This is a genomic window from Falsiruegeria litorea R37, from assembly GCF_900172225.1.
In the GTDB taxonomy this organism is placed as follows: Bacteria; Pseudomonadota; Alphaproteobacteria; order Rhodobacterales; family Rhodobacteraceae; genus Falsiruegeria; species Falsiruegeria litorea.
The window spans coordinates 224,491-280,630 of the sequence record NZ_FWFO01000003.1 but is presented as its reverse complement, the minus strand read 5'-3'; the positions used below and the strand labels follow the sequence as shown (position 1 = coordinate 280,630).

Annotated in this window: 53 protein-coding genes (2 of these 53 running past the window's edge); 24 read left to right on the top strand and 29 right to left on the bottom strand. The window is 59.9% G+C overall.

Going from position 1 to position 56,140, the window contains the following annotated elements; genetic code table 11:
* From TRL7639_RS17670 to TRL7639_RS17660, 3 genes are all read left to right on the top strand, one after another.
* Window positions 1–137: the 3' end of a response regulator transcription factor gene (locus TRL7639_RS17670; RefSeq protein WP_085797190.1), read on the top strand. The gene continues 484 nt to the left of window position 1, outside the view; 137 of the gene's 621 nt are visible here — the last part of the coding sequence; its start codon lies off the left edge, out of view; its stop codon occupies window positions 135–137.
* A gap of 102 nt (window positions 138–239) precedes the next feature.
* Window positions 240–1,166: an aminotransferase class IV gene (locus TRL7639_RS17665; protein WP_085797189.1), complete on the top strand. Its 927-nt coding sequence runs from the start codon at window positions 240–242 to the stop codon at window positions 1,164–1,166.
* A gap of 99 nt (window positions 1,167–1,265) precedes the next feature.
* Window positions 1,266–2,723 carry a sulfatase family protein gene (locus tag TRL7639_RS17660; RefSeq protein WP_085797188.1) on the top strand — a complete coding sequence of 486 codons (1,458 nt, stop codon included), beginning with the start codon at window positions 1,266–1,268 and terminating at the stop codon, window positions 2,721–2,723.
* 90 nt (window positions 2,724–2,813) lie between these two features.
* Here TRL7639_RS17660 and TRL7639_RS17655 read toward each other — a convergent pair whose 3' ends face one another.
* Genes TRL7639_RS17655 through TRL7639_RS17640 form a run of 4 tightly spaced genes read right to left on the bottom strand, consistent with a single transcriptional unit; the run spans window position 2,814 to window position 9,491 of the window.
* A complete protein-coding gene (locus tag TRL7639_RS17655) occupies window positions 2,814–4,856 on the bottom strand; it encodes a DUF7408 domain-containing protein (protein WP_085797187.1) in 2,043 nt (680 codons plus the stop codon).
* Window positions 4,853–7,615 (bottom strand): DUF4159 domain-containing protein, encoded by a 2,763-nt coding sequence (locus TRL7639_RS17650; RefSeq protein ID WP_085797186.1) that lies wholly within the window; start codon window positions 7,613–7,615, stop codon window positions 4,853–4,855. The genes TRL7639_RS17655 and TRL7639_RS17650 overlap by 4 nt, the downstream gene beginning before the upstream one ends.
* Window positions 7,612–8,487: a DUF58 domain-containing protein gene (locus tag TRL7639_RS17645; RefSeq protein ID WP_085797185.1), complete on the bottom strand. Its 876-nt coding sequence runs from the start codon at window positions 8,485–8,487 to the stop codon at window positions 7,612–7,614. The genes TRL7639_RS17650 and TRL7639_RS17645 overlap by 4 nt, the downstream gene beginning before the upstream one ends.
* Window positions 8,484–9,491, bottom strand: coding sequence for an AAA family ATPase (locus tag TRL7639_RS17640; RefSeq protein WP_085797184.1), 1,008 nt, complete (start codon window positions 9,489–9,491; stop codon window positions 8,484–8,486). Before TRL7639_RS17640 ends, TRL7639_RS17645 begins: the two co-directional genes overlap by 4 nt.
* Before the next feature lie 65 nt (window positions 9,492–9,556).
* Between TRL7639_RS17640 and TRL7639_RS17635 the strand changes: the two genes are divergently transcribed.
* Window positions 9,557–10,126 (top strand): DUF1285 domain-containing protein, encoded by a 570-nt coding sequence (locus TRL7639_RS17635; protein WP_235820445.1) that lies wholly within the window; start codon window positions 9,557–9,559, stop codon window positions 10,124–10,126.
* On the opposite strand, the gene TRL7639_RS17630 is transcribed toward TRL7639_RS17635, so the two are convergent.
* Window positions 10,123–11,058 (bottom strand): DMT family transporter, encoded by a 936-nt coding sequence (locus TRL7639_RS17630; protein WP_235820443.1) that lies wholly within the window; start codon window positions 11,056–11,058, stop codon window positions 10,123–10,125. The two genes, TRL7639_RS17635 and TRL7639_RS17630, sit on opposite strands and share 4 nt — an antisense overlap.
* A gap of 172 nt (window positions 11,059–11,230) precedes the next feature.
* Between TRL7639_RS17630 and TRL7639_RS17625 the strand changes: the two genes are divergently transcribed.
* Together TRL7639_RS17625 and TRL7639_RS17620 are read left to right on the top strand one after the other, a co-directional pair.
* Entirely contained in the window at window positions 11,231–11,989 is a 759-nt protein-coding gene (locus tag TRL7639_RS17625; protein WP_085797281.1) for a hydroxypyruvate isomerase family protein, read from the top strand.
* Between the two features lie 12 nt (window positions 11,990–12,001).
* Window positions 12,002–12,232, top strand: coding sequence for a DUF2798 domain-containing protein (locus tag TRL7639_RS17620; protein WP_085797181.1), 231 nt, complete (start codon window positions 12,002–12,004; stop codon window positions 12,230–12,232).
* Between the two features lie 53 nt (window positions 12,233–12,285).
* Here the strand turns inward: TRL7639_RS17620 and polA are convergent, their stop codons facing one another.
* A complete protein-coding gene (gene polA, locus TRL7639_RS17615) occupies window positions 12,286–15,090 on the bottom strand; it encodes a DNA polymerase I (RefSeq protein ID WP_085797180.1) in 2,805 nt (934 codons plus the stop codon).
* Window positions 15,091–15,274: 184 nt separating this feature from the next.
* Here polA and TRL7639_RS17610 point away from each other — a divergent pair, with 184 nt between their 5' ends.
* Window positions 15,275–15,853, top strand: a complete 579-nt coding sequence (locus TRL7639_RS17610; protein ID WP_133057673.1) for a hypothetical protein — start codon at window positions 15,275–15,277, stop codon at window positions 15,851–15,853.
* Between the two features lie 23 nt (window positions 15,854–15,876).
* On the opposite strand, the gene TRL7639_RS17605 is transcribed toward TRL7639_RS17610, so the two are convergent.
* Together TRL7639_RS17605 and TRL7639_RS17600 are read right to left on the bottom strand one after the other, a co-directional pair.
* Entirely contained in the window at window positions 15,877–16,371 is a 495-nt protein-coding gene (locus tag TRL7639_RS17605; RefSeq protein ID WP_085797178.1) for a DUF2459 domain-containing protein, read from the bottom strand.
* A 1-nt stretch (window position 16,372) separates the two neighbouring features.
* Window positions 16,373–16,549 carry a zinc-finger domain-containing protein gene (locus tag TRL7639_RS17600; RefSeq protein WP_085797177.1) on the bottom strand — a complete coding sequence of 59 codons (177 nt, stop codon included), beginning with the start codon at window positions 16,547–16,549 and terminating at the stop codon, window positions 16,373–16,375.
* Between the two features lie 88 nt (window positions 16,550–16,637).
* Here TRL7639_RS17600 and TRL7639_RS17595 point away from each other — a divergent pair, with 88 nt between their 5' ends.
* Window positions 16,638–17,594: an ABC transporter ATP-binding protein gene (locus tag TRL7639_RS17595; RefSeq protein ID WP_085797176.1), complete on the top strand. Its 957-nt coding sequence runs from the start codon at window positions 16,638–16,640 to the stop codon at window positions 17,592–17,594.
* On the opposite strand, the gene TRL7639_RS17590 is transcribed toward TRL7639_RS17595, so the two are convergent.
* The gene (locus TRL7639_RS17590) at window positions 17,567–18,034 is read right to left on the bottom strand and encodes a DUF1203 domain-containing protein (RefSeq protein WP_085797175.1); all 468 of its coding nucleotides are present in this window, start codon (window positions 18,032–18,034) and stop codon (window positions 17,567–17,569) included. The two genes, TRL7639_RS17595 and TRL7639_RS17590, sit on opposite strands and share 28 nt — an antisense overlap.
* Window positions 18,035–18,154: 120 nt before the next feature.
* On the opposite strand from TRL7639_RS17590, the gene TRL7639_RS17585 reads away from it, so the two are divergent.
* The 4 genes from TRL7639_RS17585 to TRL7639_RS17570 all read left to right on the top strand — a co-directional run bounded on the left by TRL7639_RS17585 (window position 18,155) and on the right by TRL7639_RS17570 (window position 25,180).
* On the top strand, window positions 18,155–21,088 hold the full coding sequence (locus TRL7639_RS17585) for an error-prone DNA polymerase (protein ID WP_085797174.1): 2,934 nt from the start codon (window positions 18,155–18,157) through the stop codon (window positions 21,086–21,088).
* A 100-nt stretch (window positions 21,089–21,188) separates the two neighbouring features.
* Window positions 21,189–22,706 (top strand): 2,3-bisphosphoglycerate-independent phosphoglycerate mutase, encoded by a 1,518-nt coding sequence (gene gpmI, locus TRL7639_RS17580; RefSeq protein WP_085797173.1) that lies wholly within the window; start codon window positions 21,189–21,191, stop codon window positions 22,704–22,706.
* The gene (locus TRL7639_RS17575) at window positions 22,703–23,836 is read left to right on the top strand and encodes a murein hydrolase activator EnvC family protein (RefSeq protein WP_085797172.1); all 1,134 of its coding nucleotides are present in this window, start codon (window positions 22,703–22,705) and stop codon (window positions 23,834–23,836) included. The genes gpmI and TRL7639_RS17575 overlap by 4 nt, the downstream gene beginning before the upstream one ends.
* A 6-nt stretch (window positions 23,837–23,842) precedes the next feature.
* Window positions 23,843–25,180 (top strand): S41 family peptidase, encoded by a 1,338-nt coding sequence (locus tag TRL7639_RS17570; protein ID WP_085797171.1) that lies wholly within the window; start codon window positions 23,843–23,845, stop codon window positions 25,178–25,180.
* Between the two features lie 97 nt (window positions 25,181–25,277).
* Here TRL7639_RS17570 and TRL7639_RS17565 read toward each other — a convergent pair whose 3' ends face one another.
* From TRL7639_RS17565 to ilvD, 4 genes are all read right to left on the bottom strand, one after another.
* On the bottom strand, window positions 25,278–25,655 hold the full coding sequence (locus TRL7639_RS17565) for a hypothetical protein (RefSeq protein ID WP_085797170.1): 378 nt from the start codon (window positions 25,653–25,655) through the stop codon (window positions 25,278–25,280).
* 11 nt (window positions 25,656–25,666) lie between these two features.
* On the bottom strand, window positions 25,667–26,428 hold the full coding sequence (locus TRL7639_RS17560; RefSeq protein ID WP_085797169.1) for a DUF6478 family protein: 762 nt from the start codon (window positions 26,426–26,428) through the stop codon (window positions 25,667–25,669).
* 118 nt (window positions 26,429–26,546) lie between these two features.
* Complete coding sequence (locus TRL7639_RS17555; protein WP_133057672.1) at window positions 26,547–27,137, bottom strand: hypothetical protein; 591 nt, start codon at window positions 27,135–27,137, stop codon at window positions 26,547–26,549.
* Complete coding sequence (ilvD, locus tag TRL7639_RS17550; RefSeq protein ID WP_085797167.1) at window positions 27,118–28,851, bottom strand: dihydroxy-acid dehydratase; 1,734 nt, start codon at window positions 28,849–28,851, stop codon at window positions 27,118–27,120. The genes TRL7639_RS17555 and ilvD overlap by 20 nt, the downstream gene beginning before the upstream one ends.
* A gap of 189 nt (window positions 28,852–29,040) precedes the next feature.
* Here ilvD and TRL7639_RS17545 point away from each other — a divergent pair, with 189 nt between their 5' ends.
* Genes TRL7639_RS17545 through TRL7639_RS17530 form a run of 4 tightly spaced genes read left to right on the top strand, consistent with a single transcriptional unit; the run spans window position 29,041 to window position 35,311 of the window.
* Window positions 29,041–32,160: an ABC transporter transmembrane domain-containing protein gene (locus tag TRL7639_RS17545; protein WP_085797166.1), complete on the top strand. Its 3,120-nt coding sequence runs from the start codon at window positions 29,041–29,043 to the stop codon at window positions 32,158–32,160.
* On the top strand, window positions 32,153–33,040 hold the full coding sequence (locus TRL7639_RS17540) for a CPBP family intramembrane glutamic endopeptidase (protein WP_085797165.1): 888 nt from the start codon (window positions 32,153–32,155) through the stop codon (window positions 33,038–33,040). Before TRL7639_RS17545 ends, TRL7639_RS17540 begins: the two co-directional genes overlap by 8 nt.
* Before the next feature lie 58 nt (window positions 33,041–33,098).
* Complete coding sequence (accD, locus tag TRL7639_RS17535) at window positions 33,099–34,040, top strand: acetyl-CoA carboxylase, carboxyltransferase subunit beta (protein WP_085797164.1); 942 nt, start codon at window positions 33,099–33,101, stop codon at window positions 34,038–34,040.
* Window positions 34,037–35,311 carry a bifunctional folylpolyglutamate synthase/dihydrofolate synthase gene (locus TRL7639_RS17530; RefSeq protein WP_085797163.1) on the top strand — a complete coding sequence of 425 codons (1,275 nt, stop codon included), beginning with the start codon at window positions 34,037–34,039 and terminating at the stop codon, window positions 35,309–35,311. Before accD ends, TRL7639_RS17530 begins: the two co-directional genes overlap by 4 nt.
* A 79-nt stretch (window positions 35,312–35,390) precedes the next feature.
* Here the strand turns inward: TRL7639_RS17530 and zapE are convergent, their stop codons facing one another.
* Window positions 35,391–36,449, bottom strand: coding sequence for a cell division protein ZapE (zapE, locus tag TRL7639_RS17525; RefSeq protein ID WP_085797162.1), 1,059 nt, complete (start codon window positions 36,447–36,449; stop codon window positions 35,391–35,393).
* Window positions 36,450–36,597: 148 nt separating this feature from the next.
* On the opposite strand from zapE, the gene TRL7639_RS17520 reads away from it, so the two are divergent.
* A complete protein-coding gene (locus tag TRL7639_RS17520) occupies window positions 36,598–37,839 on the top strand; it encodes an MFS transporter (RefSeq protein WP_085797161.1) in 1,242 nt (413 codons plus the stop codon).
* A gap of 219 nt (window positions 37,840–38,058) precedes the next feature.
* Here the strand turns inward: TRL7639_RS17520 and TRL7639_RS17515 are convergent, their stop codons facing one another.
* The 8 genes from TRL7639_RS17515 to mbfA all read right to left on the bottom strand — a co-directional run bounded on the left by TRL7639_RS17515 (window position 38,059) and on the right by mbfA (window position 45,606).
* Window positions 38,059–38,988, bottom strand: a complete 930-nt coding sequence (locus TRL7639_RS17515; RefSeq protein WP_306456284.1) for an alpha/beta fold hydrolase — start codon at window positions 38,986–38,988, stop codon at window positions 38,059–38,061.
* Window positions 38,985–39,899, bottom strand: a complete 915-nt coding sequence (locus TRL7639_RS17510; protein ID WP_085797160.1) for an ornithine cyclodeaminase family protein — start codon at window positions 39,897–39,899, stop codon at window positions 38,985–38,987. The genes TRL7639_RS17515 and TRL7639_RS17510 overlap by 4 nt, the downstream gene beginning before the upstream one ends.
* Entirely contained in the window at window positions 39,896–40,516 is a 621-nt protein-coding gene (locus TRL7639_RS17505; RefSeq protein ID WP_085797159.1) for an HAD family hydrolase, read from the bottom strand. The genes TRL7639_RS17510 and TRL7639_RS17505 overlap by 4 nt, the downstream gene beginning before the upstream one ends.
* A gap of 207 nt (window positions 40,517–40,723) precedes the next feature.
* Window positions 40,724–41,176 (bottom strand): YaiI/YqxD family protein, encoded by a 453-nt coding sequence (locus TRL7639_RS17500; RefSeq protein WP_085797158.1) that lies wholly within the window; start codon window positions 41,174–41,176, stop codon window positions 40,724–40,726.
* Complete coding sequence (sthA, locus tag TRL7639_RS17495) at window positions 41,173–42,630, bottom strand: Si-specific NAD(P)(+) transhydrogenase (RefSeq protein WP_085797157.1); 1,458 nt, start codon at window positions 42,628–42,630, stop codon at window positions 41,173–41,175. Before sthA ends, TRL7639_RS17500 begins: the two co-directional genes overlap by 4 nt.
* 3 nt (window positions 42,631–42,633) lie before the next feature.
* Window positions 42,634–43,467, bottom strand: coding sequence for an S-formylglutathione hydrolase (fghA, locus tag TRL7639_RS17490; RefSeq protein ID WP_085797156.1), 834 nt, complete (start codon window positions 43,465–43,467; stop codon window positions 42,634–42,636).
* A 93-nt stretch (window positions 43,468–43,560) separates the two neighbouring features.
* Window positions 43,561–44,490 (bottom strand): AEC family transporter, encoded by a 930-nt coding sequence (locus tag TRL7639_RS17485; RefSeq protein WP_085797155.1) that lies wholly within the window; start codon window positions 44,488–44,490, stop codon window positions 43,561–43,563.
* Window positions 44,491–44,631: 141 nt separating this feature from the next.
* Complete coding sequence (mbfA, locus tag TRL7639_RS17480) at window positions 44,632–45,606, bottom strand: iron exporter MbfA (RefSeq protein WP_085797154.1); 975 nt, start codon at window positions 45,604–45,606, stop codon at window positions 44,632–44,634.
* Between the two features lie 131 nt (window positions 45,607–45,737).
* Here mbfA and TRL7639_RS17475 point away from each other — a divergent pair, with 131 nt between their 5' ends.
* A complete protein-coding gene (locus tag TRL7639_RS17475; RefSeq protein WP_085797153.1) occupies window positions 45,738–46,355 on the top strand; it encodes a TetR/AcrR family transcriptional regulator in 618 nt (205 codons plus the stop codon).
* 73 nt (window positions 46,356–46,428) lie between these two features.
* On the opposite strand, the gene TRL7639_RS22915 is transcribed toward TRL7639_RS17475, so the two are convergent.
* Both TRL7639_RS22915 and TRL7639_RS17465 read right to left on the bottom strand, forming a co-directional pair.
* A complete protein-coding gene (locus TRL7639_RS22915; RefSeq protein ID WP_133057671.1) occupies window positions 46,429–46,689 on the bottom strand; it encodes a luciferase family protein in 261 nt (86 codons plus the stop codon).
* A 106-nt stretch (window positions 46,690–46,795) separates the two neighbouring features.
* A complete protein-coding gene (locus TRL7639_RS17465) occupies window positions 46,796–47,908 on the bottom strand; it encodes an S-(hydroxymethyl)glutathione dehydrogenase/class III alcohol dehydrogenase (RefSeq protein WP_085797151.1) in 1,113 nt (370 codons plus the stop codon).
* Window positions 47,909–48,037: 129 nt separating this feature from the next.
* Between TRL7639_RS17465 and TRL7639_RS17460 the strand changes: the two genes are divergently transcribed.
* Entirely contained in the window at window positions 48,038–48,325 is a 288-nt protein-coding gene (locus TRL7639_RS17460; RefSeq protein WP_165759840.1) for an I78 family peptidase inhibitor, read from the top strand.
* On the opposite strand, the gene TRL7639_RS17455 is transcribed toward TRL7639_RS17460, so the two are convergent.
* Window positions 48,322–48,747 carry a c-type cytochrome gene (locus TRL7639_RS17455; RefSeq protein WP_207559690.1) on the bottom strand — a complete coding sequence of 142 codons (426 nt, stop codon included), beginning with the start codon at window positions 48,745–48,747 and terminating at the stop codon, window positions 48,322–48,324. The two genes, TRL7639_RS17460 and TRL7639_RS17455, sit on opposite strands and share 4 nt — an antisense overlap.
* 105 nt (window positions 48,748–48,852) lie before the next feature.
* Between TRL7639_RS17455 and TRL7639_RS17450 the strand changes: the two genes are divergently transcribed.
* Both TRL7639_RS17450 and TRL7639_RS17445 read left to right on the top strand, forming a co-directional pair.
* Window positions 48,853–50,505 carry a DUF6504 family protein gene (locus TRL7639_RS17450; protein WP_085797148.1) on the top strand — a complete coding sequence of 551 codons (1,653 nt, stop codon included), beginning with the start codon at window positions 48,853–48,855 and terminating at the stop codon, window positions 50,503–50,505.
* Window positions 50,506–50,586: 81 nt separating this feature from the next.
* Window positions 50,587–50,937: a DUF2794 domain-containing protein gene (locus tag TRL7639_RS17445; protein WP_085797279.1), complete on the top strand. Its 351-nt coding sequence runs from the start codon at window positions 50,587–50,589 to the stop codon at window positions 50,935–50,937.
* Here the strand turns inward: TRL7639_RS17445 and TRL7639_RS23610 are convergent, their stop codons facing one another.
* The 3 genes from TRL7639_RS23610 to TRL7639_RS17430 form a co-directional block, all read right to left on the bottom strand.
* The gene (locus TRL7639_RS23610) at window positions 50,938–51,810 is read right to left on the bottom strand and encodes a C40 family peptidase (RefSeq protein WP_085797147.1); all 873 of its coding nucleotides are present in this window, start codon (window positions 51,808–51,810) and stop codon (window positions 50,938–50,940) included.
* Entirely contained in the window at window positions 51,810–53,192 is a 1,383-nt protein-coding gene (locus tag TRL7639_RS17435; protein ID WP_085797146.1) for a leucyl aminopeptidase family protein, read from the bottom strand. The genes TRL7639_RS23610 and TRL7639_RS17435 overlap by 1 nt, the downstream gene beginning before the upstream one ends.
* A 65-nt stretch (window positions 53,193–53,257) precedes the next feature.
* The gene (locus TRL7639_RS17430) at window positions 53,258–53,647 is read right to left on the bottom strand and encodes a hypothetical protein (protein ID WP_085797278.1); all 390 of its coding nucleotides are present in this window, start codon (window positions 53,645–53,647) and stop codon (window positions 53,258–53,260) included.
* A gap of 215 nt (window positions 53,648–53,862) precedes the next feature.
* Between TRL7639_RS17430 and TRL7639_RS17425 the strand changes: the two genes are divergently transcribed.
* The 3 genes from TRL7639_RS17425 to TRL7639_RS17415 all read left to right on the top strand — a co-directional run bounded on the left by TRL7639_RS17425 (window position 53,863) and on the right by TRL7639_RS17415 (window position 55,990).
* Entirely contained in the window at window positions 53,863–54,399 is a 537-nt protein-coding gene (locus tag TRL7639_RS17425; RefSeq protein ID WP_085797145.1) for an SRPBCC family protein, read from the top strand.
* 182 nt (window positions 54,400–54,581) lie between these two features.
* Window positions 54,582–55,040, top strand: coding sequence for a tellurite resistance TerB family protein (locus TRL7639_RS17420; RefSeq protein ID WP_085797144.1), 459 nt, complete (start codon window positions 54,582–54,584; stop codon window positions 55,038–55,040).
* Window positions 55,037–55,990, top strand: a complete 954-nt coding sequence (locus tag TRL7639_RS17415; protein ID WP_085797143.1) for a DUF4261 domain-containing protein — start codon at window positions 55,037–55,039, stop codon at window positions 55,988–55,990. The genes TRL7639_RS17420 and TRL7639_RS17415 overlap by 4 nt, the downstream gene beginning before the upstream one ends.
* 95 nt (window positions 55,991–56,085) lie before the next feature.
* On the opposite strand, the gene TRL7639_RS17410 is transcribed toward TRL7639_RS17415, so the two are convergent.
* Window positions 56,086–56,140, bottom strand: partial view of an aspartate-semialdehyde dehydrogenase gene (locus TRL7639_RS17410; RefSeq protein ID WP_085797142.1) — the end only. The gene runs 968 nt beyond the window's last position; only the last 55 of its 1,023 coding nucleotides appear in the window; its start codon lies off the right edge, out of view; its stop codon occupies window positions 56,086–56,088.

Genomic DNA, 56,140 nt, shown 5'->3' with positions numbered 1-56,140 from the left:
AGGAAATTGCCCGGGAGCTCGACCTGCAAGAGGTTACGATCAAGCTGCACGTTCGAACCTTGTGCAAGAAACTAAATGCCAAGAACCGAACGCAGGCAGCGTTGATCGCGAAAGACGCGGGGTTTGAGGCCGAATAGCTGGGCCGCTGAATTCTGGGCTTTCCATTGGACGTCAAAACCTGAACAGTTGCGGCGCGGGCAATTCGCTCGCGACCCATTTTTTGCAACTGATGGACCCAGATGACCGACACGCACACCACGCATGACGCATTGGAAGATCCGCGCAACGCGGACATCAAGATTTATGTGAACGGGGATCTCGTACATCGTGATGACGCCAAGGTCTCGGTTTATGACTCGGGCTTTATGCTGGGCGACGGCATGTGGGAGGGTTTGCGCCTTTATGATGGTCAATGGGCCTTTTTCGAAGAGCACATGGACCGTTTTTTCAATTCCTGCAAATCGGTTAGTCTGGATGTCGGGATGGACGAAGCAGCCATCCTGGAGGCGCTTAGTGCCACAGCTGCCGCCAATGGGATGACAACCGACGTGCACTGCCGGTTGATGCTGACGCGCGGCGTCAAGGTGAAGCCGTTCCAGCATCCTTCATTGTCTCAATCGGGGCCGACGCTGGTGATCATCATGGAGCATTCCAAGCCGGTGAACAGTCTGCAAAGCGCAGGCATTCGTCTGGCTACCGTGCCTCAGGTGCGCGGACTGCCAATGAGCCAGGATGCCAAATACAACAGCCACTCCAAACTCAACTGTGTGATCGCCTGCTTGCAGGCAGAACAGGCCGGGGCCGACGAAGGGCTGATGTTGGATCCGCATGGTTTCGTGAACACCACCAATGCCTGCAACTTCTTCATTGTACGGCGGGGAGAGGTTTGGACTTCGACAGGTGACTATTGCATGAACGGAGTGACGCGGCAGAAAGTAATAGACCTGTGTAAGGCGGATGGCATTCCGGTTCTGGAAAAGAACTACTCGCTCTACGAGGCCTATGGCGCGGACGAGGCATTTCTGACTGGTACCTTTGGAGCGCAAACACCGGTGGCCATGATCGATGGAAAGCCCATCGGCACCTCAGATCGTCCGATCATGACGCGAATTCAGACGCTCTATAAACGCGCGATCGCTGACTATGTTGCGGCAAAGTCCGGGTAGTCTTCGCATTTTGAACGAGATGTTCCCGAATTTGCACGAACATGCCCAGTAGATGATGATATGTAATGACCCTACGCCATCGAGTTGAGTAGGGTCCACATGTCACGCGCCAACAAACTCATCCTATTTGTAACTGACAACCACGCCCGCGACTTTCTCGGCGCGGCTGGACATCCGATCGTACAAACGCCGAACCTGGATCGTTTGGCCGCACGCGGGGTTCGTTTTGAAAACGCTTATGCAGCGACAACACTATGTTGTCCTTCGCGCGCGGCCATGGCGACTGGACGGTATCCTCATCAAACGGGGTATTGGGACAATGCCACGATGTATGATGGCCGCATCAAAACCTGGCATCATTATCTGCGCGATGCGCAAGTACCCGTCACCGCGATCGGAAAGCTTCACTATAGATCGGCCGAGGATGACAACGGTTTCGCCGAAGAAATCCACACGATGCATGTGGTGGATGGCATCGGCTCGCCTCTGACTTTGCTGCGGGCGACCGAAGATGGCGTGCCAAGCCGGTCCGGACATAAAGCCATCTACGGCAATTCGGGTCCCGGCGAGACAGACTATCAAACCTATGATCACCAAATCACCGAGCGCGCCATTGATTGGTTGCGTGAAAAGGCCAACACGCCCGAACCTTGGGTTCTGATCGTTTCTTACCCCAGCCCCCACCCGCCGTTTCGTGCAGTCCAGAAGATCAGGGAGCAGTATGCGCCCGCCGACATGCCCCTGCCGCCGACTTGGGATGCAGAAGATCAGTATGATCACCCTGCGATGGCCTATCTGGCTTGGATGAACCAACTGTCAGACGGGTTGGACGAGAGTTTTTTGCGAACCGCCTATGCGGGGTATTGTGCGCTTATTACGCATACCGACGCCGAAATCGGCAAGGTGATGGATGCGGCCGAAGATCTGGGCCTGAACGGGTCGACGCATATGATCTATACCTCGGACCATGGCGAAGCGATCGGAGCACATGGTATTCTGGGCAAAGCGAACCTTTATGAACATTCCGCCGGCGTGCCCCTCATCATGGCTGGGCCTGATGTACCGCAAGGGCGGGCCGTAGGGGATTGTGTCAGCCATGTGGACCTGTGTCCGACCATGCTGGAGCTCTACGACATTCCCACTGAAGATGAAGATTTGGCCGGGTGCTCGTTGCTGCAGGTCATCGACGGTCGGATCGAGCCGCGCCCCGGATTTTCTGAGTACCATGCCATGGGCAGCGTAAACTCGAGCTTCATGATCCGTTTCGGAAATTGGAAACTGATTTACCATGTCGACATGCGAAATCAGCTGTTCGATCTGGACGCGGACCCGTGGGAAGCTCAGGATCTGTTGGCTGCTGGCCAAAGTCATCCCAAAGAGGTCGAACTTGTTTCTTTGTTGAAAGGGTTCATCGACCCTGAGGAAACGGATGCGCGCAGCAAGGCTGATCAACGTGCTCGGATCGAGGATTTGGGCGGGCTCGAGGTTGTTCGAAATGCAGGTTCGATTGCGGCTTCACCAATTCCCGGAAAAGAGGTCAAGCTCGAGAAGATCTAGGGCCAGAACCCTAAAGGCACAGACCTCAGATAAAATGCGATGACTGGCGCCTTCGGCGCGGTTTTATCCATACCTCGCGATCTATGGGGCTTAGCGCTGCCCCTCGCGCAGCCAGCCACCGATCAGCAGGGCTGAAGCCAGAAGCAGAACCAGCCACGCCGGCAGCAACGGACTTTGCGTTACATCGCGGGTTTCGTAAGCGCCGCGCGGGGTCAGACCAAGCCAGCCGCGACCGGCGGCGGGGCGGCCTTCGCGGACGCTGCGGACCGATGGGATACCCTCTTCGACCCGGAAGACTCCACCGCGCAGGGGCTGAATCAGGGGCTCGAACAGTTCGGCACTGGCAATGGTCTGCTCGAATTCGCGCGGTGCAGCGGGGCCAAGTCCCACAACCGCTTCGCGGGTGCCTTCGACCAGACGATAGAGACCGACCTCGGGGCCGTAGTAGGTGGTTTCAAATCGTCCGGGGGAGACTTCGGTCAATCCCAGGTCAAGGCTTTCACCGTCAGGTCGGGTGACGGTGACCGGGCCGACGTCCTCGGATAGGGTGCGGCGGATGATTGTCATGGTCTGACCCTTGGTTTCGGCAAAAAGCGCCTCTTCCTCAAGCTCGGGTTCCTTCATCATCCAATGCGCCAGCCGCCGCAGCAGTTCCAATTGCGGCCCGCCACCTTCATAACCGCGGCTCCATAGCCAGGCATGGTCCGAGGCCAACAAGGCAACGCGACCCTCTCCGACGCGGTCAAGGACCAGCAGGGGGCGCTCGTCAATGCCGGTCATCACCGTATGGCCCGAGCGAGGTTCGACGTCGATCTGACGCAGCCAGGACCCCCAGACTTCGGTGCTTTCAAGATCGGTCGTCACCGGGTGCCGCTGCCCCAGGTCGGTGACTTTGGGCAAATAGCGGTCCTCAATCACGCGCGCCGTCGGCTCGGCAGGCAGAATCGGGGCAAGCGGCGAGCGGTAGATGCTGTCAGCGGTGGCAAAATCGGGTCCTGCGGCGACCAGAACCGCACCACCGTCCGCGACATAGTTGGTGACATTGTCCAGATAGATCGCGGGCAGAATGCCGCGCCGCTTGTAGCGGTCAAAGATGATCAGGTCGAAATCATCGATCTTTTCCAGAAACAACTCGCGCGTGGGAAAGGCGATCAGCGACAGTTCATCGACCGGCACACCGTCCTGTTTTTCGGGTGGGCGCAGGATGGTGAAATGCACCAGATCAACCGAGCTGTCGGATTTCAGCAGGTTGCGCCAGGTGCGTCCGCCGGGGTGCGGCTCGCCCGATACCAGCAAGACGCGCAACCGATCGCGTACACCGTTCATCTGGATGAGCGCGCTGTTGTTGCGGTCGGTTAGCTCTCCGTCCGCGAGGGGAACCGAGAACTGGATCACGTTGCGCCCACCATGAGGTAGGGTCACGGGCAGTTCGAAATCCTGACCGATGGGAACATCGACGATCAGGGGCTCGGCCCCGTCGACCGAGATGCTAAGGGGGACAAACGGCGACTGTACCGGCACTGAGCCGCTGTCTTCGATGCGCACGGTCAGAGTGATCGGCTCGTCTATGATGCCGAAAGCCGGGGCGTTGCGGACAATCAGCCTGCGGTCCCAATCCGACGCGCGCCCGGTTAACAGAACGTGCATAGGGGCGGGCAGGTTGGGGGCGCGGTCGATGTCGTGGGTGCGCCCGTCCGTCAGGGCAAGGATACCGGCGACCCGTGCGCGTGGCTCTTCGGCCAGAACATCCGCCAATGTCTGCATCAGCTGCGTCCCGGCATCTCCGTCGCCATCCGGCACGGTGATCCGGCGCAGCTCGGTTTTGTCGCGGCGCTCGATGGCGGCGGCAAGAGTATCAGCGGCCTCAGCGGTTTGCTGGGCGCGGTCCGACAGGCCCTGGCTGGCGCTTTCGTCTTCGAGCATCACGACGATGTCCGTCAGGGGTGCGCGATCTTCGATCTGGTAGACCGGGCCTGACAATGCCGCCAGCAGCACAAGCGCCGCCAACCCGCGCAAGGCCCAGCCGGACAACCCACGCCAGAGCGCCAAGACAACGCCTGCCAAGGACAGTGCCCCAACCCCGATCAAAATCGGCCAGGGGATCATTGGATCAAACAATATGGTTCCGGTCATTGGCCCAACCTATCGAGCAGCGCAGGCACGTGGACCTGGTCGGATTTGTAGTTCCCGGTCAAAACATGCATCACAAGGTTCACCCCAAAGCGATAGGCCAGTTCACGCTGACGCTCTCCGGCATAGCCGCGCCCAACGGGGAGCAGAGTGCGCCCGTCCGGGTCTGTGGCCCAGGCTCCGGCCCAATCGTTGCCGCCGATCACAACCGGTGTCACCCCGTCGTTGAGGTTGCGGAACGGCATCCCCTCGATCTGTTCAGCGTCGGGTGGCGCGGCTTCGACCCAAACTTGGGTGTTCTTATGGCGACCGGGGAAATCCTGTAGCAGGTAGAAGGTGCGCGTCAGGACATGATCGCGCGGGATCGGTTCGAGCGGCGGGATATCCAGCGGCTTGGCCAGCTGTTGCAATTTGCGCCCATTGGGGCTGGAGGCGCCAAAACCTGCGATGTCAGCGTCGCGGGTGTCGAACAGGATCATTCCACCCGAGCGCAGATAGGCGTTCAGCTTGGCATAGGCCACGTCCGAGGGGAGGGGTTGATCCGGTGTGACCGGCCAATATAGGAGCGGAAAGAACGCCAGCTCGTCGCGTTCCAGGTCGATACCGATCGGGTTCGCCGGTTCGATCGAGGTGCGGAAAAACAGCGTATCCGACAGCCCTCGCAGCCCGGCATTTGCGATGCGGTCCAACCCCGTGTCGCCTGTCAACACATGGGCCAGCACCAGCTCATTGGTGGACGACAAGGCAAAATCCGTCTCTTCTGCTGATTGTGCAGGCAGATCAGTGGGCAGCATCAACAGCGCCAGCACCGGGGCCACGGCCCGGCCAAAACCCAGGCGACCCGAGAGCATCAACGAGGCGATGACGTCAATAACCAGAAGCAGCAGAGCAAAGCTCAGCAACAGGCCCGAGAGATCCCGCTCAGGTTCAACCGCAAGACCACGCACGGGGACCGACGCGGGCCAGGTGGCGGCGCTTAGCTGTGTGTCATCTGAGATCACGTTCATCGCGAGGCTGCGTTTTTCGTTGGTGTAGATGCCGGGGCGCAGGTCCGGCCCGATGGTGTTTTGGGCAAGATCTTTGCCAGGGATACCGGGCAGGTTTCCTGCATCTGCCAAAGCGCCAAACCCATCCATGACGCGGGTCGGGATCCAGGTGGTGCCTTCAAGGTTCACCGCCTCACGAATCTTAGCCGCACTCGACACCGCAAGCCGGTCCAACATTTCGACAAACAGGCCAGACAGTGGCAGGTTGGACCATTCGGCGTTGGCGGTGACATGGAACAGAACAATCTGCCCCAGTCCCAGCGTTTTGCGCGTGACCAAAGGCGTGCCATCGTTGAGAGAGGCGATCACGCGGTCAGCCAACGTCGGGTCCGGTTGGGCCATCACTTGCGTTGTCACCGTCACCTCGGCAGGCACGCGCAGCCCAAAGAAGGGAGAGGTTTCGTCAAAAGGCGCCAGCGTCTTGGCCTCGCCCCAACTCATGGCGCCACCGACAGAGCGGCCACCGCCGCGCAGGCGCACAGGCATCAGGGTGTTTTCCTCGGCGCGGGCCAGATCGCTTGCGGCCAGTCGGGGACCAGCAAAGCGCAGCAGCAAACCGCCCTTCTCGACCCAAGCGGTCAGTTCCGCCTCTTCCAGATCGGACAATGTGGCGATATCCGCCAAGATGACTACATCGGGGTTTGCGGGCAGCACCTCGAGCAGGGTGCCGTCGATGAACTCGGCCGTGGGGACGACAACTTGTGTCAAATAATGCTTGCCTGACAGCAGAGCCAACCCCTCGCGGCTTTGTCGGCCGGCAAAAACTGCCACTTCGTGTCGCCGCAAGCTGTCATCTGCAAGGGTCACAGCACCGGCGGATCGCTGGCCTTCGATCTCGAACCGGGTGATCCGCGCGCGCAGTTCGGAGGGCAGCGACAGATCGGTGGTGGCTTGGTCGTCGCCGGGCGCAAATTGCGCCGTGACACGTGCGAGAACGCGCATCGTACCTGCGGGATCACGCCCTTGGGCCAGAATGGTTACCTCGCGAGGGTCATCAACTTGGGTGCGCTGGGTTGTCAGGCGGACAACGCCGTCTTCGAATTTTGCGGGACGCAAGCCAAAGGTGGGTTGGATGGATTGATAAACAGTGACCTCGCTCCGAGATCCAAGCAAATCCAGGGCCGCGTCTCGGCCAGGGTAATCCAACCCGTCGCTGATCCAGAGGGTGTCGAACCTTCCATCCACCTTGTCCAAAATGTCAGCGACGCGGTTCGACTGCGTTTCCGAGGGCTGCCATGGTTCCGGTCGCAATCCCGGTAACCGACTGCGCCATGCGGCGGCAGATTGGAACACCACCGGCTCGGGGTCGCTCAGGCGCAGGATCGCAACCTGCCGGCCAGCGCGGCCTGCTTCGGCCAGTTGAACGCTCAAAAGTTCGGTTTGGTCGGCCCAATGTGAGGCCCCGGCCCAGGTGGCATCCATCACCACCAAGAGCGGACCAGATCCGGCCTCATCCCGCGAAGGGTTGAGCACGGGGCCAGCCAACCCAATGATAACCGCCGCCACGGCCAACATGCGCAAAAGCAGCAGCCACCATGGCGTGCGGTCTGAAACGGTTTCGTCGTCCCGGATGCCCAACAGCAGCGTGACGGCAGGAAACAACCGCCTGATTGGCGCAGGCGGCACCGCCCTCAGTAAAAGCCACAGGATGGGCAAGGCCAAAAGCCCCAGCAGCAGCCAAGGTGCCGTAAACCCGATGCCAGCCAATACGGTCATCGACGTCCCCCATCCAAAGCTCGATAGAGCCACAGCAGCGCCGATTGCGCGCTGTCATTTGTGTGGTGCAGACCCAGTTGCCAGCCGGTCACATGGCACAGTTCTTGCAGCTTGGCCTTGCGCTCGGCCAAGCGTTCCAGATAGCGGCCCCGCAACTCTCCTGCCTTGAGCGTCTCGTGGCGGACAGTGCCGCCGACGCTTTCGAAAATCGTGCGACCTTGATAGGGGAACAGTTCTTCGCTGGGGTCGAGCACTTGCAACAATACGCCGCGCACGCCTCGGTCTGCGGCCTTGGTCAGGGCTGTTTCCACCTCAGACAGATCGCCCAGAAAGTCCGAGACAAAAACCGCGCGGGCATAGGGAACCATCGCGCGGTGCTCGGGCGGTTCATAGTCGGCGTCGGCATCCTGCGTCCAAGCCTCGGCCAGGCGGATGATCTGCGCGTTGCCGCGCCGGGGCGGCAAGCGGGTTCCAGTCAGGCCAACACGTTCCCCGCCGCGTACCAGCAGGATGGCAATCGCCAGCGCCAGCAGCCGGGCGCGTTCTTGTTTCTGCGGCACGCTCTTGTCGGATGCAAACCGCATCGACGCGCCCTGATCAACCCAGAGCATCACTGATTGCGCAATCTGCCATTCCCGTTCGCGGACGAACTGCTGATCCCCACGCGCCGAGCGGCGGTGGTCGATCAGCCGCCGACTGTCGCCATGCTGCGCGGGACGGTATTGCCAGAAATCATCGCCCAACCCCGCGCGGCGTCGTCCGTGATCACCCAGCAGAACGGTGCCCGCCAGCTGCTCGGCAAAGGCCAGCAACGGGGGCAACCGGGACGCCTCGGTCTCGGATCTTTCGCGTAGGGTGAGCGCCGGGGTCACGCGGCCGCCTCGGCCGAGCCCAGGCTGGCCGCTGTGGTTTCGATCAGGTCAGCCAAGCTGTCCCCACGCGCACGGGCGGCAAAGTTCAGGGCCATCCGGTGGCTGAGCACGGGGCGCGCCATGTCGATGACATCCTCGGCGTTCGGTGCAAGACGCCCTTGCAACAAGGCCCGCGCCCGTACGGTCATCATCAAGGCTTGCGCTGCACGTGGTCCGGGACCCCAGGCCACGGTTTCAGCCACGCGCTCGGAGACACCCGGCTCTTCGGGACGGAAGGCGCGGACCAGATCCAGGATCATCTCGACCACCGACTCGCCCACTGGCATCCGGCGCAGCAGGGTTTGCGCGTCCAGCAGTTCCTGGTGGGTAAAGACCTGATTGGACTCGTCCTCTTCAACCCCGGTGGTGGCCATCAGAATGTCGCGCTCGGTCGCGCGGTCGGGATAGTTCACGTCGATCTGCACCAGAAAGCGGTCAAGCTGTGCCTCGGGCAGGGGATAGGTGCCTTCCTGCTCGATGGGGTTCTGTGTCGCCAGAACATGGAACGGCGCGCCAAGGCTGCGATCCTCGCCCGCGACGGTCACGGTCTTTTCCTGCATCGCTTGCAGCAGCGCCGATTGGGTTCGGGGACTGGCCCGGTTGATCTCATCCGCCATCAGCAACTGACAGAACACAGGCCCCGACACAAAGCGGAAATGGCGCGAGCCATCTTCGGCGGTGTCCAAAACCTCGGACCCCAGAATGTCAGCGGGCATCAGGTCAGGAGTGAACTGAATGCGGTTGCCGTCCAACCCCATGACCGTTGACAGGGTTTCCACCAGCCGTGTCTTGCCCAGACCCGGCAGACCGATCAGCAGAGCATGCCCGCCGCACAGCAGCGCCGTCAGTGTCAGGTCGACCACACGCTCCTGTCCGATGAACCGGCGGGTGATCGAGGTCTTGGCCTCTTTCAGCTTGGTTTCCAGGCGTTCAATCTCGGCGACCAGATCGGCGGGTTCAGACATGGTTTTCCTCTCGATGAACCTATATGAGTCTAAGTGTATCGCGTTGACTGGAAATGGCAAAAACAATGAGCGGACAAAAAGTCGTGACGCCCTCGGCAGATCACATCGCACAGGCGATAAAATCGACCAAAGACAGCGGATTGCCGCCGGTTCACCTGTGGAACCCGCCCTTTTGTGGCGATTTGGACATCCAGATCCTGCGCGATGGCACCTGGATCCACGAAGGGCGCCCCATTAACCGCCCCAAGATGGTGCAGCTTTTTTCGTCGATCCTGAAGCGTGAGGACGACAAGTTCTTTCTGGTCACCCCGGTCGAGAAGGTGGGAATCACGGTCGAGGATGCGCCCTTTGTCGCCCTCGACGTCGACAGCACGGGGGAGGGTTCAGATCTGGTACTGACGTTCACCACGCATGTCGGGGATCAGGTCGTTGCGGGCGCGGATAATCCGATCCGCCTGGCCGAGGGTGCCGAGCCCACGCCCTATGTCTTGGTGCGCGCCGGGCTTGAGGCGCGGATTGACCGCAAGAGCTTTTACCGGATGGTTGAACTAGGCGTTCACCACGATGGTTGGTTTGGGGTCTGGTCTGCAGGCGCCTTCTTTGGCCTGATGCCCTCGGCGCAAGTCGAGGGTTAGCTTCGAGACTGCAGTTGTGAGGCGACCACGCCCAGGCCCACGATGGCTGCGCCTATCGCTTGGGTCCAGTTCCAGGCCGAACCTAACAGCACCATGATCACCATCACGTAGAAGGGGGCAGTGTTGATGTGGAACGTGGCGACAGCCACGCCCAGCTTGTCCACTGCGCCGATGAACATGATCTGGCTCACTGACATGGCGACAATGGCATAGATCGCCAGCATGCCGATCTGTTCCATGTCGATGGCCACGCGGGGGGCGACTTCGAACCCCAACACCGCTGATCCCGCCAGCAATGTCGAAACCATGACCAAAGCGCCAGTGAAGGTGATGGTCGACCGCCCCACAGTCCCCAGATCGGGAAAGGCCTGCACGGTTTTCATGCTCGCCCAGGTGAACAGCGTCGTGGCCAGGATCGCACACATCGCGCCCAAGCCCAGTTGCACGGGGGCCAGTCCACTGGTCGCAATAATGCCGCCGATGATCGAGGCAATGACACCAAAGGCAAACTGCTTGTTCAGTCGGCGGGTCTTGGCCCGCACCTCCAGAATGGCACCGATCAAGGGGGCGCAAGAGGCCACCAAGGCGACGGTTACCGGATCGGTGAAGGCCTGTGCGACCAGCAACAGATAGGTGCCCAGACCAAACCCAAAGCCGCCGATCACCAAGGCGCGCGGCCAGTTTGCGCTCAGGATCTTGCTCGGCCCTTCGACCAACAGCCACAGGGGGAAGAGAACGGACAACGCCATGATCAGCCGGGCCGTGATGATCGTCAGCGACGGCCAGGTCTGGAGCAACACCTCGGCCGCAGGAAAGCCCGCAGCCCATGTCATCATGGCCGCCATGCCCAGCATGTTTCCCGAAGCAATGTTCTGCCGCGCGGAACCGGCGACGGGCGCAGGTATCCGGGCGGGATCTGGGCTATAGGCCATCCCGATGTGTCCTGTTCGAATGTGGGTCAAGCGCCTGATTCGGCGTTGTTCTTCGGGTGTCGCCGGAATCCGCCCTGCTATCTGGCCGGTTTTCGACAATGTGTCGTTTTCAGAGGCTTGGCGGGATATGGATCGACAGTTTATGCCTGTCATTGAACATTATGAGGTTCCAATGCCCAAGTTTGCCGCCAACATCTCTCTGCTCTTTGCCGAGTTACCCTATCTTGATCGCTTTCAAGCGGCGGCAGAGGCCGGTTTTGAGGCGGTCGAGATTCTCTTTCCTTATGAGATTGCAGCCCGTGATACGCGCCGGGCGCTGGTGGCAAACGGGCTAGAGCTGGTGCTGATCAATGCGCCGCCGCCGAACTACACGGGCGGGCAGCCGGGATTTGCGGCTGTGCCAGGGGAAGAGGCGCGATTTCAACGGGATATCACCCGCGTGATGCGCTATGTTGAACAGCTGCGCCCGGGGATCGTGCACATCATGGCGGGGTATGAACAGGGCGCACAGGCACAAGAGACCTTTGTGCGAAACCTGCAATGGGCGGCAGATCATGCGCCAAAACAGCAGTTCACCATCGAGCCGCTCAACCCCGTTGCTCAGCCTGACTATTTCCTGAACGATTATGATCTCGCTGCCGAGGTGTTGGATCAGGTGGCGCGCCCGAATGTGGGCCTGCAATATGACACCTATCACGCAGAGGTGATCCACGGTGATGCGCTTGACGTGTGGGAGCGCTTTCACTCGCGCGCGGTTCATGTCCAGATCGGCGCCGCGCCGGACCGGTCTGAACCGGGGCGTGGCACGATGGACTTTCCGGCTCTGTTTCAGGCGTTTGATGATGCCGGGTACAGCGGTTGGGTCAGTGCGGAATACAAACCGTCAAAGCCCCGGACCGTAGACACGTTGGGGTGGCGACCCAGCGACTAGAAAGCGACCCAGATGCTGCCCGCCCGATTTGCCCCCGTCCTGTTCGGCTTTCTGGTCTCCGGTATCATGTCCTGCATCGTGACCTGCGTGGCAACGATCAAGGCGGTTGGCTTGGGTGAGCACACGTTCGGCAAATGGATGGGGGCATGGGCCTTCAGTTGGCCCATTGCCTTCGCGGTCATCCTGATCGTTGCGCCCGTGGTGCGCCGGTTCGTCGAGCGCTTGGTCAGCCCCAAGGGCTGACCCGCTGCAAAGAGGGCCCGTCGGGCCTGATGCGCAGCGTCCCTTGAGGGCCCTTAGTGCGCTTCGGCCCAGTTCGCGCCCTGACCGGCGTCCACAGTCAGTTTCACATCCAATTTCACCGCCGGGTCTGCGGCCCCTTCCATCACGGCGCGGGCGGCTTCGATAGTCTGATCCACAGCATCCTCGGCCACTTCGAACAGAAGTTCGTCGTGCACCTGAAGCAGCATCTTGGCTGGCAAACCCCTGATCGCATCCGGCATCTGCACCATGGCGCGGCGGATCACGTCTGCGGCGGTGCCTTGGATGGGCGCGTTGATCGCGGCGCGTTTGGCAAAGCCCGCACGCGGGCCTTTGGCGGCGATCTCGGTCGTGTGGATCTTGCGGCCGAACAGCGTCTGCACATAGCCGTGCTCTTTGGCGAACTCCACCGTGTTGTCCATATAGCGGCGGATGCCGGGGAACCGCTCGAAATAGCGGTCGATGAACCCCTGCGCCTCGGCCCGTGGGATGCGCAGGTTGCGGGCCAGTCCAAAGCCCGAGATGCCGTAGATCACACCAAAGTTGATCGCCTTGGCCTGACGTCGGATATCCGGCGTCATCTCATCCAGCGGCACATCGAACATCTCGGACGCCGTCATGGCGTGAATGTCCAGCCCATCGGCAAAGGCCTGTTTCAGCGCGTCGATCTCGGCAATATGCGCCAGGATGCGCAGTTCGATCTGGCTGTAGTCTAGTGACACCAGAACGTTGCCCGGCTCGGCAATGAACGCCTCGCGGATGCGCCGACCTTCTTCGGTCCGGACAGGTATATTCTGCAGGTTCGGGTCGGTCGAGGCCAGACGACCGGTGTTGGCCCCGGTGATCGAATAGGACGTGTGAACGCGGCCCGTGTCGGGGTTGATGTGCGTTTGCAGCGCGTCTGTGTAGGTCGATTTCAGCTTGCTCAACTGGCGCCAATCCAGCACCCGACGTGGCAGTTCATGCTCGGTCGCCAGGTCCTCCAAGATATCCGCCCCGGTCGAATACTTGCCGGTTTTGCCTTTCTTGCCGCCCTCAAGCGCCATCTTGTCAAACAGGATCTCACCCAGTTGCGCCGGGGAGCCCACGTTGAACGTCTCGCCTGCCAATTCGTGGATTTCAGCCTCAAGCCCCGCCATCTTTTGAGCAAAAGCATTGGACATACGGCTCAGAACTTCGCGGTCAACCTTGATGCCGTGCATTTCCATTTCGGTCAGCACTGGCACCAAAGGGCGTTCCAGCGTTTCATAGACCGTGGTCACCTGCGCGCGGTGCAGTTGCGGTTTGAACAGTTGCCACAGGCGCAGGGTGATGTCCGCATCTTCGGCGGCATAAGCCGTGGCCTCATCAATCGGCACCTTGTCAAAGGTGATCGCCGACTTGCCCGAGCCCAACAGCGGTTTGATCGGGATCGGTGTGTGACTCAGATAACGTTCGGACAGCGTGTCCATCCCGTGCCCATGCTCGCCGCCGTGCATCGCATAAGACATCAACATCGTGTCGTCGATCGGGGCCACGCGCACGCCGTAGCGCTCAAAAATCTTGGCGTCGTATTTCATGTTCTGCCCGATCTTCAGGATCGAGGGATCCTCGAGCACCGGCTTTAGCAGGTCGATGGCCTCATTCAGCGGCATTTGCCCTTCGGACAACTCGTCTGAACCAAAGAGGTCATCTGCCGCCGCCGCACGATGGGTCAGCGGGATGTAGCAGGCCGATCCGGCTTCGACACAGAGCGATATGCCCACAAGACCCGCGATCATTTCGTTCAGACCGGTGGTTTCCGTGTCGACCGCAACCCAGCCCCTGTCCCGGATCAGGTTGATCCACGGCCGCAGGGCTGCCGCGTCGCGGATGCATTCGTATTTCGACGCATCAAAGGGCACGTCCTCGGCCACGACCTCTGCGGCATCAGGCGCTGCTTTTTCAACAATGACCGGAGCCTCGGCCCCAAGCTGATCGGCGATCCGCTTGGTCAGGGTGCGGAATTCCATTTCGGCCAAAAAACCAAGCAAGGTTTCGGGGTCCGGGTCGCGTACTTCGAGATCATCTAGAGTAAACGTCAGAGGTGTCTTTTCATCCAACTGCACCAACCGTTTCGACAGTTCAATCTGCTCGCGCTTTTCGATCAGGGTCTGGCGGCGTTTGGGCTGCTTGATCTCTTCGGCGCGGTCCAGAAGGGTTTCCAGATCACCGTATTCGTTGATCAGCAGGGCGGCGGTCTTGACCCCAATGCCCGGTGCGCCCGGCACGTTGTCGACGCTGTCGCCTGCCAACGCCTGCACGTCCACAACCCGCTCAGGGTACACACCGAACTTTTCGAACACGCCATCGCGATCGATGCGCTTGTTCTTCATCGCATCGTGCATTTCGACCCCGTCGCCCACCAGTTGCATCAGGTCTTTGTCCGAGCTGATGATGGTGCAGCGGCCGCCGGCCTCGCGCGCCTGCACAGCCAGGGTTGCGATGATGTCATCGGCCTCATACCCCTCCATCTCTTCGCAGGCGATGTTGAAGGCGCGGGTCGCCTCGCGCGTCAGCGGCATCTGCGGGCGCAGGTCCTCGGGCATCGCTTCGCGGTTGGCTTTGTAGAGGTCATACATATCGTTGCGGAACGTATGGCTGCCCTTGTCAAAGATCACGGCCAGATGGGTCGGAGCGTCGGGACCATGATTGCCATCGACATAGCGCTGCAACATGTTGCAGAAGCCCGACACGGCCCCAATCGGCAGCCCGTCCGATTTGCGCGTCAGCGGCGGCAGCGCGTGATAGGCGCGAAAGATAAAGGCCGAGCCGTCGATCAGATGCAGATGGCAACCTTTTCCAAACTCGGTCTTGCTCATGATGTGGGGCCTTTTGCTTTGGGGACGCGTCCGGCTTTTTATCGTTTATCCCGCACTAGACCGCAATCGCTGTTGTCGAGACTGCCGACACAAGCAAATGCGCTAACTTACCGTTAAGATTTAGTCGATATGGTTAACACACTTTTAGGTTGTTTTGATCTGACCATATGGATAGCGTGCGAGCATGTTGAAGACGATTACCCTTAGATGTGACCACCCCGAGCTTAGTGATATCCTGGAGCCAGGAGAGCAGTTGTTGTGGTCGGGCCAGCCGGTTCAGGGTCGAAGGTTCTTTCAGGCCGTAGGGCACGAGCGTTTGTTGCACACGGCATTCTTAACAGCGGTTTTACTGGTTTGGGCGATCATGCCATTTGCGCCAGATCGCTCGGGGGTTTCATCTGACGTGCCATTTCAGATTGGCGTGATTGTGACCCTCACGTCTTTGGCTATTGCGACGGGGCTTGCTTTGGCGCGCCAGTTTGTGTTGACGCGGCTGGCCTATTTTGTGTCCGACAAACGGACCATCATTTGCCGCAGGGGGCGAAACTGGAAACTCCAAAACCAATTGCACATCACATCGTCCCCGCGATCGGATGCGGTATCGCCATTTGGCTCATTGCAAATCCAGTATGCTGCGCTCGAAGGGACAGCGCAGCCGGATCTTTGGACGCGTGTGTCCGCCTCGGTTGCCTATGGGTATGTCTATGATCCGCAAGAGCTTTGGCCGAGCGTTTCGACATCCAGAAACAGCACGTTTCACTGAACCCCTGGTTTGCCGTTCCGCCTCTAGTATTCAGATTGCAGGAACATTCGGTGCGACAAGGACACCGAAAAGGGCAGGGGAACCCAAGCCCCAAAAGGATGACCCGCGTCGCGCAGCGCGTCAACTTTGGGGGTCAAGCGACCCAAAACATCTGTTCGGATGACGCTTGTGTCACCGAAAATGCCCCGCATGACGGCTTTTGCGCTGACGTCGCTGTAGTTGCCGGTAGTGGTATAAAACTCGCGCGCACCCCAGCCAATCAACAACCACTGGGCGTCCGGATGATTCAACGGTTGGCCGTACTTTGCTAGTCGCGCGAATTGACGGCGGGTCAGCGGGGTCAGCGGCAAAAGAAAATCATAGTGAATCTGCCCCGAAACCAACAGGATTTCAGTCTCGCCCTCTCGGTCGAGTTGCCCGTCTGCCAAGTTGACCAAGGCCCCAGCCGTCGCTGCCAAGCCGTACAATACCGGAAATGCCACAAGCGCCAGGACAAGCCAAAGCGCTGTCCGGACCACGTTATTGGGCCTCGTGACCTTTCAGGACGTATTTGCAATCGCAATATGGGCACTCGACCCAGCCCAGGTCCTCGGGGATCAGCAGCCATACGCGGGGATGGCCCAAGGCGCCTTCACCGCCGTCGCAAGCGACGCGCGTGGTCTCGACGTTTTTGGTTTCCGGCGCTTCGATTGTCATCGCTGGCGGTCCTTCTGAGTTGTAGGCCTCGCGGGCATGGGTTAGCTGCGTTTATGAGCGATCAACCGAGCAGGGGCAAGTGCGGCAGATGACCCAGGATGCAATCCGGATCGAAGGCTTGAAGAAAACATATCGTGGCGGGCGTGGCGAACCCGAAAAGCATGCCCTCAAGGGGATTGATCTGGTGGTTCCGCGCGGCTCGGTCTTTGGGTTGCTCGGGCCCAATGGGGCGGGCAAGTCGACCCTGATCAACATTCTCGCGGGGTTGGTGGTCAAATCCGCGGGCAAGGTGACGATCTGGGGATTTGATCAGGACGCAAACCCGCGGCAATCACGGGCATCCATCGGCGTGATGCCTCAAGAGCTGAATCTGGACCCCTTCTTTACCCCACGCGGCGCATTAGAGGTGCAGGCGGGGCTTTATGGCGTGCCCAAGGCGCAACGCCGCAGTGATGAGATCCTCGAGATGGTGGGCCTGAGTGACAAAGCCGAGGCTTATGCCCGGACGTTGTCGGGCGGCATGCGGCGGCGGTTGCTTTTGGGCAAGGCGCTGGTGCATCGCCCGCATGTTCTTGTGCTGGACGAGCCGACCGCTGGTGTCGATATCGAGTTGCGCCAGATGCTCTGGGCCAATGTGCGCAAGTTGAACGAGCAAGGGATGACGATCATCCTGACCACCCACTACCTGGAAGAGGCGCAAGAGATGTGCGACCAGATCGCCATCATCAACAAGGGTGAAAAGATCGTGCAGGACAGCACCGCCAGCCTGCTGGGGCGACTTGATGCGCGCACCATGGTGATTTTGCCTGACGAGCCGATCTTTGCCTTGCCTGACGCCCCGGGTATCGATGCGATCTTGCGCGACGATGGCGCGGTTGTCCTATCCTATCATAGCCAACAGACCAGCGCCGAACATGTGCTTGAAGCAGTGCGATCAGTCGGTATCCGCATCCGGGACGTCAAAACCGAAGAGCCTGATCTGGAAGATGTGTTCCTGGCCCTGACGTCCTCGGCCGATCAATCAGCCCGATCGATTCGGGCCTGATAGCAATTGTTGCGCGAGGATCTGACGTGGATATAGGCCACGTCGGGCCGGGCAAAGATGCGCTCCACAGCCTCTTTGATCTGCTGCGTGGGCTCTACGGTTCCGGTGCCGTAAACGATCCGATCGTCCGCGCCGTACCCTTTGATCAGATAATCAGGTGAGCTCGTCAGGATTTCGGGTATTTCCCTGCCTGCGTGGCGTTCGCAGGTGTCTGCGCACAAGAATATCGGACCGGTTTCGGCATAGGGGTGCAGCGTGTCAAAAGGGCGATGCGCCAGGATCAGCATGGGTGCTCCATCAGGGATGTGGCGCAGGCAGTGCCGACACGGGTTGCCTGTTCCGGTTGAAACGGCCTGCTCGGGTGGGTTGCCATAGGCATCTGGTGCTCCGGCCTGATAGGCGCGGACGTCTGCGGTGGACAGGGCTTGGACTGTGAACATGGGTGCCTCCTTTTGTGCACCCAACCTGCCCGTTGAAGGGCAGAAGAAACGACCCGTTTCCTGCGCAATGCAGGTTTCGACTCGAAAAAGAACAAAACGTGAATATAATTGTGAGTCATCATGTTTGCCGAACTGTCGATCACGTCGAATTTCACCTTCCTCACCGGGGCATCCCACCCCGAGGAGTACATGGAGCGTGCGGTAACGTTGGGACTGGAGCAGATCGCGATTGCAGACGACAACTCGGTGGCGGGGATCGTGCGGGCCCACACCCAAGCGCGTGAGATTGCCCGCAAGGTACGCGAGCGTCAGACATGGGAAGAGCTCAATACCCCCATCGGGCCACCCTGTCCCGATCACATTGTGCGGCCTGCGTCCTACCCGGTCTATGCGGTGCCGCGTCTGATCCCGGCGGCGCGGCTGATCTTTACCGATGCCCCTGCGATCACCGTGCTACCACAGAACCGGCAAGGTTGGGGCAACCTGTGCCGGATCTTGTCCACCGGACGGCTCAGGGCGGAAAAGGGTGACTGCATCCTCCACCTGTCCGACCTTGAGGGGTTCGCGGACGGCCTCCACCTGCTGCTGTGGCCACAGACGACCACGGGTCGGTGCGGCGCGGATGAATGGGCTCCACATGCGGACCGGCTGACGCGCCGCTTTGCCGGACATATGCACATGCTGCTCACCCCGGCTTATGATGGTGCTGACAAGGACCGTTTTGCGCAGATCGAGGCTCAGGCCCGCGCGCTTGGCATTCCCACACTGGCCAGCGCTGCGCCGCGTATGCACCACGGTGCCCGCCGCAAGCTGGCCGATGTGCTCAGCGCTATCCGCCTGCGCTGCAAGGTCGAGGATCTGGGCCGCGCCGCACTTGCCAATGGCGAACAGCGCCTGCGATCCGGAACCGAAATGCGCCGCCTCTTCAAAGGCCACGAAGGGGCGGTTGCGCGCGCCGGTGATCTGGCCCGAACCCTCATCTTCTCGCTGGACGAGTTGCGTTATGAATACCCCAGCGAGGTCAGCGAGAATGAGACGCCGACCGAGCGTCTGCATCGGTTGGCGCATGAGGGGCTGACATGGCGTTACCCCGCCGGGACCTCTGACAGGGTCAAAAACATGCTGGCCCATGAACTGACCCTGATCGGCAAGCTGAAATACGAGCCCTATTTCCTGACCGTCCGGGACATCGTGCATTTTGCCCGCTCGCGCGACATCCTTTGTCAGGGGCGCGGATCGGCGGCCAATTCGGTGGTCTGTTTCTGCCTTGGCATCACCTCGGTCAGCCCGGAAATGGGCACGATGGTGTTTGAACGTTTCGTGTCCGAGGCGCGGGACGAGCCGCCCGACATCGACGTGGATTTCGAACATGAACGCCGCGAAGAGGTGATCCAGTGGATTTATGAACGCTATGGCCGTCACCGCGCGGGCCTCTGCGCCACGGTGATCCATTATCGCGGCAAACGCGCCATCCGCGAGGTAGGCCGCGCCATGGGCCTGACCGAAGACACCATATCCGGCCTCGCCTCACAGCTCTGGGGATTTTTCTCGGCTGACGGGTTAGAGGCGCAGCGCATGCGCGAGATCGGTCTCGACCCCACCGACCGCCGCCTGCAACAGACCATGGCACTGGTCTATGAAATCGTGGGCTTCCCCCGCCACCTGTCCCAGCACGTGGGCGGCTTTATCGTGACCGAGGGGCGGTTGGATGAGCTGGTTCCCATCGAGAACGCCACAATGGAAGACAGGACGGTCATCTGCTGGGACAAGGATGACATCGATTCCTTGGGAATCCTCAAGGTCGACGTGCTCAGCCTTGGCATGCTCACCTGCATCCGCAAGGCGTTCGACCTGATCGGGCAGCACCACGGCACGCAGTATGCGCTTTCGACCCTGCCGCCCGAAGATCCGCGCGTTTATGACATGCTCTGCGCCGCTGACAGCATCGGTGTGTTTCAGGTGGAATCACGCGCGCAGATGAACTTTCTACCGCGCATGCGCCCGCGCAATTTCTATGACCTGGTGATCGAGGTTGCCATCATCCGCCCGGGCCCCATCCAGGGCGATATGGTCCACCCCTATATCCGCCGTCGCAATGGAGAAGAGGAGGTCAGTTTCCCCTCGGACGCACTGGGCGAGGTGTTGGGCAAAACCCTGGGCGTGCCGCTGTTTCAGGAACAGGCGATGCAGATCGCCATCGTTGGCGCGGGGTTCACCCCCGAACAGGCCGACCGCCTGCGCCGGTCGTTGGCAACGTTCAAAAAACACGGCTCGGTCAGCGAGTTTCGCACGCTGTTTCTGGGTGGGATGAAACGCAACGGGTATGAGGAGGATTTTGCCGAGCGGTGCTTTTCTCAGATCGAAGGCTTCGGCTCTTATGGCTTCCCCGAAAGCCACGCCGCCAGTTTTGCGCTGCTGGTCTACGCCAGCGCCTGGATCAAATGCCACCATCCCGGCATCTTTGCTTGCGCCCTGCTAAACTCGCAACCGATGGGGTTCTATGCGCCTGCGCAGATCGTGCGGGACGCGCGCGAGCATGGTGTGCAGGTGCGTCCGGTCTGCATCAACACCAGCTATTGGGACAACGTGATGGAACCCGACGGGCGTGGCGGGTTGGCCCTGCGGCTGGGGTTCCGCCAGATCAAGGGGCTGAGCGAAGAAGACGCCAGTTGGCTCACGGCGGCGCGCGGCAACGGTTATCACGCGGTCGATGACGTTTGGCGCCGGGCCGGTCTGCCCCCATCGGTGATCGAACGGTTGGCCGAGGCGGATGTCTTTGCTGCTTGCGGTTTGAACCGGCGCGAGGCGCTGTGGCAGGCCAAGGCGATCAAGACGGCCAAGCCGCTGCCGCTCTTTGCGCTGGATATGGAAGGCGAGGCGCTGGATGAACCTGCTGCCCATTTGCCCGAGATGACATTGGGCGAGCAGGTGGTCGAGGATTACGTCGCCATGCGCCTCAGCCTCAAGGCGCATCCCGTTGGAATGCTGCGGCATCTTCTGACGCCGGGGGCGGATCAAGTACGCGAATTGCGTCAGGGAAAGCCCAACATCTGATGTTTCTGACGACACGGCGTCGCTGGTGGCGCTAAAGGCGGTTCACCCTAGGGCCGCCAGCCGTTAGAAGGCGCGCAAGAGCAGTAGTCGGAGATCAACCATGACCGCCCCCAAGCCTGTTGTCCTGTGCATCCTGGATGGATGGGGCCTGTCGGATGTGACCGAGGCCAACGCCCCCCATCTGGCCAACACCCCGGCGTTTGATGCGATCATGGAACAAGGCCCGCATGCCAAATTGATCACTCACGGCCCGGATGCAGGCCTGCCCAGCGGACAGATGGGCAATTCGGAAGTGGGGCACACCAACATCGGTGCGGGTCGCGTGGTGGCGATGGATCTGGGGCAGATCGATTTGGCCATCGAGGATGGATCATTCTTTGAAAATGCCGCACTGCTGGATTTCATTGCCAAGCTCAAGGGCACCGGCGGTACCGCTCATTTGATGGGCTTGGTGTCCGATGGCGGCGTACACGGGCATCTGGATCACATCGTGGCAGCCGCTCAGGCGATCACCCAGGCCGGTGTGCCGGTTGCGTTGCACGCCATCACCGATGGCCGCGATGTCGCTCCGAAATCGGCCTATACCTATATCGGTGAGCTGGAAGAGAAGCTGCCCGACGGGGCCAAGATCGTCACCGTTTGTGGCCGCTACTTTGCGATGGACCGAGACAACCGGTGGGAGCGGGTGTCCGAGGCCTACGGTGCGATGATCAAGGCCCAAGGGCGCGAAAGCGGCTCGGCTCATGACGCGGTTACCCGCGCCTACAACCAGTCCGAAACCGATGAATTCATCGTGCCGACTGTTCTGGACGGCTATCAGGGTGTGCAGGATGGCGACGGGTTCTTCTGTCTGAACTTCCGCGCCGACCGGGCTCGCGAAATTCTGGCCGCCATTGGCAAGCCGGATTTCGACGGCTTTGACACCGGCGCGCGCCCCGACCTGACGGCACTGCTGGGGATGGTTGAGTATTCAGACGATCACAACACCTATATGACCACCGCCTATCCCAAGGCCGAGATCGTCAACACCCTGGGCTCCTGGGTGGCCAAACAGGGCAAGCGCCAGTTCCGCCTGGCCGAGACCGAGAAGTATCCCCATGTCACCTTCTTTCTGAATGGCGGCAAAGAGGTGCCCGAGGAAGGCGAAGATCGTTACATGCCAAAGTCGCCCAAGGTGGCGACCTATGATCTGCAGCCCGAGATGTCCTCGGCCGAGGTCACCGAGAAATTCGTCGAAGCGATTGAAGCGGGTTACGACCTGATCGTCACCAACTATGCCAACCCCGACATGGTGGGTCACACTGGCGATCTGGATGCGGCGATCAAGGCATGCGAGGCCGTGGACCAGGGGCTGGCTCAAGTGATCCAGGCGTTGAACAAGGCGGGCGGGGCGATGATTGTGACGGCTGACCACGGCAACTGCGAGAAGATGTTTGACCCGGTCACCGGCGGGCCACATACGGCCCATACGCTTAACCCAGTTCCCGTGGCCCTTGTCGGTGGGCCGGATGGCGCTAAGCTGCGAGACGGGCGGCTGAGCGATCTGGCTCCAACGGTGCTGGAACTGATGGGACTGCCGCAACCGCCCGAGATGACTGGGGAAAGCCTGCTGGCATGAAATTGCGCGCAACACTGTTGGGATTGATGCTCTGGGGCGGTTCTGCTGCCGCAGAGACTGATCCGGCAGACGCGGCGCAGGATGCGGCGCTGTTGCTTGAGCAGGCGGGTGTCGCGCTGAGTGAGGCGGACAGCGCCCGCGATCGGGTGCGCGCGCTGACAGCAACCGTGCAGGCCTATGAGGCGGGATTGGCCGCCATGCGTGATGGCCTGCGCCGGGTGTCCACGCGCGAGGGGCAGTTGACCGCACAGCTGCGCGCCCGCGAGGATGAGATTGCCCAACTTCTCGGGGTTTTGCAGACGATCGAGACGTCAGAGCCCCCGGTCCTGCTGTTGCATCCCGCTGGTCCGATGGGCGCGGCGCGCTCGGCCATGATGCTGGCCGAGGTGACGCCGGGTCTGAACGCGCGGGCGCAGCAGTTGGCACAGGATCTGGACGAAGTGTCGACGCTGCGCACCCTGCAAGAAGATGCGGCGCAGAAGTTGGAATATGGTCTGGCCGGGGTTCAAAAGGCCCGATCCGAGCTGAGCCAGGCCATCGCCAACCGAACCGACCTGCCCAAACGCTTTACCGAAGACCCAGTGCGCACCGCGATCCTGATTTCATCGACCGAGACGCTGGACGGGTTCGCAAGCGGATTGGCCGAGATGGCGGATGGTGAGATATCATCCTCTTCTGCCGACATTTCGGGGCGCAAAGGCGCTTTGGGCCTGCCGGTTCAAGGTTTGGTGCTGCGCCGCGCGGGCGAAGCGGATGCCGCCGGGATCAAACGCGATGGCGTGATCGTAGCAACACGGCCTCGCGCTCTTGTAACCTCGCCTACGGCGGCGACCATTCGCTATCTGGGTCCGCTGCTGGATCTGGGCAATGTGGTCATTCTGGAGCCACAGCCCGACACGCTGTTTGTGCTGTCGGGCCTGCAAGAGGTCTATGGCGAGGCCGGTCAGGTGCTGCCCGAGGGCGCTCCGGTGGGGTTGATGGGCGGTGCAGCGCCGGAAATTGGTGCAATCTTGTCACTAAGCGGTGATGGCACTGGAACTGACCGCACAGAAACGCTCTATATAGAAGTCAGAGAGGGCGGCAGCCCAGTGGACCCCGATGAGTGGTTCCGAACCGACAAGGATGGATAAACGCACATGAAGAAATTCGTGATGGCCGCGCTGGGCGGCACGTTGGCAGGGATTGTCGCGACCACCCAGATCGCAGGCCCGCTTGTGGCACAAGAAGCCAAGAATAACGCAGGCGTCTATGAACAGCTGGATCTGTTCGGCGACATTTTCGAGCGCATCCGCGCGCAATATGTCGAAGAGGTGGACGAAGGCGAACTGATCGAAGCGGCCATTGACGGCATGTTGACCTCGCTGGATCCGCACTCCAGCTACCTTTCGCCCGAGGATGCAACCCAGATGCGGGTGCAGACCCGGGGCGAGTTTGGCGGACTTGGAATCGAGGTCACGCAGGAAGAGGGTTTTGTCAAAGTTGTCTCGCCGATCGACGGCACCCCGGCTGACGAGGCAGGCGTCGAAGCAGGCGATTTCATCACCCATGTGGACGGTGAAAGCCTGTTGGGTTTGACCCTGGACAAGGCGGTTGAGCTGATGCGCGGTCCGGTCGGATCCGAGATCATTATTACCGTTGTGCGCGAAGGCGAGCAGGAGCCGTTCGACGTGTCGATCATCCGCGACACGATCAAACTGACAGCCGTGCGCGCTCGAACTGAAGGCACCAGCGTGGTGCTGCGTGTCACCACCTTTAACGACCAGACTTATCCGAACCTGAAATCAGGTCTCGAAGAGCAGATCGAAGAGGCTGGCGGCATCGACAGCGTCAACGGCATCGTCTTGGACCTGCGCAACAATCCAGGTGGCCTGCTGACCCAGGCGATCAAGGTGTCGGACGCTTTCCTGAATGAGGGTGAGATCGTGTCGACCCGTGGCCGTGACCCAGCGGACGGCGACCGCTTTAACGCTGAACTGGGTGATCTGGCCCAAGGCAAGCCGATTGTTGTTCTGATCAACGGTGGTTCGGCCTCGGCGTCCGAGATTGTGGCCGGCGCGTTGCAGGATCACCGCCGCGCCATCGTGGTGGGTACCAAAAGCTTCGGCAAGGGCTCGGTCCAGACGGTTATGCCGCTGCGTGGGGATGGGGCCATGCGCCTGACTACCGCGCGCTATTACACACCGTCGGGCCGTTCGATCCAGGCGCTTGGCGTGTCGCCAGACATCGTGGTAGAGCAGCCGCGTCGCGCTGCTGCGACCGAGGAAGAGGAAGACGGCAACCGTCGTTCACGGTCCGAGGCCGATTTGCGGGGCAGCTTGAACAACGACAGCCTGTCCGAGGATGAGATCCGCCAGATCGAAGAGGATCGCGCCAAGGCCGAAGCCACAGCAGAACTGCGCGAGCAGGACTATCAGCTGGCCTATGCCATCGACATTCTCAAGGGCCTGTCGGCGCTTGCTCCGGCAGATCGCTGAGCTCTGGGGGCCGGGTTTTCCGGGCCCCGCATGACCAAAGAAAAAGGCCTGCGCGACGTGATGTCGGGCAGGCCTTTTTGGTGCGGATCCAGGCCGCTTACATCGTTTCCAGACAATGCCTGCGAAAGGCGCGTTTCAACATGTCCAACTCGGCGCGCAGCAATTCGACCTCGGCGCGCAGGTCGTCGGACACGGCCTCGCCTGCGATCAACGAGAAATCGCCCAGCTTGGTATCCGTGGCATGGTCGATGATCAGAAAAGTCTGCACCCCGTCCGCCACCGCATGCTGCGGAATCGTTATCTTGATGTCCCAATAGCTGCTGTCGCCGCCCTCGACCAACTCTACCTCTTCGAGGATCTGATCCAGGTAGGTCACGCGAATATCGGGGCGTTTGCCGGTGGTCGGCGCGCCGGTAATGCGCCCTTCCCACATGCCGTTGCGCAGGCGAATTTTGGTCAGCGTCAGGTCGCTCATGCAAGGCCCTCCTACAAGGCGGCGCGCCGGTGGCGGCAGAATGTCAGGTCTCGGATGATGACCTGATTCATGTCGGGTGCTTCGAAAATCAGGTCGAGCCAAACTTTTTCGATGCGTTTTTCATTCAGGCGTGAATAGGCCAGATCAAATTCGACCATCACATCCTGTTCGTTCAGTGGCAATTCGCGCACAACCTGTTCGGTGTTGGGGCCATGTTTGATGTTCAGGCGGGCAAAGATCTCGAGCGGTTTTTCAGCTTCGATGATCGTGTCTATGCGCAACAGATGTGCACGGGTCATCCCCTGCGCGGCCTCGGGCGGCAGGTCGATCACCAAAGATAAGAATGAACCGTCGAATTTGAAAACATCCATGCGCAGGCCAAAGGGGGCCAGATCCGCCTCGCGTGTGTTGCGTAATTGGCGCAGGGTGAGTTCCGAGAAATCGCAGTCGTGAAACAGCGTCACCTCCTCGCCCAGCTTCGAACGCGATGGGGCTGATGAGATACCCAAGACGGGCAGAGGCCCGCGCCACACCTCAGGGCGCCAGGACCAATCGGTGCCGTGAGGCTTGGGGAAATAGGATGAACCGATCAGGGGTAAGGCCAGACGGCCGTCCGCCTCGTGGATCAGGCGATCCAGATGAGCGCGCAGCCCACGCGCCTGGTTTCGCTGCGTCCGCAGGGTCGAAAGCGAGGTCGTCGCTGCGGTTCTTGCAGCGCGCCGCCACCGCCGAAGCGACCGCAAGTGAAACAACTGATCCAGTACCCTGCCCATAATCCATCCATCGCGTGTTTGGCCGCGTTCCAGATCCTGTTTACCCTCAGGTCGTTAATCAAAGAAAGCCAATAGCTGGATTCGAAGGAATTTTTTCCACGGGTGGGCAACAATTAACCTAGGGTTTGATTGTGCTGGCCTTGCGGGTCTTGTCGGCCAGATCGGACAGGATCAGCGCGCCTTTGTTGTTCAGGGCGGGGCTGCCAGCGTTGGCATAAAGCGCCAGACCGACCAGTTGGCCATTCACCACAAAGGCGGATCTCCAGTGTTCCGGGCTTGCGCCGTCGACCTCGTGCCCGTCGCCTTTGAGGCGGACAAAAGGCAGGCCGCCGCGCGTTTGCTGGTCAAGGACCGTAGCAGGGGCGGCGGATGTGGCCAATCCCTTGACCGTTGGTTGACTTGTGTCGTCGGTGCTGACGGCCGTGACCGTGATCACGGCGAGATCCTGGGATGCGGAAAAGCCGCGCATACCCAAGGCGTCGCAACGGGCCAACATGGCAAAGCTTTCGGTTGCGCGAACCCGCACTGATCGTTCGTCCACGCAATAGCCGAACGGGGCCACCAATTGGACATTGCCCGCCGCCAATGAGGCACGGGTGACCTGCTCTTTGGGCGTGGCGGCAAAGGACAGCGCCCCGATGGGTTGGCAAGCCGAGGTCAGCGCAAGACTGGCGCCGACCATTGCGGCCTTAGAGGTCCATGTATTCATGTTTTTCCGATTTTCCGCCGGGGTGGGTCACCGCCCCTTTGTAGGTTTCGCCTACCAGCTGCGCGTATTTCCACAGCGCGCCAGAGGCATAAATTGTCTCGCGCGGGCCGCTCCAAGCGGCCTTGCGGGTGGCGAGCTCTTCGTCTGTCAGATCGACCGAGAGTGTACCGGTGATGGCGTTGATGGTGATCATGTCGCCGTCCTTTAGCAGGGCGACCGGTCCGCCGTGTGCTGCTTCGGGTCCGACGTGACCCACGCAGAAACCGCGGGTCGCGCCGGAAAAGCGCCCGTCAGTTATGAGCGCAACTTTCTTGCCCATTCCCTGACCGGACAGCGCGGCCGTGGTTGCCAACATCTCGCGCATTCCTGGTCCGCCCGAGGGACCTTCGTTACGGATCACGATCACGTCGCCTTCTTTGTAGGCGCGCTGCTGTACCGCATCAAAGGCGTCCTGTTCGCATTCGAACACACGCGCGGGGCCGGTAAACACGATGTCCTCATCCGCCATGCCGGCGATCTTCACGATTGCACCTTCGGGCGCCAGATTGCCCTTCAGGCCGACAACGCCGCCGGTTGTCGACAGGGGTGTTTCCACCGGATAGATTACGCGCCCATCAGCGGCGCGATCGATCTTTGCCAGTTCCTCGCCAACGGTCTGACCGGACGCGGTCATGCAATCCTCGTGCAGCAGCCCGGCCTTGGACAGCTCTTTCATCACCACGGGAACGCCGCCTGCCTCATACAGGTCCTTGGCCACGTACTGACCACCGGGTTTAAGGTCGACGAAATAGGGCGTGTCGCGGAAAATCTCGCAGACGTCATCCAGGAAGAAGTCGATCCCGGCCTCATGCGCCATCGCGGGCAGGTGCAGACCTGCGTTTGTCGAACCGCCCGTGCAGGCCACGATCCGGGCCGCGTTTTCCAGCGATTTGCGCGTGACGATGTCACGGGCGCGGATGTCTTTCTCGATCAAGTTCATAACCGCCTCGCCCGAGGCAATCGAATAGTGATCGCGGCTTTCATAGGGAGCAGGTGCGCCCGACGAGTTGAAGAGAGCCAACCCGATCGCCTCGGACACGCAGGCCATTGTGTTGGCGGTGAACTGCCCGCCACATGCCCCGGCCGAGGGGCAGGCGACCGCTTCAAGCTTTTCCAGCTCGCAGGTGGTCATGTGCCCGGCCTGATGCTGACCGACGGCCTCGAACACGTCTTGGATGGTCACATCCTTACCGTCGATACGACCCGGCAGGATCGATCCGCCATAGATGAACACGGATGGCACGTTCAGTCGGATCATCGCCATCATCATGCCCGGCAGGGATTTGTCGCAACCTGCCAGCCCGACCAACGCATCATAGCTGTGACCGCGCATGGTCAGCTCGACGGAATCCGCAATCGCCTCACGCGAGGCGAGAGAGCTGCGCATCCCTTCGTGTCCCATTGCGATCCCGTCAGTAACCGTGATGGTGTTGAATTCACGCGGGGTGCCGGACGCGCCTTTGACACCCAGTTTGACAGCCTGCGCTTGACGGCTGAGCGCGATGTTGCAAGGCGCGGCCTCGTTCCAGCAGGTGGCGACCCCGACCAAAGGCTGATGGATCTCGTCATCGCTCAGCCCCATGGCATACAGGAACGCGCGGTGCGGCGCGCGTTCTGGCCCTTCGGTGACGTGTCGGCTTGGCAGTTTGGTCTTGTCGAACTTGCGACGTAGCATGGCTGGCCTCCCTGAATTTCCCCTCAAATTTGAAATACCTGCCTGTGAATAACCGCACAAGGGCAGCACAAAACTGTTCGTGTACAATCCTTGTAATCGAAGGGGCCAATGCTTACCGTTCAGAACTCGGTGACAGTGGAATATCCGCGCCTTGCCGTGGATCAATTCATCTGAGACGAGGGCCGGGTCATGGAACCCACGTTGTTTTCATTTATTTGGAAATATTCGAAAAAACAGCAATTTGTTCTGCTGCTTTTGACAATCGTTTCGTTCCCCTTTCTTTACATCTCGTTAGAGCTGCCCAAGCGGATCATCAACGATGCCATCGGGTCGACCACTGACATGGTATCGGTGTGGGGCTATGACCTGACCCAGATCCAGTATCTGCTGGTTCTGTGTTTCGCCTTTCTGGCCACGGTCATCGCCAGCGGTTTCATGAAGATGCGGATCAACACCATGAAGGGCGTGTTGTCCGAACGCATGCTGCGGCGGTTGCGATTCAAGCTGATCAGCCGGATGATGCGGTTCCCCAAACCCTATTTCGCGACCACCAGTCAGGGTGAGCTGGTGTCGATGATCACGTCCGAGGCCGAACCGATGGGCGGGCTGATGGGCGATGCCATCGCGCAGCCGGTATTCCAGCTGGGGCAGATGCTGACCATCGTCACCTTCCTGTTCATGCAAAGCGTGTGGTTCGGGCTGGCTTCGGTCGCGTTGATCCCATTGCAGGCCTGGCTGATTCCGATGCTGCAGCGGCAGATCAACCTGCTGAACAAGTCGCGCATCCAAGAGGTGCGCAAGCTCAGCTCGGAAATCGGAGAAAGCGCTGCTGGTATCTCGGATCTGCGGGCCAACGGCGGATGGCGTTATCGTCTGGCGCAGTTCACCGAGCGTCTGGGGCGGCTTTTCGATATCCGGTTCAGGATCTATCAGAAGAAATTCTTCATGAAGTTCCTCAACAACCTGATCACCCAGATGACCCCGTTCCTGTTCTATTCGGTCGGCGGCTATCTGGCGATCAAGGGTGAGATTACGGTGGGCGCTCTGGTCGCCGCCCTGGGGGCGTACAAGGATCTGTCGAGCCCTTGGAAGGAACTGCTGACCTACTACAATCAGGTGCAGGACATGTCGCTAAGGTGGGAAATCGTGACCGAGCGTTTTGCACCGCGCAACATGATCCCGGACGAACTGTTTGAAGGTGAACCCAACGAAATTCCGCGTTTGGCGGGTGATATTGAGCTGAAGAACGTCACGGTGCTGGACAACGACGGGAACACCGTTCTTGAGGACCTGAACCTGACCATCCCACCCGGCGCAAGGGTGGCGATTCAATCAACCAAAGCCAGCGAACGCACCGCCATGGCGCAGCTGTTGACGCGCGAAATCCTACCTGCGCGGGGCGAGGTTTTGCTGTCGGGCCACAATATCGAGGATTTGCACCAAGCGGTGATCGCAGCCCGCATCGGCTATGCTCATTCGCGTCCCTATCTTTTTGACGGCACGTTGGGAGACAACCTGCTGATGCCCCTGCGCACACATCCCCACTATGCCCCTGATGTTTTGCGCCGACCCACAAAGAAGCAGATCGAGGCGGTGCGCGCGGGCAACAGCCCAGATTCGCTGGACGAGGATTGGCTTGATCCTGGCCTTGCCGGGCTGACCGACGGTGATCAGATCCGGGATTGGTGGTTCAAGCTGGTCGAAGCCATGGGCATCGACGAATTCATGTTCCGCCGCACCCTGCGCTCGCGGTTTGATCCCACATTGCATTCGGCGCTGGCTGGTGAAATCGTGGCGATCCGTGGCAAAGTTTCCGAGCGGCTGAAAGAACGAGGGCTGGACGATGCAGTGTTCCGGTTTTCGCCTGACAAGTTCAACCCTGCTGTGCCCTTGGGCGGCAACCTGCTGTATGCTGCGCCCGCACGCGAGATCACCCAAGAGAAGCTGGCCAAGGATGGTCGGTTCATGGTGATGCTGCGGGATCAGGGATTGGCGGATGATGCGCAGGCTATCTCGCTTGGCGTTATCGACATGTTGCGACAAACCTTTGGCCGCGACGGTATGAACCACCCGCTGTTTCTGCGTTTGGGGTTGGATGAAGAGACATATCTGAAGCTGCTCGAAATCGCTGATCGGATCGACGCCAAAGGCGAAGAGATGCTAAGTGACGAAGACCGTGCTTTGGTTGTCACCGTGCCGTTCCTGCTGACTGCGGAACAGATTGGGCCCAGCTTTCCGCAAGAATACAAGGACCGCATTCTGGCGATCCGGCAGAGCAAGTCTGCCGTCCTGCGTGATTTGGTGGGCGGGGATTTTGTGCCCGTGTCCGAGGACGCTTATGTGCCGCGTCTGACAGTGGTGGAAAATGCGCTCTTTGGTCGGGTGTCATTGATGGCCGGCGCCAAGGCGGATGAGATCGAGGATCTGGTGGCCGAGATTTTGGTCGAAGCAGGGCTGCGACGTCGTATTGCCACGATCATCTACGATCTGCCTGCTGGACTGGGCGGGACCAACCTGCCGACCGTGTTTCAGGAACGTGCAGCCTTTTCCAGGGCTGGGATCAAACGGCCTGATGTTTTGGTGTTGGATCAGGCGCTGGCCAGCCATGACAGTCAAAGCCGACTACGTACGCGGCAAAAGTTGCGAGAGCTGCTGCCCAAGTCGATCATGATCTTTATGGAGGACAACTTCGCTCATCCCGAGGCATATGACTTGTTCATCGAAATCGAGGACGGGCGCATCGACGGCGTGTCCCGCTCGGTTGGTGAACTGGATCAGGGCGGTGCCGCCGATCTAAGCCGTAAATTGAACATCATTGCGTCGACCGAATTGTTCGCCAAGCTTGACGCCCGCAATCAACGTTTGTTGGCGTTTTCGGCGCAGTGGTACGATGTGGCCGCCGACCAGGTTGTTTTCTCGGAAGGCCAAGCGCCGGATGCCGCCTATCTGTGCCTATCCGGCAAAGCCGAGCTGCGCTGGCCGGTGGGACAGGACAACGACGGTCGTGCGATTTCGGTTGTCGAGCCGGGGCGCCTGATCGGGGATTTGTCGATCATCACACGCGAGCCGCGCCCCTTTGATCTGATCGCGAAAGAGGATAGCGCGTTCTTGCGCATAGGGGCCGAGGAATTCCGTGCCGTGATCGAAAGCGATGCCACAGTCGCAGTGAGCCTTTTGGAAACTGTTGCCGATCATCTGGTTGAGGCCGCGGCCTTTATGCGGGCGCAAAATATCAACCTTGCAGATTTCACCAACCCAGACGGGACGCCGGTGCCCATGGATCTGATCAACAGGCAAGACGATGCTTGAACGCGCCTATGCACCACATGAACAACTCGTCGGCCCCGGCCGCGCGCATTCGCAGTTGTGGAAGTTGCTGGTTGGCCTGCTGTCAATTGGTCTGTTTGTGTTTGCCTTGAACACGCTTCTGCTTGGCGCGATGGCAGGGACTGGATCCGATGCCTGGGCCCAAAGTGTTCTGACAGGCGGTTCGCCCGCGGCGATGTATATCTTGCTGGGTAGCTTTGGGTTCGTGACCCTGGCCGTCGCACTGGCAGCGAAACAACTGCAACGCCGCAGCCTGAGCAGCATCATCGGCCCGACGCAGCAGACGCTGGTGCAATTCTGGAGCGTCCTGCGCATTCTGCTGATCCTGTGGATCGTGGTGCTGATCCTGCCCCCGTACGACATGGGCGCCCCACTGGAAAGCAACCTGTCGCTTGCGACCTGGCTGGTGCTGCTCCCCCTGTCTGTGTTGGCTGTTCTGGTTCAAGTCAGCGCCGAGGAAATCCTGTTTCGTGGCTACATTCAGCAATCGTTGGCGGCCCGATTTCGCAGCCCGCTGATTTGGATGGTTCTGCCCTCTGCCCTTTTTGCTCTTGGTCATTACGTGCCCAGTGAGGCCGGAGAGAATGCGGTTCTTATTGCAGTCTGGTCCGGTGTATTTGGTCTTCTCATGGCTGACCTGACAGCGCGCTCTGGGACATTGGGACCTGCAATTGCGCTGCATCTCTTCAATAACATGATTGCGCTCTTGTTCATCTCGCTCCCCGACAGTCTGAATGGTCTTTCGCTGTATCTGGTTCCATATGAGATGTCAGACACCGATCACTTGCGATCCTGGCTCATGGCAGACTTTGCGATGATGCTTGTGGCCTGGCTTGCGGCACGTCTTGCGTTGCGCCGCTGATTGCATTTCCTGACGCGGCGTCTTATCTGGGCACAGTGCAGCATCAGAAGGTTCCGATATGAACTGGATCACCAACTACGTCCGGCCCCGGATCAACTCTATCTTTTCGCGCCGCGAAGTGCCCGAGAACCTCTGGCACAAATGCGATGAATGCGGGTCGATGCTGTTCCATCGCGAACTGGCCGACAACCTGAACGTTTGCACCGAATGTGATCACCACATGGCGATCACCCCGCGTGCGCGGTTCAAAGGCCTGTTTGACGGCGGTATTTTTACCGAAGTCGATGTGCCCGAACCCACCACCGATCCTTTGCAGTTCCGTGATCAAAAGAAATATCCCGACCGAATGAAGTCGGCGCAGAAATCCACGGGCGAGAAAGAGGCGATGCTGGTCGCCCTGGGCGAAATCGGCCGCACCCCGATTGTGGCAGCGGCGCAAGACTTCTCGTTCATGGGCGGTTCGATGGGCATGTATGTGGGCAACGCCATCATCGCTGCCGCCGAAAAAGCGGTTGAGCTCAAGCGCCCGCTGATCCTGTTTTCCGCCGCTGGCGGCGCGCGGATGCAAGAGGGTATCCTGAGCCTGATGCAGATGCCACGCACCACCGTTGCAGTGCAGATGCTGAAAGAGGCGGGACTTCCCTATATCGTTGTCCTGACCCACCCCACCACCGGCGGCGTGACCGCGTCTTATGCGATGCTGGGGGACGTTCATATCTCGGAACCCAACGCGTTGATCTGCTTTGCCGGTCCTCGTGTGATCGAGCAAACAATTCGTGAAAAACTGCCCGAAGGGTTCCAGCGCGCTGAATATCTGCTGGATCACGGCATGCTGGACCGCGTGACCAAACGCACCGAAATGCGCGAAGAGCTGATCACGATCACCCGTATGCTGATGAACCAGCCCCCCGCCGTCAAAGGCGACCTGCCCGCGCCCGAGCCCGAGGTTGTGGAGGAAGCCGAGGCAGAGGCCCCAGCGGACGAGGCAGCCAAGGAATGACCGCCCCCACGTCGGACGTCATCCTGGACCGGATGATGGCGCTGCACCCCAAGATCATTGACCTGACCTTGGACCGCGTCTGGCGTTTGCTGGAGGCGCTGGACAACCCACAGACCAAACTGCCCCCGGTGATCCATATCGCGGGCACCAACGGCAAGGGCTCGACCCAGGCCATGATCCGCGCAGGCCTTGAAGGGGCAGGTCTGACCGCGCATGCCTATACCTCGCCGCATCTGGCACGGTTTCACGAGCGTATCCGCTTGGCCGGAGAGCTGATTACTGAAGAGCACCTGACGCAGGTGCTGGATGAATGCTACGTTGCCAACAACGGCATCGACATCACCTATTTCGAGATCACCACCGTCGCGGCACTGCTGGCCTTTGCCCGCGCACAAGCCGATTACACATTGCTTGAGGTCGGCCTGGGCGGACGTCTGGACGCCACCAACGTGATCGACAAACCGGCGCTGACCCTGATCACACCGGTGTCCATCGACCACGAGCAGTTTCTGGGTAACACCCTGGCCAAGATCGCCGCGGAAAAGGCCGGGATCATCAAACGTGGCGTGCCCGTCATTGTCGGCCCGCAGCCTGACGAGGCGATGGAGGTGATCGAAGACACCGCCACCCGTCTTGGCGCGCCGCTGATTGCCTATGGTCAACACTGGCATGTGCACCGTGAAAACGACCGGTTGATCTATCAGGATGAAACCGGGCTGCGTGATCTGCCACTGCCCAACCTGCTGGGCGCACACCAGATCCAAAACGCAGGCGCTGCCCTGGCCGCCTTGCGCCACCTGAACCTGGGCGATGCCGCCTATGAGGCCGCCGTTACGGACGCCGAATGGCCCGCCCGCATGCAGCGCCTGAAAACCGGCCCGCTGGTTGATGCCGCACCCGAGGCTGAGCTGTGGCTGGATGGCGGCCACAACGCCGCCGCTGGTCAAGCGATTGGCGATCTGCTGCAAGGGTTGCCCAAACGCCCGACCCATCTGATCTGTGGGATGCTGAACACCAAGGACGTGACCGGCTATCTACGCCCACTGGCGGCTCAGGCTGACACGCTCACCGCCGTTTCAATCCCAGGTGAAGCCAACACGCTCTCGGCCGAAGACACAGCTGCCGCGGCGAAGTCGGTCGATTTTCCGGCCAGCACGGCGGAAACGGTGCTGGATGCGCTCCAAGCGATCACCGCCCAAGATCCGCATGCACGTGTCCTGATCTGTGGTTCGCTCTACCTGGCTGGGAACATCCTGCGCGACAACGGCTGACCCTGCACACAGGGCCGGCTCTCTTCTTCTTGCCAAAAACATCCCGGGGGAGTCGCAAAGCGACGGGGGCAGAGCCCCCTTACTGCCCCCAATCCTTGTCCTGCATCTCACGCAGGCGCGAGGCGGTGCGTTCAAATTCAAACGTACCTTCACCTTCCAGATACAGCATTTCGGGCTGGGCAGCGGCGGAACAAATCAACCGTACTTGCGCCTCGTAAAGCGCATCGATCAAGGTGACGAAGCGCTTGGCTTCGTTGAAGTTGTTGCGCGACAAGGTTGGGATATCATCCAGCATCAGCACCTTGACCGCCTCGGCCACGGCCAGATAATCCCCCGGACCCAGCATCTTGCCACACAGATCGTAAAACGACGCCCGGGCTATCCCATTACGGAACGCAGGCAATGTCACGTCGCGCCCCTTGACCCGCAGGATCAGTGGCTCTGCTGCACCGCCCGTTAGATCGGTCCAGATCGCGTTCATCTCGGCCCGCGCTTCGGGACCAATGGGCGAGAAATAGACCTGCGATCCCTCCAGCCGGTTCTGGCGATAGTCGGTGGGGCTCACCATTTCCCAGGTGACCATTTTTTCTTTGATCAATTGGATGAAGGGCAGGAAAAGTTGGCGGTTCAGCCCGTTCTTGTACAGATCATCGGGGATGCGGTTCGACGTTGTGATGACCACAACGCCCGCATCAAACAGCGCCTCGAACAGGCGGCCCACGATCATGGCATCGGTGATGTCGGTGATCTGCATCTCGTCAAAGGCCAGCACCCGCACAGATTTGACGACCTCACCCACCACCGGTTTCAGGGCATCTTCGATCCCGTTTTGGCGTGCTTCATGCATGCCCGCGTGGATTTCCTGCATGAAGGCGTGGAAATGCACGCGGCGCGAGGGGACATCCCCCAGCGTATCAACGAACATATCCATCAGCATCGACTTGCCGCGACCGACGCCGCCCCACAGGTACAGCCCCTTGGGCGGCGGCGGGGCCTTGCGAAAGAACCCGCGTTTGACCGGCGTCATGACAGCGGTGCGGATGCGCTCGAACTCGGGCAGAACAGCCTCTTGTGCGGGGTCCGCGTTCAGGGTCCCATCAGCGACACGCGCGGCATAGAGCGAAGAAACAACAGTCATTTTGCACCCATAGCGCGCCGATCCGAGGTTTGAAAGAAGCCTGCTGCTGCCAACACATCAAAATTGGTTAACTGTGTGCTCAAATCTCCTGAATTGACTGGACAGGCGATCCGGCTAATTTGCCTTGTTAAGTCAAACGGAGGTCCAGATGACCCGCGCGCCCAGTCTGTTCACCCCTGTGCTGCTCGTCAGCTGCGCCATCATCATCGTCAGCTTTGCGATCCGTGGGTCCTTTGGCGTGTTCCAAATCCCGATTGCCGAAGAATTCGGCTGGCTTCGGACTGACTTCTCGCTGGCCATTGCAATCCAGAACCTGGCCTGGGGCATCGGGCAGCCGATTTTCGGAGCCATTGCCGAAAAGATCGGGGACCGAAAGGCGATCATCTTGGGGGCGATTATGTACGCCGCCGGTTTGGTCCTGTCCGCTTGGTCGGTGACACCGCTGGAGCATCAGATTTATGAATGGCTGGTTGGCTTTGGCATCGCGGGCACCGGGTTTGGCGTTATCCTGGCCGTGGTGGGGCGCGCCTCGTCGGAGGAAAACCGCTCGATGTCGCTGGCGGTTGTGACCGCTGCGGGCAGCATTGGGCAGGTGATCGGGGCACCCACGGCGGAATGGATGCTGGGCTTTCTGACCTGGCAGCAGGTCTTTATCGTCTTCGCCTTTGTGATCCTGTCGATCATTCTGCTCTTGCCTCTGATGCGCTCGCCTGAGCCTGTCAGCAAACAAGACCTGCAAGAGAGCATGGGTCAGATCCTGACCAAGGCGTTCAAGGATCCATCATATACGCTGATTTTCCTGGGCTTCTTCAGTTGCGGATATCAGCTGTCTTTCATAACGGCGCATTTCCCGGCTTTCGTGACCGAGATGTGCGGGCCGATCGAACCGGGTAGCATCCTGCACGGGATGGGCGTAACCACGACCTCGGGTCTGGGGGCGCTTGCGATCTCTCTGGTGGGGCTGGCAAACATCGGCGGGACTCTGATGGCGGGGTGGGCCGGGAACCATTTCCCGCGCAAATACCTGCTGGCGGGCATCTATACGGGACGTACTGTGATCGGTGCGCTGTTCATCCTGTTGCCGATTACGCCGCTGTCAGTGGTCATATTCTCGATCACGATGGGCTCCTTGTGGCTGGCAACCGTGCCGCTGACATCCGGTTTGGTCGCGCATCTTTACGGGGTGCGCTATATGGGGACACTGTACGGGTTTGTGTTCCTGAGCCACCAGTTGGGCGGTTTCCTTGGCGTGTGGCTGGGCGGCCGGATGTATGATCTCTATGGCGACTACACGATGGTCTGGTGGATTGGCGTCGCAATTGGCGCGTTCAGTGCGATCGTCCACTTGCCCATTCGCGAAAACCGTCCTGTCATGGCGGCGCAGGCCTAAAGGCCAGTTACAATGCAAAGGGTGAGCGCTTCCATTTTTCGGGGGTGCTCCCGCCCGTCGTCAATGCCCCTTGCGGGACATCTCCTCCCGTTGGGCCAGGCTCAGGCGGGCTTTGCCCGCATGAGCCTGGCCCCTGCCGTCCGCAGGACGCAAGGCCGATAGGCCGCGCAGGAATTTTGGGACAGTAGGAAAGTGGTCAAGACAGGCAGGCCCCCCGGCTCAGTTCAACCCTTCGTTCAAGCGCTCGCCAAGAATTTCCAGAACTTCATCTGTGTGAGTATAGGTCAAGCCGTGGCCCGCATCCGCAATCACCTCTTGGCGGGTCGAGCGACTCCATTCCGTCAGTTTGCCCATAGCCGACAGCGGGATCACCGCATCATTGCGCCCCCAGATCGCCAAAACAGGCACGCCCGCTTGGTGAATGGCCCGGTGTTCGTCCTTGAGCTCTCGTCCAAGAACGCCCCTGAGGCTGGACAAGACAGCGGATGCGAAGCCTTGATATTCCAACTCGCGCAACTGCAGGTCGGTGATGTCCGGAACCGAACTTGGCATGTCTCGCTCGGCCTCCACTTCTTTTTGATGTCGTGCCGGGAAGAACGCCATCATCAGCCAATCTCCCACCAGGGGCGTGCGGCGAATGATCTGCGCCAGGCGTCCCGTGGCCATGGACATCCCTGCAGGAGCCAACAGAACCAAAAGCCTGACCATGTCGGGGTGTTTGGCCGCAAAGCAGGTCGAAATCGCGCCCCCCATGGAATAGCCGATCAGGGTGAAATCCTCGGTTACTTCTTGGGTGTTCAAAAGCTCTTCGAGCTGCTGCACGAAAAATGCGTCGGTTTGCGCGCCATCAGGCCGGTCCGAATAGCCCCGACCGTAAAGGTCATAGGTCAGCACCCGATACCCCATGGCAGACAGCCCGGCCGCCAGCCCCTGCCAGACAAATGAGGGTGTCGTCAGCCCATGAACGCAGACAGCAATCGGGCCACGCACGGGACCGTGCCACTGATAGTGGGTGATGCCCCTAGACAGTTCGACGAACGCGCCCGGTGCGTTTTGTCTGCATTCCGCGCCCATGACCTTTCGCCGCGCCTCGATCGCAAAGGGCACGACAATGATCAGCGAAACAAGGACAACCAGAAAAACAATCAACGCTTATGCCACTTCTCCAGGATATAGCGGCTTGTCATCAAATCCAGATGGGCGCCGCCACCATTCTTGAACAGGGTAATCTCATCTAGGCTGCTCGAGAAAGCATTAAGATCGTAATAATCCGCGATCAGATCGTCGTGGGTGATCGTGCCCTCGGCCAGGGGAATCTTGATTTCTCCGATGTGATCGACCGTGGTGTCGAAACTGTCGACAAAGATCCGCGCGCGGCGAAGGGCTTCGTTGTCGGCCTCGCGCATGTCGGGCCGATAGGCACCGATCAGGTTCAGGTGCTGGCCCGCGCGCAGCCATTCGCCCCTGATCACCGGTTCGGTCGACATGGTGGCGCTGACGATGATGTCGGCGTTGTTCACCGCCTGAGCCAGGTCATCTGCGACTTCGACGCCGTCCAGGGATTTTGCCAGCTCTTCGGCCTTGGATCGAGTCCGGTTCCAGAGGCGTATCTTGGCGTTGGGATATCCACGGCCAAAGGCCTCACATAGTGAGAGCCCGACCGTCCCGGCTCCGACAATCAAAACCTCGCGGCTGTCGGGGTTGGCCAGCTTCAAAGCGCCCAGCAGGCTGTCACCGGCTGTTTTCCACTTGGTCACCAGGTGAAAGTCGATCAATGCCGAAAGGGTGCCGTCGCCATCATCAAACAGGTTCACGGCCCCATTGATCATCGGGTTGCCAGATTGCGGATTGCGCGGGAAAACGGTGGCCGTCTTTACTGCCATGCCCAGCCCGTCGATCCAGGCCGCGCGTGACAGCAGCGTGTCGGGATCGCGATAAAGAAATGTGTCGCCGATTTCCGCTTTGGGCAGGTTGTGCCCATCGGCCAGCGCTTGCGTCAGTTCGATCCAATCCAGGTTCGCTTCGCCTTCGGCAAAGGGGATATGGGTGATGGTGCTCATACCGCCTCGCTTTCCGTCAACAGACCCTCGGCCACCAATCGTTCGGCCCAGCCTTGGGGGCCGTCGAACAGGTGGGTCTGCCAGCCTCGGGCCTGCGCTGCGTTGATATTGTCGATCCGGTCGTCTGCAAACAAGAGCGTTGCGGGATCCAGCCCGCAATCCCGCTCGACCGCCTCATAGATCGGTGCATGCGGTTTTACCATCTGCATCCGGCCCGACACGTAGAGACGATCAAACTCGTTCAGAAAGGGATAGACGGTGGTGGCATAGTCAAAGTTCTGTACGCCAAAGTTGGTCAATGCATAAACCGGAATGGACCGTTTGCGCAGCGCCTTCTGCAGGCGCACCGATTGTGGGATCTCGGGCGAGGCTAGCTCGATCCACTTGTCATGCCACATGCGGATCTCATCGCGCCATTCGGGATACTTTTCAGCCCAGTCATAGATGGTGTCGGTAAAATGATGTCCCTGATCGACCAGATCATTCATCCCATGCAGATCAACCTCTGCGAACATGGCGCGTCGGCGCTCCTCACCGATGATCTGGTCATAATATCGCTCGGGTTGCCACTCGATCAGCACGTTGCCGATGTCGAAAATCACTGCGTTTATCGCCAAGTTTCAAAGTCCTGCTCAATCTGTCTGCCGGATACATCTGGCACCCAACCTCTCGATCACGAGAGAAGCAAGACACTGGCCAATGATCAAGCCACGATTGCGAATGAGCGCGCCCGCAGCGCGTCGGGGCTTGCCCCGACGCGCTGCCAGGCCCAACGGAAAGAGTAGCATCTGTGATGCTGCTCTGACGGGCGGGAGCCTTTCCCTTTATCGGCGCGCCGCTCGCAATTCGCGCTCCAACGAGTCCAAAAACCGAGAGCGGTCGGCTTTGGTGAACCCCTTGCCACTACCGCCCGCGCCCAAGGGGTTGGCAGCGCGCAGATCGGCCATCAGATCGCGCATCGCCAATTGTTGACCGATGTTGGCTTGCGTGAAGGCTTCGCCATTGTGGCGCAGCACCCGTGCGCCAGCCTCGATGCATTTGGCCGCCAGCGGAATGTCCCCCGTAACAACGACATCACCGGGTCCACAGCGTTCAGCGATCCACATGTCGGCCACATCCGCGCCCTCGGCCACGATTACCGTCTCGACCAGCGGGTTCTGCGATGGCCGCAGCCCGCCGTTGGATACAACATACATCTGCACCCGATGTCGGGTCGCGACTTTCTCCGCCTCGGCCTTAACCGGACACGCGTCACCATCGATGTAAAGCGCGGTCACGTCTCCGCCTTCTTGTCAGCCGATTTCGCCTTTGTAGAGCGCTTGACCTTGAATTCCTCGGGGATCGGCATCCGGTTGAACGCGTCTAGACCTGCGACCTTATAGGCCTCGGCCAAAGTCGGATAGTTGAAGGTGTTCTGGACAAAATAGTCCACTGTCCCCTTCAGATTCATCACCGCTTGTCCGATGTGGATCAGCTCGGTCGCGCCTTCGCCCACGATCTGAACCCCCAGAACGCGCCGTGTCTTGAGACTGAGCAGCATTTTCAGCATCCCGTGCTCCAGGCCCATTATGTGCCCACGCGACGTTTCGCGGAAGCGGCCCACGCCGACCTCATAGGGAATGCCACGCTCTTTCAGCTCTTCTTCGGACATGCCGCAGGTGGACATCTCGGGCACCGAATAGATGCCATACGGATACCAGGGGCTTTCCGGTAGGGTCGGCGTTTCCAGGGCATGACAGGCCGCTACGCGCCCCTGCTGCAGCGAGGTCGAGGCCAGCGAGGGGTGCCCGATCACATCGCCGGTGGCATAGATGTGTGGCACGGATGTCTGATAGGTCTTGCGATCCACTTCGATGCGGCCGCGATGGTCTGTTTCCAACCCGATGGCGTCCAGATTGAGTGCATCCGTGGCCCCCATGCGACCGGCTGCGAAGAGCAGCATTTCACCGCGCACGTGTCGCCCGTTTTCAAGGCTGACCTCGACATGGGTTCCCGCGTCTTCGATTTTTTCAACCGGCGATCCAAGGCGCAGATCGACACCGTTCTCCCGGATCTGATGGGTGAATTCGTGGATCAATGTCCGGTCGATGAAGTCCAGGAAGCTGTCACGCGGTTCGATCAGGGTCACGCGCACGTCAAGCGCCGAGAACATGGTGGCATATTCCACCCCGATCACACCCGCACCGATCACCACCAGAGAGCGGGGGATTTCTTCCATTTCAAGGAAATGATCGCCATCAACCACGGTTTTGCCGTTGAACGGCACATAGTCCGGGCGGTACGTCTTGGTGCCCGTCGCGATCAGAAACTTGGCCGCGGTCAGGCGTGTGGTTTCACCCGCTTCGGTGGCCACTTCGACCTCGCTCGGGCCAACAAACTTGGCACGCCCGTTCAGCGTGTCGACGTGGTTGCGGTTGAACTGGTGTTCCAGCACGTCGACCTCGTGATCGAGGGTCATGTGCAGGCGCGCTTTCAGGTCTTCGGCGTGAATCTCATCCTTGACCCGGTACGAGCGGCCATAAAAGCTGCGCTCGCGCCAGCCCGACAGGTTCAACACTGTCTCTCGCAGGGTCTTGGACGGGATCGTGCCGGTGTGGACGGAGACGCCGCCCAACCGGTCCTTGCGGTCGATCACCAGCACCCGACGTTTCAGCTTGCCCGCCTGGATCGCGGCGGCCCGGCCTGAGGGGCCGGACCCGATGATGATCAGATCATAGTCGAACTCAGCCACGGATCAGGCCCCGTAGAGTGCTTCGGCGTGGAAGATCACGTGATCCTCCATGAAGGTCGAGACAAAGAAATAGCTGTGATCATAGCCGGGCTGCAGGCGCATGGTGGCCTGCTGGCGGCGCGCGGCGATGGCGGTCGAAAGGGCCTCGGGACGCAGCAGGTCGATGAACTGGTCACTGGTGCCGGTGTCGATCAGGATCGGTCCGTCAAAACCTGTTTCAGCCATCATCAGCGAGGCGTCGTGCTTGGCCCACAGCTCTTCGTCATCGCCCAGATAAGCCGACAGCTGCTTGCGGCCCCAGTCGGCGCCTGTGGGGTTCGAGATCGGCGCAAAGGCCGACACCGAGCGGAAGCGACCCGGCAGGTTCATCGCCAGCGTCAGAGCACCATGGCCGCCCATGGAATGGCCGGTGATTGCTTGGCGGTCCGCGTCGATGGGAAAGTTTTCAGTAATCAATGCAGGCAGCTCTTCGGCGATGTAGTCCCACATGTTGAAATGCGGCGCCCACGGCTTTTGCGTGGCGTTGACGTAAAAGCCCGCGCCCTGACCCAGGTCATAGTCGTCGTGATCCGCCACACCTTCGCCGCGCGGTGACGTGTCGGGGAAGACCAGCGCGATGCCATGCTCGGCGGCCCAGGCTTGCGCGCCTGCTTTGGTCATGGCGTTTTCATGAGTGCAGGTCAGACCCGACAGATACCACAGCACCGGAACCGGGCCGTCTTTTGCCTCGGCGGGCAAGAACAGGCCAAAGGTCATGTCACATTTGCACGCGTCCGAGGCGTGACTGTACACGCCCTGCGTGCCACCAAAGCAGGTGTTTTCGGATAGGGTTTCCATGGCTGCGGTCCTTTGCATTATCGGTTGTCCCATCGCTAACGGGCGCGGGCGTTTGCGTCCAGTGGGCGATACGTGAATTTGTTCAAGCCTAGCTTACGGCGTACCCAGCCAGGCTATGAAGAGCGGCACAGACAGGATGCTGAGCGACGTTGAAACCAGAATTGCGGCTGAGGCCCGATGCGGGGCCACGCCATAGTGGGCCGCCAGCATGTAAACGTTGCCAGCCACCGGTAGCGCCGCGGCGGCAATGGCGACGGACATCGAAAACTGCGTGGTTGGAAACAGATAAAAGAGCGACAGGGCCACCAGCACCGGGTGAATAGCCAGTTTGCACAGGCTGAGCCATCCGGCGATGTGGATGCGTTCGGCGGATTTGCTGGCCAGAGACGCGCCGATGGCAAAAAGCGCGCCGGGCGTTGCAGCCCCGCCCAGGATGACAAGGAAGTCGTTGAGCGGAGCAGGGGTTGGCACGCGGAAGGCAGACCAAAGTAGCCCGGCCGAGATCGATACGATCATTGGGTTGTGCAACAAACCCATGCCGATCAGGCGAAAGGTGTTGAGCGTGAGCCGCCCGTCACGCCCACCGTTGATCAAGATGACAATAAGCGAGGAGAAGACCACCAGATCGACGGAAAGTACCAACATGACCGGGCCAATCGCAGCCTCGCCAAACAGCACCGCAAGCATCGGCAGGCCCAGAAACCCGACATTGCCGATCGCGGCGCACTGCGCCTCGACCGCTGCGGTTGGAACGTCCAGCCCGCGGAGATAGGCCACGAGGGTGGCAATGGCGTAAACCCCGAGCGTGCCCACCAGATAGCCTGCGATCAGCTGCGCATCGAAGATGTCCGAGAATGGCAAGTTGGCGGCAAAGCGAAAGAGCATCGCCGAGAGGGCAAAGAAGAAGACAAATTTGGTCAGATAGGCGGTGGCTTCTTCGGTGAAGAATCTGGTGCGCCCGGCCCAGAACCCCAGGCCGATGATCACAAAGAAGGGAAGGGTGCGCAGAAATATCTCGACCATGCGACAGTGCTAGCGGGTTCTGGCAGAATTGCAATATTGGGGGAGATGAAGGAGGAGGTGCTCCCGCCCGTCGTCGATTTTTCTGGCGAAAAACCTCCTCCCGTTGGGCCGGGCGCCGCGCTGACGCGCGGCGTAGTCGCGCTAGCCGCTGCCGATCAGCACACCTGCACCCAGGACAAGAGCGCCGCCGAGAACGACCTGAAACACGGCGCGGAAAAAAGGTGTTTCCATATAGCGGTTCTGTATCCAGGCAATTGCCCAAAGCTCGACAAAGACAATCAGGATCGCCAGGGAAGTCGCAGTCCAGAACTCGGGGATCAGGTACGGCAAGGCATGTCCCAGCCCACCCACCGTCGTCATCACACCCGAGGCCAGCCCGCGTTTGACCGGCGATCCGCGTCCCGACAGCTCGCCATCATCTGATGCTGCTTCTGTAAAGCCCATCGAGATGCCCGCCCCGACCGAGGCCGCAACGCCCACCAGAAAGGTGGTCCAGGTGTCCTGTGTGGCAAAGGCTGTGGCAAAGATTGGCGCCAGGGTAGACACCGACCCATCCATCAGCCCGGCCAATCCCGGCTGTACCCATGTCAGAATGAACTGCCTATGCGCCTGGCTATCCTCACCCGCGCGGCTGTCGTCATCAAGCAGGGCATCCTCGAGCGCGCTCGCCGTCGTCTTGTGTTGCGATTCGGCGGCTGCCAGATCGCCCAGCAATTTCCGCGTTGCGCTGTCCTGCGTCCGTACTGCCGCTGTCAGATAGAATTTTTCCGCCGCAGCTTCCATCGCGGCGGCTTCGGCGCGGATCTTGTCGACGCTCATATTTTCGATCAGCCAAACCGGTCGACGGGCATAGGCCCCAGCCACATGCTCGCGCCGGATCAGGGGAATCACCGAACCGAACCGTTGTTCGTGCAGCGCAATCAAGGCCGCGCGGTGGCCGTCCTCTTCAACCGCCATACCGTCGAACATCTTGGCCGTAGAGGGAAAATCGGCACGCAGGGATTCGGCATACCCGCGATAAATACGTGCGTCGTCCTCCTCTGACGAGATTGCCAGAGCAAGAACCTCTTGTTCGGTCAGGTCGCTGAACCGTTTGCGGTGGGTAAAGAAGCGCATGAGATATCCAATTTAGAACAATTCTAAACTACGTGATAAACGATGAGTTTCAACCCCTGTTGCTTTTTAGAATCGTTGAAACTGAACCGAACGGTTTATAAGTAGGGGCAGCTACGATGACAGGAGCCCTCATGACCCAAGCCGCTACCATCTTGCGCACTGGCCGCAAATTCGACCAGGTGCTGCGCGGCGCGCGCGAGGTGTTCATGGCGGATGGGTTCGAAGGCGCCAGCGTGGACGAAATCGCCCGTGTTGCGGGCGTGTCCAAGGCGACGCTGTACAGCTACTTTCCTGACAAGCGCCTGCTGTTCATGGAAGTCGCGCAGACCGAATGCACGCTGATGTCAGAAAAGATCATGTCGATGATCGACGAAAGCCTGCCCGTGCGCGATGTCCTGATGCTGACGGCGGTGCAGGTGATCACGTTCCTGACGTCCGAGTTTGCCCAACAGGTGTTTCGCATCTGCGTCGCTGAAAGGGACCGTTTTCCCGAGCTAGGTCGTGCTTTTTATGCTGCAGGGCCGGAAAACGGGCGCGAGCGGATCAGCGAATACCTGGAAAAGGCAGTCGAGTCCGGAGAGCTGAAAATCGACAACATCCCAATGGCCGCCGAGCAATTTTCGGAACTCTGTAAAGTCAAACTCTGGACCCGCGCGGTGTTTGGCATTCAGAATCAGTTCACTGCGGCAGAAATTCGCGATGTGGCCGGTCACACCGTGGACATGTTCCTTGCGCGTTATGGGGCGTGAGCGATTCAGCCCGCTTTACGTCAGTTCGAAGCAGGCGCGTCGCACCAACCTGACCACGTCTCGCACCCCCGCCTCATCCTTGAGCTCCACCCCGATCCAGCGGGAGTCGTGTGACCGTGCGGGGTGAATGCGACACCGAGACTTCACGGGACATCCCCTTTTGGTGGATGATTTTGAGCGACAGGCGCAGATCCAGGATGTCTTCACCGTGGAAATGTGCGACCTCTCTTCCGAGGTAGTTCAAGCATATGAGATGCGTGTCCTTCCATCGGTCGATCGTCAGGCCAGGGATTTGGGTCAGTTGCTGTTCCAGCGCGTGACGTAGAGGGTTCATGATTGCCCTCCCTCCAGTCAAACTGGTCCAAAGCCTTCAACCATCTGAAACAAAAAAAGGAGGCTCGTTGCCGAACCTCCCTTTCAAACTTCATGATGCCGTTGGGTCAGTACAGAACGACCGAGCGGATCGATTCACCCGCATGCATCAGATCGAACCCTTTGTTGATGTCGTCCAGACCCATGGTGTGGGTGATCATCGGGTCGATCTCGATTTTGCCTTCCATGTACCAGTCGACGATCTTGGGCACATCGGTCCGGCCACGCGCGCCGCCGAACGCGGTGCCGCGCCACGAACGGCCGGTGACCAGCTGGAACGGGCGGGTCGAGATTTCGGCACCGGCCGGGGCCACGCCGATGATGATCGATTCACCCCAGCCCTTGTGCGCTGCTTCCAGCGCAGTGCGCATCACACCCACGTTGCCGGTCGCGTCGAATGTATAGTCAGCGCCGCCTTTGGTCAGGTTGACCAGATAGGGCACCAGGTCACCTTCGACCTCGGTCGGGTTCACGAAATCGGTCATGCCGAAACGGGTGGCCATTTCGACTTTGGCGGGGTTCAGGTCGACGCCGACGATCTGATCGGCCCCTGCCAGACGCAGGCCCTGAATCACGTTCAGGCCGATGCCGCCCAGGCCGAACACGATGGCGCGACTGCCAATCTCGACTTTGGCGGTGTTGATCACCGCGCCGATGCCGGTGGTCACGCCACAGCCGATGTAGCAGATTTTGTCGAAAGGCGCGTCCTCACGGACCTTGGCCAGCGCGATTTCCGGCAGAACCGTGTGGTTCGAAAAAGTCGAGCACCCCATGTAATGCAGGATCGGATCACCATCCAGCGTCGAAAAACGCGAGGTGCCGTCGGGCATCAGGCCCTGACCTTGGGTTTCGCGGATGGCCTGGCACAGGTTGGTCTTGGGGTTGAGACAGTATTCGCACTCGCGACATTCCGGCGTGTAAAGCGGAATCACGTGATCGCCGGGCTTAAGAGAGGTGACGCCTGGGCCAACTTCGACCACAACACCTGCACCCTCGTGGCCCAGGATCGCGGGAAACAGGCCCTCGGGGTCGGCACCCGACAAGGTGAATTCGTCGGTGTGGCAAATGCCGGTGGCCTTCATCTCGACCAGAACCTCTCCGGCGCGGGGGCCGTCCAGGTTCACGTCCATGATCTCAAGCGGTTTACCTGCCTGAACGGCGACGGCGGCGCGGGTACGCATTCTACAAATCTCCCTGATGGTTTTCCAATGACCCTGCGTTAATCTGCGGGTGTTTTCAACTGTCGTTTCGTGCCAAGGTTCGTGACGAAAGAACCTAACATTACCGACATTTATATAATGGGAGCGCCAATGAAACGCATTTTGTTTGCCTGTATTCTGGTCTCGGCCTGTGGCCCAACCGAAGTTCCGAATGATGTTGAGGTGGCTGACGATGGCCCGGTGATCGACTTGGCCATGTGCAAGATGCAGGATCTGGCAGACAGCGTGGGCCAACCAGTGGATAGTGTACGCGCTTTGTTGCCTGAAGGTACGCGGGTTCAATCCCCCGACAGTGTGGTTACGCAGGACTATCGCCCGACGCGCGCAAATGTCTTTATCAATCAGGCGGGCATCATCACCCGAATTTCTTGTGGTTAAGGCCTTTTGCGAAAGGTCTGATGGCAGGACAGGCAGGCGTTGATCATTGGGGGCAGCGTCTGCCGAAGTGTCACCACGTTACGTGTACTAACGCCTTTGGCCGTGGCCTGCGCGGATTTGCTTTGACGCTTGAAATCCGCCCACTGCGTCCAAATGTGCTGCCGCGCGCGTGAGGCTGGATCGTAAGGGTTTCGGCGAAACTTGCTGGGAATTTTACTTGTGTTCCTTATCAGCACACGCCGGGCTTGATTGGCCCTCTTCCGGTCAAACGCTTCGCGACCTGAAGCCATGGCGCCGAGGATCTCCATCGCCAGTTTCGACGAGCGCATCAGATTGATCCGTTCGATCACGCGGGGGTGTTGCATTCTGATGGTGTCCCCAATGACAACTGACCCCAGTCCCAGCAAGGCGACAAAGGCCACGATCAGGGGGGCCTGCCGCCTCAGCATGACTCGACTCGAGGCGTGATTTCATAATATAGAACAAAAAGAGAACAAACTACTGCCCAGCCCGTTATTGTCTGTCCGATGTCCAACCGCCGAATCCTTTCCCTCTGGTTCCCGCGTCTTGGTGCGGAACGGCTGGTGCGCGCCGCCCGTGGTCTGCACGAGGGGCCACTGGCCGTTGTCGAAGAACAGTCCAACATGCAGGTTATCACCGCGTTAAATTTGGCAGCCCAACAGGCAGGTTTGCGTGTTGGACAGCCCGTGCGTGACGCCCATGCCATGTGTGGCGGGCTGATTACGCGCATTCGCAATGTCCCGGCTGAGGCGGCGTTTCTGACTGCGCTACGGCGCTGGGCGGGTAAGTTCAGCCCTTGGGTCGCCGAGGAAGCCCCGGATGCGCTGGTGGTTGACCTCAGCGGTTGCGCGCATCTTTTTGGTGGGGAACCTGCGCTTTTGGATGTGATCCAGACCGATTGCGCCGATATGGGGCTGTCGGTGCAGATGGGCATTGCCGAAACCCTGGGCGCGGCCTGGGCACTGGCGCGTTTTGCCGGGCAAGAGGTCGGGTCGGATCGCAGCGGCGATGCCATCAGCCAAGAAGCGCGCGCCACCCGCGCGCGGGCAGGCAAGCGGCGGCATTGGACCAAGGGCGGTACCGCACCGCAGGTGGTTGCTGCGGGGGGCGGCGCACGGATTGGGACACCGGGCCAGACCTATGGCGCGCTTAGTCCGCTGCCGGTGGCGGCACTGCGGCTGGACGACGCTACGGTGGCGCAACTGGGTCGGCTTGGCCTGCGCCGGATTGGCGATCTGCTGGGCCAACCGCGTGCCAGCCTGGCGCGGCGGTTTGGCAAGGGGCTGGTGTTGCGGCTGGATCAGGCCATGGGCAGCGCGCCCGAGCCGGTCTCTCCGGCGCGGCCTCATGTGCAATTTGCCGTGCGCATGACCATGCCTGACCCCATTGGATTGAAAGAGGATCTGATGGCCGGGATCGACCGCATTCTGCCAAACCTTTGTGCCAAGCTCGAGGCCAAGGGCATGGGCGCGCGTCACATCCGGCTTGAGGCGCACCGCACCGATCAGGCGGCTGAGGTGATCACAATTGGCCTGGCACGCCCGTCCCATGATCCGCACCGCATTCGGCCCCTGCTAGAGCTGAAGATCGATCAGATCGATGCAGGCTATGGCATCGACATGCTGCGGTTGATGGCGGTGCAGGTCGAGCCGGTTCATGCCCGCACCCTGGCTGGCCACGCCGATGCCAGCCGCGCGGTGCGCGACCGGCTGGCAGGCAACACCGCCGTCGACGATCTGGTCGGCAAGCTGGGCGCGCGGGTGGGGCTGGATGCGATCACGCGGCTGCACCCGGCGTCGTCCCATATCCCCGAGAAAACGGCGCAAACGCTTGCGGCCGCCTGGTCGGAACCGGCACAGGACTGGCCCGCGCCGCCCACACCGCGCCCGTTGCTGATGTGGCAGCCTGAACCGGTCATGGCACCGGACAGCCCCGCCGTGCCGGGATGCTTTCGCTGGCGTGGGCGTGACTGGACCCTGGCCGAGGCGCGGGGGCCGGAACGGATCGCGCCTGAATGGTGGCTGGATGACCCGAACTGGCGCAGCGGGGTGCGCGACTATTGGGTCGTGGTGACCGGGCAGGGGCACCGATTGTGGCTCTATTACGGGCATGGCGGGGCCATGTCGTCGGGGTGGTTCTGTCAGGGCAGTTTTGCATGACTGGAGCGCTTTGGGTCACAGATGCGCGCAGAAAAACGCGACGGGCTTGATTCACGTGGCGTTTGCGGCAAACTTGGGGGCATGAACATGCAGCCTCCTAGCCCGTTTTCGCCGGGATCGGCCGAGACGCAAGTCGCCTTTGATCGGCGCGAATTGTCAGCCATCATGTCTGTCTACGGCCGAATGGTCGCCGCCGGGGAATGGCGCGACTATGGCATATCCAGCCTTCGAGAAATGGCGGTGTTTTCGGTCTTTCGCCGGACAGCTGAACACCCGCTCTATCGGATCGAAAAACGCCCCAAGCTGCGCAACCGGCAGGGGATGTATTCGGTCGTGGCGATGGATGGGCAGATCCTGAAACGGGGTCAGGATCTGAAAAACGTGCTGCGGGTGCTGGAGCGCAAGCTGATCCGCGCCGTCAATCTGGACTGATCAGGGGCGTGCAAAGCCCGTTACCGCTCCAAATTCTTTCTTGCCTATCCGCGCAATCGCCTGATCCAGGGGTTCCGAGGCTACAGCCATGTGATAAGCATTGGCGTGGATCAGTGTCTCGGCATCCTGCATCATTCCAACATGCCCTTTCCAAAAGACCAGATCGCCGCGTCGAAGCTCTGTGCGGTTGATGGGTGAAAAGGCGGCGGCTTGCATGTCGCTGTCACGGGGGCACTTTCGACCGCAGCTGTGCATGCAAAGCTGCACCAGACCCGAACAGTCGATGCCCAGCCCGCTATCGCCGCCCCAGATGTAGGGCGTATGCAGCAGCAGTTCCGCCACAGAAACAGGATCGTCCCAGTTGTGCGTCGCCGTCACCAGTTGCGTTTCGCGGACGTAGAGCGGCATGGGGATGTGAATGGTCGGCTGTTTGATCTGCATCCAGCCCGAGGAGCGGGTCATAACCTCGCGCTCGGGGTTGCGATGCGGCCAGTGTTCGACGCGCGCCCCAAAGGGCAGGATTATCTCGTGCCCACCGTTCGTCACATCCGGATGTTCCAGGGCAACTGCGCGTGGGACATTGATCCGGTGGGTTGGTTGAGCTGTGTTTTGGCCCGCGAACGCGCGAATCCACCCGCAATAGCCATCGCTTTCCCGAAACCCAAAAAATGCATGTTTGGTTTTCTCTAGAATGACAAATCCGTCACCCCAAACCATCTGGCATTGTCTGGCCCCATCTGGCGCATCCAGAAGATCAACGACAACCGAACTGAGATAAATGAGCTCTCCATCCGTGAAATGCTGAGCTTCGATCTGCCCGCGCAAAGAGGTATGCGCGACGCGTCCGTTGGATTTGAGCAGCCTTTTGTCCATCACAGACACAACATCTTTGGCAGCGCTTTGATCAACGCGCGTGGCCCTTGGCCGAACCCGCCTTTGGACCGGCCGGGCACCGGTGTCGGCTGCCAGCTGTAGATGTCGAAATGCATATAAGGCGCGTCCAAGACGAAGCGGCGCAGGAACAGGGCTGCCGTGATCGACCCGGCAAAACCGCCGCTGGGGGCGTTGTCCAAATCGGCATAGGTGGGCTCGATCATCGCCTCATAAGGGTCATGGAACGGCATGCGCCAGACTGGGTCGGCGGCTTTGGTGGCCGCGTCTGCAAGAGCCTGCGCAGTTCCGTCGTCATCGGTGTAGAATGGTGCCAGATCAGGGCCGACAGCCACGCGCGCCGCGCCGGTGAGCGTCGCCATCGAGATGATCAGGTCAGGTGCTTCCTCATCCGCCAGCGCCAAAGCATCGGCCAGCACCAAGCGCCCCTCGGCGTCGGTGTTGTTGATCTCGACCGTCAGCCCCTTGCGGGACGTCAGGATATCGCCGGGACGGAAGGCATTGCCCGCGACCGAATTCTCAACCGCGGGGATCAGGACGCGCAATTGCACCGGCATGTCCAGCGCCATGATCATCCGTGCCAGCCCCAGAACGTTGGCAGATCCACCCATGTCCTTTTTCATCAGCGCCATTGCCGCTGCCGGTTTCAGGTCAAGCCCGCCAGTATCGAAACAAACGCCTTTGCCAACAAGTGTCAGCTTTGGCCCCGCTGTCCCCCACCGCATGTCGATCAGACGCGGTGCCTGATCAGAGGCGCGGCCAACTGTGTGGATCATGGGAAAGTTCTGCTCCAGCAGCGCTTCGCCCAGGATCGTGTCGCAACTTGCCCCGAACTCATCCGCCAGCTCTTCGGCGGCCTTCTGCAACTGCGCAGGGCCCATGTCCGAGGCGGGTGTGTTAACCAGATCACGGATCAGCCCCTCGGCCTGAGCCAAGGTTTCAACCCGTTGAGCATCCACGTTCGACGGGGCCACCAGCCCTGCCTTGGCGCCCGATGTGTCCTTGTACCGGTTGAACGCATAGCCGGTCATCAGCCAGCCGAAGCACTCTGCAGCGAGCGTGTCCGCATCCAAGTCTGAGATCAGATCATAGGTCCCTTTGGGCAGGTTTTGCGCGGCGGCTGCCAAAATGAATCGTTTGCGCGAGCGTGCCTTGGCCGTGCCGAAACCGGCGACGGCCATACCGGGCGTCCCATCGGCACCCGGCACCAGAACCGCTTGTCCCACGGCACCGGTAAACCCTGCGGTTGCCAGCCAGGATCGTGTGGCCTCTGATTGCTCGGCTAGCCAGCCATCGCATCTGTCCTGATCCACCACATGCAATGGTAGGGTCGTTTCAGTGCGGGCGGCAAAACTCAGGGACATGATCAGCTCTTGCGTTTGGGATGGTCCGGGCAGAGTACCCGGCCCGCCTCGGTCCGCAAGACCTGTCAGACTGAAAGATCCTGCAAATCCCAAACCGCAGTCAACGACCGCTCTCCGACCCGGATCAGGCGAAACAAAGTGGCGCTGGTGGCCACGTGATCCACGGCATCTATTGTTTCGGTGACATCTCCGGCGACACGGGCCAGGGCTGTCATGCCGATCTGATCAGAAATTGCGATCAGGGAACGCGCACTTTTGCGCAGGCCCTGCCAGTCCTGCTGCCGCCACAGCCGCTCGCAATGCGACAAGCGCACGGCCAACTCTTCGATGGCGCGGCACACCACATCTTCGGCGCCGGCATCGCCCAATTGACGATACAGATGCCCTAGACGGTCTGGATCCAGGCGCACGGATTCCGTTTGTACAAGTGTTGTAATATTATCCACCACAGTCACCCCAAAGTCGTTGTGCCCCCACGGCACATGGACCATCCTTCGGTGACAGAAGTTTTCAAAAGGTTGCCGGAGCGTTTGTTAATACTTTGAGTTTTCTTTTAATTTGAGCATCCAGAGGTCGTGGCGCGCTTAAGGAACGGCCAAGCTCCATCGTTGCAGGGGGGGCTCAAATCCTGGTATCTTGATTTCATCTTTCCTTTTGCGAGTGTCCTGAAATGAAATTGATCAAACGCCTCTTCCTGACCCTTGTGGTTGTTGTTGTCGCTTTGGTGGCTGTTTCTTTTCTTTTACCAGGTCAAGCCGCCGTGTCGCGTTCGATCACCATTAATGCCCCTGCAAATGCTGTGTTCCCGCATGTCAATTCCATGCAAGCGACTGAGGCCTGGTCGCCTTGGTTATCGCGTGATCCCGAGACCAAGTTGAGCTACTCAGGGCCAGACACAGGTGTGGGTAACACGCTGTCATGGATGTCCGAGCATCCGCAGGTCGGATCTGGCACGCAAGAGATTGTGGAAAGCATCGAAAACCAACTGGTCCGCACTGAGTTGGATTTCGGCCCGATGGGAACGGCAACCGCCACATTCGATCTGCAACCCGAAGGGACGGGCACCAAGGTCACTTGGGGTTTTCAGTCAGACCTGGGTTTGAACCCCATCTCGCGGTGGATGGGGCTTATGATGGATGACTGGGTTGGTAGTGATTATGAAACGGGGCTGGCCAACCTCAAGGTGGTGGTTGAATCCGGTCAGTGAAATTGCTCCGACTGCCACGCGCCAGGGCAATCACTATGGAATTATCACGAGTGAATTTAGGAATGAAAGTACACGTATAGGGTATTTTCATCTGAAGGCCTAATTGTGACCATATTTGTCACGGATTGATCGAGCGTCCAGAAAGGTAATTGGGTATTTAATTGGTCTAAAGGAAATATACAATGGGATTATTCTCCAAACTTCGTAAAGCAGCCACGGCACGTAACGACGATTTGGCCACTGCGGTTCTGACACCATCGGTGATGACCATGGTCGCCGACGGCAGCACGTCCAAGAGCGAAATCGTGCAGCTCGCCAACCTTTGCGGTTTCAGTCCAATTTATGCGGGGTACTCATCAGAGGTGCTTGTGGCCTTGGTTGAGAGCGTTCAGCGTGATTTGTCCAAAGGTGATTATCAATCCATCATCAACCGGGCCAAGCATCAAATGTCGATGCCCATGCGGGAAACTGCAATTGCCTTTGCCATTCGTATTGCAATGGCGGATGGACATGTTGACCAATCAGAACGTGAGGCTCTGATCGTTCTTAGTCATAATTTCGACATTGATCCCGACAAGTTGGTTGTGATGTTCGACGTGATTTCCATGCTCCAGCGCGCGCCTCAGCAGGTGGCGGCATGACGTCTGACAAGGACGAACTCCGGTTTTCTGTCGATATCTTGCTGAGTGAACCCTTGCATTTTCAGCTGGATGAAATTGTCGAAGCCATCAACGCGGATTTCCCCTCGTGCCAAGTCAAGGATCCGGGAATGAACCCGTCCAATTCGCTGCGAACAGACGAGGCCGTGATTGCCATTCTTGATCCGGTCGAACCGGCGAATGGCGAGCGGGTGGTTTTCGTCGGCGTGGGTTTCCCAGATGAGAACTTTCGCAATGCCGATCACACGGAATCATTCTGGCGGACAGGTGGCTTCGGACAAGAGGCATTGGCCGAACACCAAAGCTATCTCAGCGTTTCCGTGACGGCTGTTGATGACTCTCTGGCATCTCGATTTCGGGCCGCCCGTTTGCTAAATGTGGTTACTGCAGTCTTTGCTCAGCTTCCGATTACATTGGCTCTATATGTCAAATGGGGAGGGCATTTTGTCTCTCCCGAGCATTGGCAAAAGGCCGCAGAACAAGCTGTCGTGGGGGATTGGCCCTTGACCGCCTGGCTATCGTACCGAGGGGCATGGGACGCTAAATTCGATCAATCGCAGACCTGGGCGGTTGGATACTCGGTCGGCTTGAAGCAGTTCTTGCCCTATGAGCTGCAAATGGAAGCGGCACCGTTGAAACCAACGGATGTGATGGGGGTGTTGCTGGCCGCGGCTTGGATGCCCCTGCAGGGCGGCAGTGTGCTCAACGAGGGGGATACGATCGGCGTGGAAGAAGTCGTCAGATACAGGATCCGGCAACGGCGACATTCGGACGGTTCCCCAAGTGATATTTTCGTATTGCTTCATCCCGACAGCCCGATTGACGAAGAGGCGGTCTTTGGCCCGCGTCCTGGCGTGCCCACACCGGTTGAGGCCCCTTTCATTCGCAATCCAAAGAAGAACTTCATGCAACGGCTGCTTGGGCGCAATTGAGTAAGGCCGAGGGGGCACAGGTTCTTCGATCAAAAAAACCTCGCCAAGATCTGGCGAGGTTTCTGATTTCTGAGAGTTTGGCGTTGCCGTCCAACTCAGCCCTTTTTCAGGACCTCGCGACCCAGCAGTTCAGCAATCTGGACAGCGTTC

What these genes read in the sequence shown, in the direction of transcription:
- TRL7639_RS17465 (WP_085797151.1), bottom strand. Translation starts at nt 47,908, where the DNA reads ATGCGTACCCGCGCCGCCGTCGCCGTTCAGGCAGGTAAACCGCTTGAG.
- TRL7639_RS23610 (WP_085797147.1), bottom strand. Translation starts at nt 51,810, where the DNA reads ATGGACAAAAGGCTGCTCAAATCCAACGGACGCGTCGCGCATACCTCT.
- TRL7639_RS17600 (WP_085797177.1), bottom strand. Translation starts at nt 16,549, where the DNA reads ATGACAATCGAAGCGCCGGAAACCAAAAACGTCGAGACCACGCGCGTC.
- TRL7639_RS17415 (WP_085797143.1), top strand. Translation starts at nt 55,037, where the DNA reads ATGACGTCTGACAAGGACGAACTCCGGTTTTCTGTCGATATCTTGCTG.
- TRL7639_RS17530 (WP_085797163.1), top strand. Translation starts at nt 34,037, where the DNA reads ATGACCGCCCCCACGTCGGACGTCATCCTGGACCGGATGATGGCGCTG.
- accD (WP_085797164.1), top strand. Translation starts at nt 33,099, where the DNA reads ATGAACTGGATCACCAACTACGTCCGGCCCCGGATCAACTCTATCTTT.
- TRL7639_RS17560 (WP_085797169.1), bottom strand. Translation starts at nt 26,428, where the DNA reads ATGGGCAGGGTACTGGATCAGTTGTTTCACTTGCGGTCGCTTCGGCGG.
- TRL7639_RS17610 (WP_133057673.1), top strand. Translation starts at nt 15,275, where the DNA reads ATGTTGAAGACGATTACCCTTAGATGTGACCACCCCGAGCTTAGTGAT.
- TRL7639_RS17595 (WP_085797176.1), top strand. Translation starts at nt 16,638, where the DNA reads ATGACCCAGGATGCAATCCGGATCGAAGGCTTGAAGAAAACATATCGT.
- TRL7639_RS22915 (WP_133057671.1), bottom strand. Translation starts at nt 46,689, where the DNA reads ATGAACCCTCTACGTCACGCGCTGGAACAGCAACTGACCCAAATCCCT.
- TRL7639_RS17635 (WP_235820445.1), top strand. Translation starts at nt 9,557, where the DNA reads ATGAGCGGACAAAAAGTCGTGACGCCCTCGGCAGATCACATCGCACAG.
- TRL7639_RS17485 (WP_085797155.1), bottom strand. Translation starts at nt 44,490, where the DNA reads ATGGTCGAGATATTTCTGCGCACCCTTCCCTTCTTTGTGATCATCGGC.
- TRL7639_RS17570 (WP_085797171.1), top strand. Translation starts at nt 23,843, where the DNA reads ATGAAGAAATTCGTGATGGCCGCGCTGGGCGGCACGTTGGCAGGGATT.
- TRL7639_RS17630 (WP_235820443.1), bottom strand. Translation starts at nt 11,058, where the DNA reads ATGGCCTATAGCCCAGATCCCGCCCGGATACCTGCGCCCGTCGCCGGT.
- TRL7639_RS17545 (WP_085797166.1), top strand. Translation starts at nt 29,041, where the DNA reads ATGGAACCCACGTTGTTTTCATTTATTTGGAAATATTCGAAAAAACAG.
- ilvD (WP_085797167.1), bottom strand. Translation starts at nt 28,851, where the DNA reads ATGCTACGTCGCAAGTTCGACAAGACCAAACTGCCAAGCCGACACGTC.
- TRL7639_RS17640 (WP_085797184.1), bottom strand. Translation starts at nt 9,491, where the DNA reads ATGTCTGAACCCGCCGATCTGGTCGCCGAGATTGAACGCCTGGAAACC.
- TRL7639_RS17445 (WP_085797279.1), top strand. Translation starts at nt 50,587, where the DNA reads ATGAACATGCAGCCTCCTAGCCCGTTTTCGCCGGGATCGGCCGAGACG.
- TRL7639_RS17450 (WP_085797148.1), top strand. Translation starts at nt 48,853, where the DNA reads ATGTCCAACCGCCGAATCCTTTCCCTCTGGTTCCCGCGTCTTGGTGCG.
- polA (WP_085797180.1), bottom strand. Translation starts at nt 15,090, where the DNA reads ATGAGCAAGACCGAGTTTGGAAAAGGTTGCCATCTGCATCTGATCGAC.
- TRL7639_RS17540 (WP_085797165.1), top strand. Translation starts at nt 32,153, where the DNA reads ATGCTTGAACGCGCCTATGCACCACATGAACAACTCGTCGGCCCCGGC.
- TRL7639_RS17425 (WP_085797145.1), top strand. Translation starts at nt 53,863, where the DNA reads ATGAAATTGATCAAACGCCTCTTCCTGACCCTTGTGGTTGTTGTTGTC.
- TRL7639_RS17590 (WP_085797175.1), bottom strand. Translation starts at nt 18,034, where the DNA reads ATGTTCACAGTCCAAGCCCTGTCCACCGCAGACGTCCGCGCCTATCAG.
- TRL7639_RS17475 (WP_085797153.1), top strand. Translation starts at nt 45,738, where the DNA reads ATGACCCAAGCCGCTACCATCTTGCGCACTGGCCGCAAATTCGACCAG.
- TRL7639_RS17565 (WP_085797170.1), bottom strand. Translation starts at nt 25,655, where the DNA reads ATGAGCGACCTGACGCTGACCAAAATTCGCCTGCGCAACGGCATGTGG.
- TRL7639_RS17665 (WP_085797189.1), top strand. Translation starts at nt 240, where the DNA reads ATGACCGACACGCACACCACGCATGACGCATTGGAAGATCCGCGCAAC.
- TRL7639_RS17620 (WP_085797181.1), top strand. Translation starts at nt 12,002, where the DNA reads ATGCTGCCCGCCCGATTTGCCCCCGTCCTGTTCGGCTTTCTGGTCTCC.
- TRL7639_RS17650 (WP_085797186.1), bottom strand. Translation starts at nt 7,615, where the DNA reads ATGACCGTATTGGCTGGCATCGGGTTTACGGCACCTTGGCTGCTGCTG.
- TRL7639_RS17585 (WP_085797174.1), top strand. Translation starts at nt 18,155, where the DNA reads ATGTTTGCCGAACTGTCGATCACGTCGAATTTCACCTTCCTCACCGGG.
- zapE (WP_085797162.1), bottom strand. Translation starts at nt 36,449, where the DNA reads ATGACTGTTGTTTCTTCGCTCTATGCCGCGCGTGTCGCTGATGGGACC.
- TRL7639_RS17575 (WP_085797172.1), top strand. Translation starts at nt 22,703, where the DNA reads ATGAAATTGCGCGCAACACTGTTGGGATTGATGCTCTGGGGCGGTTCT.
- TRL7639_RS17510 (WP_085797160.1), bottom strand. Translation starts at nt 39,899, where the DNA reads ATGAGCACCATCACCCATATCCCCTTTGCCGAAGGCGAAGCGAACCTG.
- fghA (WP_085797156.1), bottom strand. Translation starts at nt 43,467, where the DNA reads ATGGAAACCCTATCCGAAAACACCTGCTTTGGTGGCACGCAGGGCGTG.
- TRL7639_RS17625 (WP_085797281.1), top strand. Translation starts at nt 11,231, where the DNA reads ATGCCCAAGTTTGCCGCCAACATCTCTCTGCTCTTTGCCGAGTTACCC.
- TRL7639_RS17520 (WP_085797161.1), top strand. Translation starts at nt 36,598, where the DNA reads ATGACCCGCGCGCCCAGTCTGTTCACCCCTGTGCTGCTCGTCAGCTGC.
- TRL7639_RS17660 (WP_085797188.1), top strand. Translation starts at nt 1,266, where the DNA reads ATGTCACGCGCCAACAAACTCATCCTATTTGTAACTGACAACCACGCC.
- TRL7639_RS17555 (WP_133057672.1), bottom strand. Translation starts at nt 27,137, where the DNA reads ATGAATACATGGACCTCTAAGGCCGCAATGGTCGGCGCCAGTCTTGCG.
- TRL7639_RS17435 (WP_085797146.1), bottom strand. Translation starts at nt 53,192, where the DNA reads ATGTCCCTGAGTTTTGCCGCCCGCACTGAAACGACCCTACCATTGCAT.
- TRL7639_RS17420 (WP_085797144.1), top strand. Translation starts at nt 54,582, where the DNA reads ATGGGATTATTCTCCAAACTTCGTAAAGCAGCCACGGCACGTAACGAC.
- mbfA (WP_085797154.1), bottom strand. Translation starts at nt 45,606, where the DNA reads ATGCGCTTCTTTACCCACCGCAAACGGTTCAGCGACCTGACCGAACAA.
- gpmI (WP_085797173.1), top strand. Translation starts at nt 21,189, where the DNA reads ATGACCGCCCCCAAGCCTGTTGTCCTGTGCATCCTGGATGGATGGGGC.
- TRL7639_RS17655 (WP_085797187.1), bottom strand. Translation starts at nt 4,856, where the DNA reads ATGACCGGAACCATATTGTTTGATCCAATGATCCCCTGGCCGATTTTG.
- TRL7639_RS17460 (WP_165759840.1), top strand. Translation starts at nt 48,038, where the DNA reads ATGAAACGCATTTTGTTTGCCTGTATTCTGGTCTCGGCCTGTGGCCCA.